Source organism: Sphingomonas caseinilytica, from assembly GCF_023516455.1.
Classification (GTDB): domain Bacteria; phylum Pseudomonadota; class Alphaproteobacteria; order Sphingomonadales; family Sphingomonadaceae; genus Sphingomicrobium; species Sphingomicrobium caseinilyticum.
Window position 1 is genome coordinate 171,255 of the sequence record NZ_JAMGBA010000002.1, and the last position, 55,055, is coordinate 226,309.

The 55,055-nt window shown below is 62.9% G+C and carries 58 protein-coding genes and 1 tRNA gene (1 of these 59 only partly in view); 33 read left to right on the forward strand and 26 right to left on the reverse strand.

Going from position 1 to position 55,055, the window contains the following annotated elements; genetic code table 11:
* The first annotated feature begins 184 nt into the window (after positions 1 to 184).
* Positions 185 to 2,953 (forward strand): TonB-dependent receptor plug domain-containing protein, encoded by a 2,769-nt coding sequence (locus LZ496_RS07435; protein ID WP_249904014.1) that lies wholly within the window; start codon positions 185 to 187, stop codon positions 2,951 to 2,953.
* 144 nt (positions 2,954 to 3,097) lie between these two features.
* On the opposite strand, the gene LZ496_RS07440 is transcribed toward LZ496_RS07435, so the two are convergent.
* Positions 3,098 to 3,188 (reverse strand) — tRNA-Ser (locus LZ496_RS07440).
* Positions 3,189 to 3,331: 143 nt separating this feature from the next.
* Between LZ496_RS07440 and LZ496_RS07445 the strand changes: the two genes are divergently transcribed.
* From LZ496_RS07445 to LZ496_RS07455, 3 genes are read left to right on the forward strand one after another with little or no spacing between them, the layout of a single operon-like run.
* Complete coding sequence (locus tag LZ496_RS07445) at positions 3,332 to 3,730, forward strand: metallopeptidase family protein (RefSeq protein WP_249904015.1); 399 nt, start codon at positions 3,332 to 3,334, stop codon at positions 3,728 to 3,730.
* On the forward strand, positions 3,727 to 4,281 hold the full coding sequence (gene ccmA, locus LZ496_RS07450; protein ID WP_249904016.1) for a heme ABC exporter ATP-binding protein CcmA: 555 nt from the start codon (positions 3,727 to 3,729) through the stop codon (positions 4,279 to 4,281). Before LZ496_RS07445 ends, ccmA begins: the two co-directional genes overlap by 4 nt.
* Complete coding sequence (locus tag LZ496_RS07455; protein WP_249904017.1) at positions 4,278 to 4,916, forward strand: heme exporter protein CcmB; 639 nt, start codon at positions 4,278 to 4,280, stop codon at positions 4,914 to 4,916. Before ccmA ends, LZ496_RS07455 begins: the two co-directional genes overlap by 4 nt.
* Here LZ496_RS07455 and LZ496_RS07460 read toward each other — a convergent pair.
* The 8 genes from LZ496_RS07460 to LZ496_RS07490 are packed head-to-tail and all read right to left on the reverse strand — an operon-like array spanning position 4,913 to position 10,340.
* Complete coding sequence (locus tag LZ496_RS07460) at positions 4,913 to 5,782, reverse strand: class I SAM-dependent methyltransferase (protein WP_249904018.1); 870 nt, start codon at positions 5,780 to 5,782, stop codon at positions 4,913 to 4,915. The two genes, LZ496_RS07455 and LZ496_RS07460, sit on opposite strands and share 4 nt — an antisense overlap.
* Positions 5,779 to 7,005, reverse strand: a complete 1,227-nt coding sequence (locus tag LZ496_RS07465) for a M16 family metallopeptidase (RefSeq protein ID WP_249904019.1) — start codon at positions 7,003 to 7,005, stop codon at positions 5,779 to 5,781. The genes LZ496_RS07460 and LZ496_RS07465 overlap by 4 nt, the downstream gene beginning before the upstream one ends.
* Positions 6,998 to 7,594 (reverse strand): SURF1 family protein, encoded by a 597-nt coding sequence (locus tag LZ496_RS07470; protein WP_249904020.1) that lies wholly within the window; start codon positions 7,592 to 7,594, stop codon positions 6,998 to 7,000. Before LZ496_RS07470 ends, LZ496_RS07465 begins: the two co-directional genes overlap by 8 nt.
* Complete coding sequence (locus tag LZ496_RS07475) at positions 7,591 to 7,950, reverse strand: DUF983 domain-containing protein (RefSeq protein WP_249904021.1); 360 nt, start codon at positions 7,948 to 7,950, stop codon at positions 7,591 to 7,593. The genes LZ496_RS07470 and LZ496_RS07475 overlap by 4 nt, the downstream gene beginning before the upstream one ends.
* Positions 7,950 to 8,804: a cytochrome c oxidase subunit 3 gene (locus tag LZ496_RS07480; protein ID WP_249904022.1), complete on the reverse strand. Its 855-nt coding sequence runs from the start codon at positions 8,802 to 8,804 to the stop codon at positions 7,950 to 7,952. The genes LZ496_RS07475 and LZ496_RS07480 overlap by 1 nt, the downstream gene beginning before the upstream one ends.
* A 32-nt stretch (positions 8,805 to 8,836) precedes the next feature.
* Complete coding sequence (locus LZ496_RS07485) at positions 8,837 to 9,382, reverse strand: cytochrome c oxidase assembly protein (protein WP_249904023.1); 546 nt, start codon at positions 9,380 to 9,382, stop codon at positions 8,837 to 8,839.
* Entirely contained in the window at positions 9,379 to 9,513 is a 135-nt protein-coding gene (locus tag LZ496_RS13920; protein ID WP_283937981.1) for a hypothetical protein, read from the reverse strand. The genes LZ496_RS07485 and LZ496_RS13920 overlap by 4 nt, the downstream gene beginning before the upstream one ends.
* Entirely contained in the window at positions 9,510 to 10,340 is an 831-nt protein-coding gene (locus tag LZ496_RS07490) for a heme o synthase (RefSeq protein WP_249904919.1), read from the reverse strand. Before LZ496_RS07490 ends, LZ496_RS13920 begins: the two co-directional genes overlap by 4 nt.
* A 275-nt stretch (positions 10,341 to 10,615) precedes the next feature.
* Between LZ496_RS07490 and LZ496_RS07495 the strand changes: the two genes are divergently transcribed.
* Both LZ496_RS07495 and LZ496_RS07500 read left to right on the forward strand, forming a co-directional pair.
* Positions 10,616 to 11,413 carry a GAF domain-containing protein gene (locus tag LZ496_RS07495; RefSeq protein WP_249904024.1) on the forward strand — a complete coding sequence of 266 codons (798 nt, stop codon included), beginning with the start codon at positions 10,616 to 10,618 and terminating at the stop codon, positions 11,411 to 11,413.
* Between the two features lie 98 nt (positions 11,414 to 11,511).
* Positions 11,512 to 12,102 carry a hypothetical protein gene (locus tag LZ496_RS07500; RefSeq protein WP_249904025.1) on the forward strand — a complete coding sequence of 197 codons (591 nt, stop codon included), beginning with the start codon at positions 11,512 to 11,514 and terminating at the stop codon, positions 12,100 to 12,102.
* Positions 12,103 to 12,179: 77 nt separating this feature from the next.
* Here LZ496_RS07500 and ctaD read toward each other — a convergent pair whose 3' ends face one another.
* Entirely contained in the window at positions 12,180 to 13,850 is a 1,671-nt protein-coding gene (gene ctaD / locus LZ496_RS07505; RefSeq protein WP_249904026.1) for a cytochrome c oxidase subunit I, read from the reverse strand.
* A 20-nt stretch (positions 13,851 to 13,870) separates the two neighbouring features.
* On the reverse strand, positions 13,871 to 14,968 hold the full coding sequence (gene coxB, locus LZ496_RS07510) for a cytochrome c oxidase subunit II (RefSeq protein ID WP_249904027.1): 1,098 nt from the start codon (positions 14,966 to 14,968) through the stop codon (positions 13,871 to 13,873).
* 190 nt (positions 14,969 to 15,158) lie between these two features.
* On the opposite strand from coxB, the gene pyrE reads away from it, so the two are divergent.
* From pyrE to LZ496_RS07535, 5 genes are read left to right on the forward strand one after another with little or no spacing between them, the layout of a single operon-like run.
* A complete protein-coding gene (gene pyrE / locus LZ496_RS07515; protein WP_249904028.1) occupies positions 15,159 to 15,743 on the forward strand; it encodes an orotate phosphoribosyltransferase in 585 nt (194 codons plus the stop codon).
* Positions 15,740 to 16,468, forward strand: a complete 729-nt coding sequence (locus tag LZ496_RS07520; RefSeq protein WP_249904029.1) for a pyridoxine 5'-phosphate synthase — start codon at positions 15,740 to 15,742, stop codon at positions 16,466 to 16,468. Before pyrE ends, LZ496_RS07520 begins: the two co-directional genes overlap by 4 nt.
* Entirely contained in the window at positions 16,465 to 16,872 is a 408-nt protein-coding gene (gene acpS, locus LZ496_RS07525) for a holo-ACP synthase (RefSeq protein ID WP_249904030.1), read from the forward strand. Before LZ496_RS07520 ends, acpS begins: the two co-directional genes overlap by 4 nt.
* Positions 16,873 to 17,808 (forward strand): signal peptidase I, encoded by a 936-nt coding sequence (lepB, locus tag LZ496_RS07530; RefSeq protein ID WP_436286463.1) that lies wholly within the window; start codon positions 16,873 to 16,875, stop codon positions 17,806 to 17,808.
* Between the two features lie 2 nt (positions 17,809 to 17,810).
* A complete protein-coding gene (locus LZ496_RS07535; protein WP_249904031.1) occupies positions 17,811 to 18,938 on the forward strand; it encodes an AI-2E family transporter in 1,128 nt (375 codons plus the stop codon).
* Positions 18,939 to 18,941: 3 nt separating this feature from the next.
* Here the strand turns inward: LZ496_RS07535 and LZ496_RS07540 are convergent, their stop codons facing one another.
* On the reverse strand, positions 18,942 to 19,376 hold the full coding sequence (locus LZ496_RS07540) for an FKBP-type peptidyl-prolyl cis-trans isomerase (RefSeq protein ID WP_249904032.1): 435 nt from the start codon (positions 19,374 to 19,376) through the stop codon (positions 18,942 to 18,944).
* 110 nt (positions 19,377 to 19,486) lie between these two features.
* Positions 19,487 to 19,693 carry a 30S ribosomal protein S21 gene (rpsU, locus tag LZ496_RS07545; RefSeq protein ID WP_118858261.1) on the reverse strand — a complete coding sequence of 69 codons (207 nt, stop codon included), beginning with the start codon at positions 19,691 to 19,693 and terminating at the stop codon, positions 19,487 to 19,489.
* A gap of 298 nt (positions 19,694 to 19,991) precedes the next feature.
* Between rpsU and LZ496_RS07550 the strand changes: the two genes are divergently transcribed.
* Positions 19,992 to 20,672, forward strand: coding sequence for a murein L,D-transpeptidase catalytic domain-containing protein (locus tag LZ496_RS07550; protein WP_249904033.1), 681 nt, complete (start codon positions 19,992 to 19,994; stop codon positions 20,670 to 20,672).
* A 63-nt stretch (positions 20,673 to 20,735) separates the two neighbouring features.
* Here the strand turns inward: LZ496_RS07550 and LZ496_RS07555 are convergent, their stop codons facing one another.
* Positions 20,736 to 22,043 carry a L,D-transpeptidase family protein gene (locus LZ496_RS07555; protein ID WP_249904034.1) on the reverse strand — a complete coding sequence of 436 codons (1,308 nt, stop codon included), beginning with the start codon at positions 22,041 to 22,043 and terminating at the stop codon, positions 20,736 to 20,738.
* Between the two features lie 218 nt (positions 22,044 to 22,261).
* On the opposite strand from LZ496_RS07555, the gene LZ496_RS07560 reads away from it, so the two are divergent.
* Positions 22,262 to 22,567, forward strand: coding sequence for a PilZ domain-containing protein (locus LZ496_RS07560; protein WP_249904035.1), 306 nt, complete (start codon positions 22,262 to 22,264; stop codon positions 22,565 to 22,567).
* A 12-nt stretch (positions 22,568 to 22,579) separates the two neighbouring features.
* Entirely contained in the window at positions 22,580 to 22,894 is a 315-nt protein-coding gene (locus tag LZ496_RS07565) for a PilZ domain-containing protein (RefSeq protein ID WP_249904036.1), read from the forward strand.
* On the opposite strand, the gene LZ496_RS07570 is transcribed toward LZ496_RS07565, so the two are convergent.
* A complete protein-coding gene (locus LZ496_RS07570) occupies positions 22,891 to 23,577 on the reverse strand; it encodes an arylesterase (protein WP_249904037.1) in 687 nt (228 codons plus the stop codon). The two genes, LZ496_RS07565 and LZ496_RS07570, sit on opposite strands and share 4 nt — an antisense overlap.
* On the opposite strand from LZ496_RS07570, the gene LZ496_RS07575 reads away from it, so the two are divergent.
* From LZ496_RS07575 to LZ496_RS07585, 3 genes are all read left to right on the forward strand, one after another.
* Positions 23,576 to 24,247 carry an ABC transporter ATP-binding protein gene (locus LZ496_RS07575; protein WP_249904038.1) on the forward strand — a complete coding sequence of 224 codons (672 nt, stop codon included), beginning with the start codon at positions 23,576 to 23,578 and terminating at the stop codon, positions 24,245 to 24,247. The genes LZ496_RS07570 and LZ496_RS07575 overlap by 2 nt on opposite strands.
* Positions 24,244 to 26,730: an ABC transporter permease gene (locus LZ496_RS07580; RefSeq protein WP_249904039.1), complete on the forward strand. Its 2,487-nt coding sequence runs from the start codon at positions 24,244 to 24,246 to the stop codon at positions 26,728 to 26,730. Before LZ496_RS07575 ends, LZ496_RS07580 begins: the two co-directional genes overlap by 4 nt.
* 62 nt (positions 26,731 to 26,792) lie before the next feature.
* A complete protein-coding gene (locus tag LZ496_RS07585) occupies positions 26,793 to 27,053 on the forward strand; it encodes a hypothetical protein (RefSeq protein WP_249904040.1) in 261 nt (86 codons plus the stop codon).
* On the opposite strand, the gene LZ496_RS07590 is transcribed toward LZ496_RS07585, so the two are convergent.
* Positions 27,050 to 27,940: a peptidylprolyl isomerase gene (locus LZ496_RS07590; protein ID WP_249904041.1), complete on the reverse strand. Its 891-nt coding sequence runs from the start codon at positions 27,938 to 27,940 to the stop codon at positions 27,050 to 27,052. The genes LZ496_RS07585 and LZ496_RS07590 overlap by 4 nt on opposite strands.
* A gap of 79 nt (positions 27,941 to 28,019) precedes the next feature.
* On the opposite strand from LZ496_RS07590, the gene purT reads away from it, so the two are divergent.
* Genes purT through LZ496_RS07620 form a run of 6 tightly spaced genes read left to right on the forward strand, consistent with a single transcriptional unit; the run spans position 28,020 to position 33,182 of the window.
* Positions 28,020 to 29,192, forward strand: a complete 1,173-nt coding sequence (gene purT, locus LZ496_RS07595; RefSeq protein WP_249904042.1) for a formate-dependent phosphoribosylglycinamide formyltransferase — start codon at positions 28,020 to 28,022, stop codon at positions 29,190 to 29,192.
* Positions 29,193 to 29,231: 39 nt separating this feature from the next.
* Positions 29,232 to 30,239: an N-acetyl-gamma-glutamyl-phosphate reductase gene (gene argC, locus LZ496_RS07600; protein WP_249904043.1), complete on the forward strand. Its 1,008-nt coding sequence runs from the start codon at positions 29,232 to 29,234 to the stop codon at positions 30,237 to 30,239.
* Positions 30,236 to 31,402 carry a bifunctional glutamate N-acetyltransferase/amino-acid acetyltransferase ArgJ gene (gene argJ / locus LZ496_RS07605; protein ID WP_249904044.1) on the forward strand — a complete coding sequence of 389 codons (1,167 nt, stop codon included), beginning with the start codon at positions 30,236 to 30,238 and terminating at the stop codon, positions 31,400 to 31,402. The genes argC and argJ overlap by 4 nt, the downstream gene beginning before the upstream one ends.
* The gene (gene argB / locus LZ496_RS07610) at positions 31,399 to 32,262 is read left to right on the forward strand and encodes an acetylglutamate kinase (protein WP_249904045.1); all 864 of its coding nucleotides are present in this window, start codon (positions 31,399 to 31,401) and stop codon (positions 32,260 to 32,262) included. Before argJ ends, argB begins: the two co-directional genes overlap by 4 nt.
* Complete coding sequence (gene argR / locus LZ496_RS07615) at positions 32,259 to 32,717, forward strand: arginine repressor (RefSeq protein ID WP_249904046.1); 459 nt, start codon at positions 32,259 to 32,261, stop codon at positions 32,715 to 32,717. Before argB ends, argR begins: the two co-directional genes overlap by 4 nt.
* Before the next feature lie 42 nt (positions 32,718 to 32,759).
* Complete coding sequence (locus LZ496_RS07620; protein ID WP_249904047.1) at positions 32,760 to 33,182, forward strand: hypothetical protein; 423 nt, start codon at positions 32,760 to 32,762, stop codon at positions 33,180 to 33,182.
* 49 nt (positions 33,183 to 33,231) lie between these two features.
* Here the strand turns inward: LZ496_RS07620 and LZ496_RS07625 are convergent, their stop codons facing one another.
* The 4 genes from LZ496_RS07625 to LZ496_RS07640 form a co-directional block, all read right to left on the reverse strand.
* Positions 33,232 to 33,513: a hypothetical protein gene (locus LZ496_RS07625; RefSeq protein ID WP_249904048.1), complete on the reverse strand. Its 282-nt coding sequence runs from the start codon at positions 33,511 to 33,513 to the stop codon at positions 33,232 to 33,234.
* Positions 33,514 to 33,666: 153 nt separating this feature from the next.
* A complete protein-coding gene (gene ykgO / locus LZ496_RS07630; RefSeq protein ID WP_006833921.1) occupies positions 33,667 to 33,792 on the reverse strand; it encodes a type B 50S ribosomal protein L36 in 126 nt (41 codons plus the stop codon).
* An 84-nt stretch (positions 33,793 to 33,876) separates the two neighbouring features.
* A complete protein-coding gene (locus LZ496_RS07635) occupies positions 33,877 to 35,052 on the reverse strand; it encodes an aspartyl/asparaginyl beta-hydroxylase domain-containing protein (protein ID WP_249904049.1) in 1,176 nt (391 codons plus the stop codon).
* Positions 35,049 to 36,671 carry a M20/M25/M40 family metallo-hydrolase gene (locus LZ496_RS07640; protein ID WP_249904050.1) on the reverse strand — a complete coding sequence of 541 codons (1,623 nt, stop codon included), beginning with the start codon at positions 36,669 to 36,671 and terminating at the stop codon, positions 35,049 to 35,051. Before LZ496_RS07640 ends, LZ496_RS07635 begins: the two co-directional genes overlap by 4 nt.
* A gap of 178 nt (positions 36,672 to 36,849) precedes the next feature.
* Between LZ496_RS07640 and LZ496_RS07645 the strand changes: the two genes are divergently transcribed.
* Positions 36,850 to 38,019, forward strand: coding sequence for a M14 family metallopeptidase (locus LZ496_RS07645; RefSeq protein WP_249904051.1), 1,170 nt, complete (start codon positions 36,850 to 36,852; stop codon positions 38,017 to 38,019).
* A complete protein-coding gene (gpmA, locus tag LZ496_RS07650) occupies positions 38,019 to 38,723 on the forward strand; it encodes a 2,3-diphosphoglycerate-dependent phosphoglycerate mutase (RefSeq protein ID WP_249904052.1) in 705 nt (234 codons plus the stop codon). The genes LZ496_RS07645 and gpmA overlap by 1 nt, the downstream gene beginning before the upstream one ends.
* Positions 38,724 to 38,742: 19 nt before the next feature.
* On the opposite strand, the gene LZ496_RS07655 is transcribed toward gpmA, so the two are convergent.
* Positions 38,743 to 39,321, reverse strand: coding sequence for a GGDEF domain-containing protein (locus LZ496_RS07655; RefSeq protein WP_249904053.1), 579 nt, complete (start codon positions 39,319 to 39,321; stop codon positions 38,743 to 38,745).
* A gap of 144 nt (positions 39,322 to 39,465) precedes the next feature.
* Here LZ496_RS07655 and purE point away from each other — a divergent pair, with 144 nt between their 5' ends.
* The 5 genes from purE (at position 39,466) to LZ496_RS07680 (ending at position 42,003) form a co-directional block, all read left to right on the forward strand.
* The gene (gene purE / locus LZ496_RS07660) at positions 39,466 to 39,948 is read left to right on the forward strand and encodes a 5-(carboxyamino)imidazole ribonucleotide mutase (RefSeq protein ID WP_249904054.1); all 483 of its coding nucleotides are present in this window, start codon (positions 39,466 to 39,468) and stop codon (positions 39,946 to 39,948) included.
* 10 nt (positions 39,949 to 39,958) lie between these two features.
* Positions 39,959 to 41,044, forward strand: a complete 1,086-nt coding sequence (locus LZ496_RS07665) for a 5-(carboxyamino)imidazole ribonucleotide synthase (protein WP_249904055.1) — start codon at positions 39,959 to 39,961, stop codon at positions 41,042 to 41,044.
* Positions 41,045 to 41,212: 168 nt separating this feature from the next.
* Positions 41,213 to 41,485, forward strand: coding sequence for a nickel-binding protein (locus LZ496_RS07670; RefSeq protein WP_249904056.1), 273 nt, complete (start codon positions 41,213 to 41,215; stop codon positions 41,483 to 41,485).
* Between the two features lie 53 nt (positions 41,486 to 41,538).
* Entirely contained in the window at positions 41,539 to 41,721 is a 183-nt protein-coding gene (locus LZ496_RS07675; protein ID WP_249904057.1) for a hypothetical protein, read from the forward strand.
* 81 nt (positions 41,722 to 41,802) lie between these two features.
* Positions 41,803 to 42,003 carry a methylated-DNA--[protein]-cysteine S-methyltransferase gene (locus LZ496_RS07680; RefSeq protein WP_249904058.1) on the forward strand — a complete coding sequence of 67 codons (201 nt, stop codon included), beginning with the start codon at positions 41,803 to 41,805 and terminating at the stop codon, positions 42,001 to 42,003.
* Between the two features lie 34 nt (positions 42,004 to 42,037).
* Here LZ496_RS07680 and LZ496_RS07685 read toward each other — a convergent pair whose 3' ends face one another.
* Both LZ496_RS07685 and LZ496_RS07690 read right to left on the reverse strand, forming a co-directional pair.
* Positions 42,038 to 44,893 carry a M16 family metallopeptidase gene (locus LZ496_RS07685; RefSeq protein ID WP_249904059.1) on the reverse strand — a complete coding sequence of 952 codons (2,856 nt, stop codon included), beginning with the start codon at positions 44,891 to 44,893 and terminating at the stop codon, positions 42,038 to 42,040.
* 109 nt (positions 44,894 to 45,002) lie between these two features.
* A complete protein-coding gene (locus LZ496_RS07690) occupies positions 45,003 to 46,199 on the reverse strand; it encodes a hypothetical protein (RefSeq protein ID WP_249904060.1) in 1,197 nt (398 codons plus the stop codon).
* A 166-nt stretch (positions 46,200 to 46,365) separates the two neighbouring features.
* On the opposite strand from LZ496_RS07690, the gene lepA reads away from it, so the two are divergent.
* A complete protein-coding gene (gene lepA, locus LZ496_RS07695; RefSeq protein WP_249904061.1) occupies positions 46,366 to 48,204 on the forward strand; it encodes a translation elongation factor 4 in 1,839 nt (612 codons plus the stop codon).
* Between the two features lie 65 nt (positions 48,205 to 48,269).
* Here lepA and LZ496_RS07700 read toward each other — a convergent pair whose 3' ends face one another.
* Complete coding sequence (locus LZ496_RS07700; protein WP_249904062.1) at positions 48,270 to 48,776, reverse strand: hypothetical protein; 507 nt, start codon at positions 48,774 to 48,776, stop codon at positions 48,270 to 48,272.
* Positions 48,777 to 49,073: 297 nt separating this feature from the next.
* Here LZ496_RS07700 and LZ496_RS07705 point away from each other — a divergent pair, with 297 nt between their 5' ends.
* The gene (locus tag LZ496_RS07705) at positions 49,074 to 52,436 is read left to right on the forward strand and encodes a metallophosphoesterase family protein (protein ID WP_249904063.1); all 3,363 of its coding nucleotides are present in this window, start codon (positions 49,074 to 49,076) and stop codon (positions 52,434 to 52,436) included.
* Between the two features lie 21 nt (positions 52,437 to 52,457).
* On the opposite strand, the gene LZ496_RS07710 is transcribed toward LZ496_RS07705, so the two are convergent.
* Positions 52,458 to 53,396 carry a hypothetical protein gene (locus LZ496_RS07710; RefSeq protein WP_249904064.1) on the reverse strand — a complete coding sequence of 313 codons (939 nt, stop codon included), beginning with the start codon at positions 53,394 to 53,396 and terminating at the stop codon, positions 52,458 to 52,460.
* Between the two features lie 391 nt (positions 53,397 to 53,787).
* Between LZ496_RS07710 and LZ496_RS07715 the strand changes: the two genes are divergently transcribed.
* Positions 53,788 to 54,183, forward strand: a complete 396-nt coding sequence (locus LZ496_RS07715; protein WP_249904065.1) for a hypothetical protein — start codon at positions 53,788 to 53,790, stop codon at positions 54,181 to 54,183.
* A 134-nt stretch (positions 54,184 to 54,317) separates the two neighbouring features.
* Here LZ496_RS07715 and LZ496_RS07720 read toward each other — a convergent pair whose 3' ends face one another.
* Positions 54,318 to 55,055, reverse strand: the 3' portion of a protein-coding gene (locus tag LZ496_RS07720; protein ID WP_249904066.1) for an alpha/beta fold hydrolase. Its footprint extends 33 nt past the window's final position; only the last 738 of its 771 coding nucleotides appear in the window; its start codon lies beyond the right edge, outside the window; its stop codon occupies positions 54,318 to 54,320.

Below are 55,055 nucleotides of genomic sequence, written 5' to 3' on the forward strand. Positions count from 1 at the left end.
TTAGAAAATTTCCGTCCATTTTGGGATACTTAGGCCTAATCAGAAAATTATTGTCCCAATCGGATCAGTGTGCAACGATCCTGATCAGAAAATGGAGCCGCCATCAAGCGGTCCGCTTCGGGAGGGTGATTCGATGAATAGGGTTGTTTCCAATCTGGCCTGCAAGTTGGTCAGGGGGGCCAGTTTGTCCGCACTTGCTGCGGGAATGCTCATTGCAACGTCGGCGGTGGCTCAGGACGCGCCCGAATCCGATCCGACGATCGAGGGGCAGGATGTAGCCTCGGACACCAGTGAAGAGAGCGGCGACGATATCGTCGTAACCGGTTCGCGCATTGAACGCGCTGGCTTCGACCAGCCGACGCCGACGACGGTATTCGGCGAAACACAGATTGAGCAGTCGGCACGGCAGAGCCTGCAGATGTTCCTGGTAGACCAGCCGCAGGTCCGCCCAACCAACCTTCCCACTGCCACCATCGGAAGCACCACCGCCGGTACCGCGGCGGTCGACCTCCGCGGAATGGGCTCGGGCCGAACGCTGGTCCTGCTCAACAGCCGGCGCTTCGTCGGCGAGGGCAATATCAACTTCGTCCCGACCAGCCTGGTCAAGCGCCTCGACATCGTGACCGGCGGCGCTTCGGCGGCCTATGGTTCGGGCGCCGTCGCGGGCGTGGTCAACATCATCCTCGACGATGAGCTCGAAGGGCTGTCGGTTGGCGCACAGACAAGCGTTTCCTCACGCGGAGACGGAGAGCAGTACAAACTCGAAGGCTCATTCGGAACCGAGTTCGCCGATGGCGCCGGACACTTCATGGTCGGTGCGGAATATCTCGACGACCGCGGCATCCGTCCGGAAGGCCGGCTTGAGCGCAAGGGCACGAACCCCGGCGGCTTCGTCACCGCCAACGGCGAGCGCACGCTCTACGCAGACATCAACGGCAGGACGAGCTCCGAAGGCGGTCTGATCCTCAACGGCGTGCTGGCCGGCCAGACCTTCAATCCCGACGGCACGCTGCGCCCGTTCCAGGGACCGGACGCGCTGGGCCGCGGCGGCGCAGATGCGTCGAGCACCTTCGATCACACCTATCTCGCGTCGCCATCAAAACGGTTCAACGCGTTCGCGCGGGCCAGCTTTGACATTGGCAGCTCGACCGTCTGGGCCGAGGGTTCCTGGGGGAAAGTAGACTCTGACTATGTCTTCTTCCACGACTTCACCGCACCGGCGGTAACGGTCCAGGCTACCAATCCCTTCCTGTCGCAGACCATCCGTAATCAGCTCGCAGCTGCGGGGCAGACGAGCTTCACCCTTGGCCGCCTCTACACCGACATCCTGCCGATGAACTTCAATGGCGATCGTGACAGCCTCGAGGGGGCGATCGGCATCAACGGAAGTCTCGGCGGCAGCTGGAACTACCGGGCCCACTACAGCCATGGCGAAATCGACACGCGCAGTGCACTCGAGAACAGCCGGGTCGAACCCAACTTCGCACGCGCCGTGCAGGCCGTTTTGAGCGGCGGCCAGATCGTCTGCGCAGTCAACGCCGACGCAAGCACGGCCAACGACGATCCTGCCTGCCGTCCGCTGAACATTTTCGGCCAGAACAACGCTTCTCAGGAAGCGATCGATTATGTCACCGCCACGCAGGCTACCGAATCCATCCAGAAGCTGGATTCGACCGGCCTTGAGGTGACGGGTTCGCCATTCTCTCTTTGGGCAGGCGATGTGAGCTTCGCCGTGGGCGCCGAGGCGCGCTGGGAGAAGCAGGCAACGGTCCGCGACGAACGCACGCTCCAGGGTGGCTTCGGCCTCCCTGTCTACACGGCGGGCAACGACATCGAAGGCAAGTTCAACGTCAAGGAGGTCTTCGCCGAAACTGTCGTTCCGCTGCTGGACATCGATAATTTCAAGGCGGAGTTCAACGGCGCCGCGCGCTATTCGGACTACAGCACCAGCGGCGGAATCTGGACGTGGAAAGCGGGCGGCACGGTCCGCTTGTTCGACGACCTCCTGCTTCGCGCAACTCGTTCGCGTGACATTCGCTCGCCGAGCATCGACCAGCTGTTCGCCGTCGATCGCGTTACATTCGCGACGATGGTGGACCAGAACCCGCCGGCATCGCCCCCACCAGGCTATACCGCGACGCCGGCGCTCGTGGCGACCCACAGCGGCGGCAACCCGGACCTGACGCCTGAAATCAGCAAGATGTGGACCGTCGGCGCGACTTATTCACCTTCGTTCCTCAGCGGTCTGCGGCTTTCGGTCGATTACTACGATATCGAGATCACCGATGCTCTTGGCGCGCTCAACGGCTCGAACCTGACCTTGGCCTGCCGCCAGGGTCAGCAGGCAGCCTGCGACAGGGTTCTTCGTGACCCCGTGACCCAGACCGTCACCGAGGTCTTCTCGAACCAGCAGAACATCGCCGAGTTCGCGACGAGCGGAATCGATATGGAAGTTTCCTATATCACCCATGTCGGTGCGCTTGTCGGGGACGGCGCGGGAACGGTGACCGTCCGTGCGCTTGGCAACTATATCCGCGAACTGGTCACGGATAATGGCATCACGCGCCTCGACAATGTCGGAACCGTCGGCGACCTCAACGGCAACCCGCCCTTCCGCGGCGTTCTAACCGCCGCATATCAGCAGGAGCTCTTCGGCTTCAACGCCAGGGTTCGCTACATCGACGGCGGCAAGTATGACAAATATGCGGACGGAGAGCGTGTGTCCCCGGGCGGTTCGTTCGTCCCCGGTCACTCTTCGCTGATCACCAACAACGACGTCGACGCGAGGACCTATGTCGACATCGGCGCCCAGGTAAGGCCGACTGAGAAGGTCGAGCTGTCGTTCAACATCACCAACCTGTTCGACACCGACGCACCGGTCTCTCCGCAGGCAAGCGCTCACTATGAAGTCCTGGGCACCTACTTCAACTTCGGCGTGAAGGTGGATTTCTAAAAAAGGAACCCCACCTTTCCAAAACAGCTTCTCCTCAACTTCCGGCCAAGCGACATGCTTGGCCGGATTTTTTTCGTGGATTCCACGGCGACCACGCACGTGGCGGTAGCGTTGGGCCGGCCCCGGGGCTTTGAGACTGGATAGTGGCGGAGCGGGAGGGATTCGAACCCTCGATACGGTTTTGCCGTATACTCACTTTCCAGGCGAGCGCCTTCGACCACTCGGCCACCGCTCCGCACGGGATCCCGATCGTTCGATGCGGAGCATCGGGCCTGAATCGGGTGCATCACCAGACGCCTGGAAGCGGGTCCTGTAGAGGTGCTCGCGCGCGGGGGCAAGCTTGCCGCAAGGCCGCAATCACCTCTATGCCGACATCCAATGGCGCGACGCTTCGATCACCCACCGACGGCCGAAGAAATCGAGGCCATCGCACGCGATGCGATGGCTGCGCTGCCCGAGCCATTTTCATCACACCTCGCGCATGTCGTGCTGCAAATCGACGAGTTCGCCGACGATGCGCTGCTCAAGGAAATGGGGATCGAACATCCTCTCGACCTGACCGGCGTCTATGAAGGCATTCCGGTGGGCCTGCGCAGCGTCGAAACGACCGGCACCCTGCCCGACCGGATCCGCCTGTTCCGCCAGGCAATCCTCGCCGAATGGTGCGAGGAGGGAGAGGGTTTCGAGCATCTCGTTCGCCACATATTGATCCACGAGGTCGGCCATCATTTCGGCCTGAGCGACGAGGATATGCACGCGCTGGAGGACCAGGCGTGAGCCCGCTCCTGAAGGGCCACGGGCTGGCACTGGTTCGCGGCGGGCGGATGCTTTTCGAAGGCCTGGATCTCGAGCTTGAGGCCGGCGACGCACTTCATATCAGTGGTCCGAACGGCAGCGGGAAATCCAGCCTCATCCGGCTCGTGGCAGGCCTGCTTCGACCGGCTGCCGGCCGCATCGAACGGGCCGAGGCCGCCCTCGCCGACAATCTGCTGGCGCTGGATCGCGAGTTGACGCTGTCCCGCGCACTTGCGTTCTGGAAGGGCCCGCGGCTGGGCGATGCCATGCGCGCCTTTGCGCTCGAGGATCTTGCCCATTTACCGGTCCGACTGCTGTCGACCGGGCAGGCCAAACGAGCCCAACTCGCCCGGGTCATGGCCAGCGGTGCGCCTCTGTGGTTGCTGGACGAACCGCAAAATGGGCTGGACCGGAAGGGGCTTGCCGAGCTCGATGAAGCTATCGCCGCGCATCGCGCGCAAGGCGGAGCAGTCCTCGCGGCCAGCCATACGCCCTTGGCTGGCCAATGGCGCATAATGGAGCTTGAAGCGTGACGGCCGCACTGATCGTTCGCGAGGTTCGCCGAGGGTTGCATGGAGCCGCATGGCTGCCGGTCGCATTCTTCCTGTTGATCGCGACAATTGTCCCCTTCGCCGTGGGACCTGATGCCCGCCTTCTGGGCCGTATCGGCGGGGGCGCGCTATGGATTGCCGCGCTGACGGCCGCATTGCTGCCAATCGAGCGGCTGATCGAGCCTGACCGGGCGGACGGCGTGCTTGATCAGCTCACGATGACAGGAACGGCCGATGAAGCCGTCGGCGCGGCCAAGATGATAGGCCATTGGCTGACCTTCGGACCCTTGCTGCTGATTGCGGCCGTTCCGGGAAGCTTTCTGGTGGGCCTCGACGGACCGGCGCTTGCGCGTAGCCTCATTTCAATCGCGATCGGAACGCCTGCATTGGCAGCACTATCGGTCGCCGTTGCCGCCTTGACCGCCGGCCTGCCACGAGCGGGAGCCTTGGCCGGTTTGCTGATGATGCCGCTCGCCGTCCCGCTGGTTATTTTTGGGGCGGCCGCGACCGGCGATGGGGAAAGTGCGGCGTTGAAGCTGGAAACCGCGGTTGCGTTACTGATCGTTGCCGGCGCCCCATTCGTGACGGGCGCGGCGATCCGGGCCGCGCGAACCTAGTCGCGGCTCCAGCGAGCGAAAATCGCCGTCGGCAGGAGCAGCCCGCGTGTTTCTTCCCGCACGGCCATCTCGCCGCATTCGACCGTTCCGCCGAGATGAGCCGTCGCCTGGCAAAGCAATTCTCCGATCGCCAGCGCAGACATGCGAACGGCATAGACGGTCAGCACGAGGAAGCGGCTATTGGAATCAAGTAGTTTGCAACAGTCCGACAGCAGCGGCCCGAGATGCTCTTCCAGCCGCCAGATTTCGCCTTCGGGACCGCGGCCGAACTTCGGCGGATCGAGCAGGATCCCGTCGTAGCGCCGTCCGCGCCTCACTTCCCGAGCGGTGAATTTGGCCGCGTCATCGACAATCCATCGGATCGGCCGCTCCGCAAGGCCGGAAAGCGCGGCATTGGCGCGGCCTCCCTCGACCGATTTCTTCGACGCATCGACGTGAACCATCCTGGCGCCGGCTTCCGACAGAAGCAGGGTGCCGACGCCGGTGTAGCCGAACAGGTTCATCACCTCCGCATCCAACGCCCGGGAACACATCCAGTCCCACTGCGGCGCCATGTCGGGAAAGAATGCGAGATGCCGGAACGGCGTTAGGCTCCCAAGGAAGCGGACATTGCCGCGCGACAGTGGCCAGTCGCGAGGGACAGGACGGTGCTGGACCCAGCGCCCGCCGCCTTCCTCGTCCGATCCCGGCACGAAAGTCGCGTCCGGCGACCAGTCGGTGAGGCTCGGAGCCCACATCGCCTGCGGCTCAGGCCGAACGACGGTGACCGGCCCGTAGCGCTCCCATTTCCGCCCATCGCCACTGTCGATCAGGCCCCAGTCATCCCAGGGCTCGGCGACGATCGTCTTCAGTTCATCGACGCTCATGCCGCGAGGGCCAGCTTTCCGCCGATGGAGGCGATGGCGCGGGGTCCATCGAGCATCGCGCGCCCGGCGGCTCGCGCCGCGTCGACATCGACTGCGCGAAGTTCGGCCAGCATTTCATCGATGGTCATGATCCGGCCGAAAATCTCGATCGACCGCGCCATTGCGTCCGCGCGGCCCGGCGGCGTTTCCATGGCCATTAATATGCCAGCCTCGATCTGGGCGCGGGCGCGCTGCAATTCGGCATCGCTAAGGTCATTCGCCGATCGCTCGACTACCTCCCGGGCCAGGTTCAACGCCTCGGTCGCTCGGGCTTTGTCGGCGGACAAGTTGACAGCGAACAACCCGATTTCAGCGTATCCCTGGGTCCACGCGTAGATGGAATAAGCGAGGCCGCGTTCCTCGCGCAGCTCCTGGAACAGGCGCGATGACATGCCCCCGCCTACGGCCTGGGCGAATAGAGAAAGCGCTGGCGCGGTCGAGCCTGATGCCGGCACACCCTGCCACGCCAAAGCCAGGTGAGTTTGCTCGGCCTGCCGCCGGTCGGACCGAATACCGCCGACGAAGCTTGCCGGCTCGATTGGCGGCGGGGCGGTGGATTCGAGATCGCCAAACAGTGCTTCGGCCAACATCAGCACATGGCCGGGATCGACCTTGCCGGCGGCGGAGACCACGAGCCGTTCCGGGCGATACTGCTGGTCCAGCCATTGGACGCAGTCGCTTCGGTCGAGACCCTTGATAGTCGCTTCATTGCCAAGGACCGGCCGCGCCAGCGCCTGTTTCCCGAATGCCGCTTCGAATAAATGGTCGTGGATGAGATCGTCCGGCGCATCGAGGCATTCGCCAAGCTCCGACAAGATGACCAGCTTCTCGCGCTCCAGTTCGTCCGCGTCTAGCTTCGGCGCCCTGACCAGGTCGGCAATAAGCTCCAGCGCCAAGCCGACGTCCGGGGCAAGCGTGCGGGCATGAAAGACGGTCTGGTCCCGCGAGGTCCACGCGTTCAGCGAGCCGCCAACATCCTCGATCGCCTCGGCAATAGCGCGGGCGTCGCGAGTTCGCGTACCCTTGAACACCATATGCTCGACGAGATGTGCGAGACCGCCCTTGCCCTCAGGCTCCGACCTCGATCCGACGAACGCGTGAAGGCCGATCGCCGCCGACTGCGCGCCGGGCATATGATCGATCGCGACGGTGAGGCCATTGGCGAGGCGAGTGAGCTCAGCCATTGGACGCCTCTTTCCGCCATCGCTGGCGCAATGCAAGCACGTAGATCAGCGCGGCGATTCCGGCGAACAGGAACCACTGGACGGCATAGCTGAAATGATTGTTGGGAATGGTGTCGGGCGATGGCGGCGCGCTGGCTACAAGCCCGGGACCCGGGCTGGCGGCAACAAGGCGCATCAGTCTTCGGCTATCGGGTGCGATCGTTCCGCTGACGAGACCGCCGTGCCAGCTCTTCCCGGCATTGGGATTCTTCGACCAGCCAAGCTCTACCGACATGCCCGGCCCTTCGGCCCCGGTCCGGCAATCGGCGATAACGAGATATCCAGGCTCGCCCTGTAAATTTTGACCGGCTGCGGTTCGGAACCCGACGACCTCAAGGCAATTGCCCGTTGCATATCGGAACAAGGGCAAGGGCTCCTTGGGCGGCAGGGTGGGCCAAGCGATTGGCCGTTGTCCCGCGGCGGCGCGATAGCTTTCCAGAAGAGCAAGCTTTTGCTCGCGTCGCTCAAGCTGCCAGATTCCGAGGCCAATCATCACCGCGACGGCAAGACCGACCAATATGGTAGGGACCAGCGGGATCTTGCGGCTCATTTGGAAAGCCTTCCTTCGCCTGCCCGGTGCTTATGTTCCTGGTAGATCAGGGCCGCCTTGCCAAAGCGCAGCCCCCCTATGGTCAGGCCCGCACCGATCGGAAGCCAGATGAGATGCGCCCACCATGGCGGCACGATCAGCAAATCGAACAGGATCGCGCCAACGGCGACGATTGCGCCGACAATCAGGATCAGGAATGCCGCCGGTCCGTCGCCGACGTTATAAGTTGAAAAGTCGAGGCCGCAGCTGCGACAGCTGGGCGCAAAGCTGACCGGTCCAGAGAAAAGGGTCTTTGCCCCGCAACGAGGGCAAAGACCTTCAGAGGCGGCCGCCGCCAGCGACGGCGCCTCGCTCATCAACCGTGCGTCGGCGCGCCCCAGCCGCCCCAAACGTAGATCGAGACGAACAGGAACAGCCACACGACGTCGACGAAGTGCCAGTACCAGGCGGCCGCTTCGAAGCCGAAATGCTGCTTCGGCGTGAAGTCGCCCTTGTACGAACGGATCAGGCAGACCGCGAGGAAGATGGTGCCGATGATGACATGGGCGCCGTGGAAGCCGGTCGCCATGAAGAAGGTGGCGCCATACATATTGCCCTTAAAGGCGAACGGTGCCTGGGCATATTCATAGGCCTGGATCGACGTGAACAGCAGGCCAAGCAGGATCGTGCACCACAGGCCGCGCTTCAGACCCTCGCGATCGCCATGGATGAGCGCGTGATGCGCCCAGGTGACCGTCGTGCCCGAACAGAGCAGGATGAAGGTGTTGAGCAGCGGGAAGCCGAACGGGTCGAGCACTTCGATTCCCTTCGGCGGCCACTGGGCCACAAGGCTTCCGTCGGTAACCAGGGTCGCGGCGCCATCGACGATTTCGAGCGGTGCTGGAAACAGCGCCGCCGAGAAGAAGGCCCAGAACCAGGCGACGAAGAACATCACTTCCGACGCGATGAAAAGGATCATTCCGTAGCGCAGGTGAAGCTGCACAACCGGGGTATGATCGCCCGCCTTGCCCTCGCGGATGACGTTGCCCCACCAGCTGAACATGGTCACCAGCACACCAAGCAGGCCGAGCAGGAAGACGAATTTGCCGTAGGGATTGGCATGCATCCACATCACGCCGCCGCCGGTCAGCGCCAGCGCGGAAAAGGCACCGATCAGCGGCCACTGATCGGGCGGAAGGATGTGATAGTCGTGATTCTTCGTCGCGGCCATTTGATGCTTTCCCTAATCTCTTGAACCGGCCTCTAGCGGGCGCTTTGCGGATTTTCCACCGGATAAAATGTGTAGCTTAAGGTGATCTCGTCGATGTCCCTTGTGTCGGGGTCCTCGCGCAGCTTGGGATCGACGTAGAAGACCACAGGCATTCGGACGCTTTCGCCACCCTTCAGCACCTGTTCCGTGAAGCAGAAACACTCGATCTTGCTGAAATATTGCCCTGCCTGGGTTGGCGAAACGTTGAAGGTCGCCGTTCCAACGGTCCGCCGCGCGGTATAGTTGGTCGCCTTGTAGTAAATGGTCGTCCGGCCACCCGGATGGATGCGGACGGTCTGCTGCTCCGGCTCGAACTTCCAGGGCAGCCGCGGATCGATATTGGCGTCAAAGCGCACGCCGATCTGTCCTGCCACGGCGCCCGGCGCCGCTTCCGCCTTCATGGTCGTGCCCCCAAAGCCGGTTACCTGGCAGAAGATCCGGTAGAGCGGCACCGACGCGAAGGCGAGGCCGAGCATCCCCAGGCCGAACAGGGCAGCCCGGACGCCGACGGTACGGTTCTTCTGGGCAAGGCTGGTCATTGGTTGATCGTCATCTTGGCGATGGTGATGGCGAACATCAGCACTACGAACAGCCCCAGCAGGATGGCCGTCACCTTCGCCCGTTCACGCTGGCGCTTTCGGATGATTTCATCTTCTGGCTGAGGCGTCATGCAATCACCCAACGGTCAACGACTAGCGCCGCGAATAGCGCGAAAAGATAGAGAATCGAGAAAGCGAAGAGCTTCTTTTCCGGGCCCATCGCCTTGGCTTCGGTTGCCTTGTTTGCGGCAACCGCGAAGGCCAACGTGAAAAAGACGGCGTTGAGCGCCACCGACGCGGCGCCATAGATCCAACCGGTTAGCCCTAGCGCCCAGGGCGCGATCGCGGCGGCGATCATCGGCAAGGTATAGAGCAGGATCTGGCGGCGGGTGCTTCCGATACCGGCGACGACTGGAAGCATCGGCACCCCGGCGTTGGCATAATCGGTCCGCACGAACAGCGACAGCGCCCAGAAATGCGGCGGCGTCCATAGGAAAATGATGGCGAACAGCAGGATCGGAAGGGTCGTCACATCGCCCGTCACAGCCGCCCAGCCGATCAACGGCGGAAAGGCGCCGGCAGCGCCGCCGATCACGATGTTCTGCGCCGTCCGCCGCTTCAACCACACGGTATAGACGAGGACGTAGAATAGGATGGAGACCGCAAGGACCGCTGCTGCCAGGTGGTTCGCCGCAAGATCCATGAGGATGACCGAGAAGACGGCCAGCCCAACGCCGAAATGAAGCGCGGTCTGACGGCTCATCCGTCCCGCCGGAAGTGGCCGATTGGCGGTCCGCTTCATCTTCGCGTCGAGATCCGCTTCATACCATTGATTGAGCGCTCCCGCCGCTCCAGCACCGAGCGCGATGCACAGGACGGCCGTGAAGCCCAGCACGGGATGGACCGGGCCCGGCGCGGCCAGCAGGCCGCAGAGTCCGGTGAACACGACCAGGCTCATCACGCGCGGCTTCGTCAGCGCGAGGAGATCGCGCCAATCGGCCGGAAGGCTCTCGTCATGTTGCAAGGGGACGCTGGTCACGCCGCGCCCTATAAGCAGTCAACTCGCAACAGGAAAGGCCTGTGGAGCAAGGGCTTGGACACAAGGCTGTGACTCTGTTGCCGGCGCAGCGGCGACCGGCGTCCCCAGAAAATGCGTCAGGTTTAGCCCTACCGCAAATCCTCGATATTGAACCGTTAATTGTGCATTATAAGATGGGACAGCAGGAGAGGTGAATGCCGTTCGCCCTTGAACTCCAGGATTCCCTTCGCGACCGGCACTGCCGGGTGGCGCAAGAGTTTGCCGCGGGCGACAGCCTTGAAGCGGTGCTGGATCGCCATTTGCTGGCCATCGAGGCTTCGGCCGACACCGAACTGCTGACCTCGATCTTGCTGCTGGATGAAACCGGCACGCGGATCTTGCATGGTGCGGCGCCAAGTCTGCCGAGGACCTATTGCGCCGCGATTCACGGCGCCGAAATCGGCCCGGAAGCGGGATCATGCGGTACCGCCGCATTCACCGGGCATCCTATCTATGTGTCGGATATTGCGACGAATGTGCTGTGGGACGACTATCGTCACCTCGCCCTGCCCCATGGCCTCAGGGCGTGTTGGTCGACTCCGATTCGAGACCCCGAGGGCATCGTCCTCGGAACGTTCGCCGTCTACCATTTGACGCCCCGCAGCCCTACGCCGAGCGAAGTCAAATCGATCCGCATGATCACCGACCATGTCGCACAGGTGATCCTTTGGAGCCGGTCTCGTAGCTTCGAACAGCCGCTAGACCGGACTGATGGCAGTCCGCCGCATCCGAATCTTCGGTTGGTCAGCGACTACGGCGATGAGGAGACCAATGGTGAAGCGCCGCCGGACGCCGCCCGGCGTTTCCATGTCTTTGCCATCAAGCTCGAACAATATGCTGAGAGAGTCTCGTCCAGAAACTTTGCCGCCGCGCTCAAGGCTGCCGCGGCCGATTGCCGGAAGCTGGGTCAGGCGGCTTCAAATCGCGATAAGGGCACCAAGGACGGGCGCTAGCCATTAAACCCATGCCAGTGTGCATTCTTCTGATGCACATTAATTAAGATGCGGATAGCTTGCGTCTGAAATGACCACCGCAACGATCGGGTGACTTGATGGAAAATGAACTGTTCAAAGATCGCGGCCACGCCAATGAAGCCGCCTATTTCCGCCAGCAGGATGCGAAGCTCCTCGAAACCCTGCGGGAACGGGCCCCATTGGACCAGATCGCTGCGGCGCTCGGCGAAAAGCTGCAGGTTGAACACCCGGATTTGCTGGAGCGCGTTCGCAAGCTCGGCCTGACGGTCGACACGGCTCCGGCCCTGTTCCTGACTCCACTGGTCCAGGTCGCCTGGGTCGATGGATCGGTCAGCAACCAGGAATTCGAAGCCGTGCTTCGGCTCGCCCAGCAGCGCGGCATCGAACCGGACTCGGCGGTTGCGGGGCAGTTGGTCGCGTGGCTGCAGCAGCGCCCGTCGGACGCGGTGTTCGACGCTGGCCTCGAAGTCATCAAATATGGCTTCGCCGTCCTTCCCGAGGGCGAGCGCGAGGACCGGATCAAGAAGGTGGTCGAGGCATGCCACGAAGTCGCCTCGGCGTCGGGCGGCGGGCTGGCGAAGGTGCTTGGCCTCGGCAGCGGCGTTTCCGCGATCGAAGCTTCGATGCTCGACACCATCAACGGAACCCTACGCGGCCCGGCCGCCTAGGCCTCAATCATTTCCCAATAAGAAAAGGGCCGGCCCTGCGATGGCAGGACCGGCCCATTTTCTTGCCTGAAGGATCGTTAGTCGATCTTCGGCAGGGTCTCGAACTGGTGGTACGGCGGCGGGCTGGACAGGGTCCATTCCAGGGTCGTCGCACCCTCGCCCCAATAATTGTCCGGCGCCTTCTTACCGGCGGCCAGCGACCAGATCATGTTGACGAAGAAGATCCCCATACCCGCGATCGTGATCATGTATCCGATCGTCGACAGATGGTTCCACTCCGCGAACGCCGGCGAATAATCCGGGATGCGGCGCGGCATTCCGTCGAGGCCGAGGAAGTGCTGCGGGAAGAAGATCAGGTTCACGCCGATGAACATGACGAAGAAGTGCAGCTTGCCGAGCAACTCGTTGTACATCTTCCCGAACATCTTGCCGAACCAATAGTACCAGCCGGCGAACAGCGCGAAGACCGCTCCGAGGCTCAGCACATAGTGGAAGTGGGCAACGACGTAGTAGGTGTCGTGCATATAGTTATCGACGCCGCCGTTCGCGAGAACGACGCCAGTGACGCCACCCACGGTGAACAGGAAGATGAAGCCGATCGCCCACAGCATCGGCGTTTCGAAGCTGATCGATCCGCCCCACATGGTGGCGATCCACGAGAAGATCTTCACCCCGGTGGGAACCGCGATGATCATCGTCGCGGCGGTGAAGTACATCTTCGTATTCACGTCCATGCCGATGGTGAACATGTGGTGGGCCCAGACGACGAAGCCGACCACGCCGATCGCGACCATGGCGTAGGCCATGCCGAGATAGCCGAACACCGGCTTGCGGCTGAAGGTTGCGATGACCTGGCTGACCATGCCGAAGCCCGGCAGGATCATGATGTAGACTTCGGGGTGGCCGAAGAACCAGAACAGGTGCTGGTAAAGCACCGGATCGCCGCCGCCGGACGCGTCGAAGAAGGTGGTTCCGAAGTTGCGGTCGGTCAGCAGCATGGTGATCGCGCCGGCCAGGACCGGGAGTGCGAGCAGCAGCAGGAAGGCGGTGATCAGCACCGACCAGACGAACAGCGGCATTTTGTGCAGGGTCATGCCCGGCGCGCGCATGTTGAAGATGGTGGTGATGAAGTTGACCGCACCGAGGATCGAGCTGGCGCCCGCGAGGTGCAGCGAGAAGATGGCCATGTCGACCGCCGGACCAGCCGAGCCGGACGTCGATAGCGGCGCATAGACCGTCCAGCCGGTGCCGGCGCCGAGGCCGGTGCCGCCGCTGACGAACGATGATCCGAGCAGAAGGATGAACACCGGCGGAAGCAGCCAGAAGGAGATGTTGTTCATGCGCGGGAACGCCATGTCAGGCGCACCGATCATCAGCGGCACGAACCAGTTGCCGAAGCCGCCGATCATTGCAGGCATGACCATGAAAAAGACCATGATCAGGCCGTGAGCCGTGATGAGCACGTTCCAATGGTGAAGCGCTTCGTCGAAATTCGCGCTTCCGGCGCCCAGCGGCCAGCCCTGGGTCAGGATCTGGATGCCCGGTTCCGCCAGTTCGGCACGCATGATGCCCGAGATGCCGCCACCGATGATCCCCGCAACGATCGCGAAGATCAGGTACAGCGTGCCGATATCCTTGTGGTTGGTCGACATGAACCAGCGGGCAAAGAAGCCCGGCTTATGGTCCGCATCATGATGTGCGTCTTCATGGGCCTTCAGCGGAAGCGCGTCGGCGGGAATGGTGCTCATATCTGTCTCGTTTCCGCGTCTTAGTTGGTGGCCGGCGCCGCTTCATTGGCGGCAGGCGTTTCGGTTGTGGCGGCTGCCTCATTGGCTTCGGCCGGGGCCGCAGCGGCGACCTTGGCGGCTTCGGCAGCGGCGGCGGCAGCGGCTGCTTCCGCCTTGGCCTTCGCTTCGATTGCCGCCCTGGGTTGCCCACCCTTGCTGGCCAGCCAGGCGTTGAAGGTCGCTTCCGGAACCACCTCGATCGCAATCGGCATATAGCCGTGACGGGCGCCGCACAGTTCGCTGCACTGGCCGAAATAGACACCCGGACGGTCGACCTTCACCCAGGTCTCGTTGAGGCGGCCCGGGTTGGCATCGATCTTCGTCCAGAAGGCCGGCATCGCGAAAGCGTGAATCACGTCGTTGGACGTCACGATGAACTTCACGACCTTGCCGGCCGGAATGACCATCCGTTCGTCGACGGCGAGCAGCGGCGGACCGTCGGCATCGGTGCGATAACGATCGCCCGCCTTCACGTCCTTCTGCTCCTTCAGCAGGTTCGAGACGATCTCGAACCCGCCATTGTCCGGATATTGATAGGTCCAGTACCACTGGTTGCCGATCACCTTGACCGTCAGGTCCGCCGGCGGCGGGCTGTACTGGGCACGGATCAGGCGGATCGACGGGATGGCGATCGCGACCAGGATCAACACCGGAACCAAGGTCCAGACGACCTCGATCATCGTGTTGTGGCTGGTCCGCGAGGGCGTCGGGTTGGCGCCGCGGCGATAGCGCAGGATCGTCCAGACCAGCAGCGCAAGAACGAACAGGCTGATGATGACGCAAAGGGTCAGCAGCCAATTATTGTGGAAGTTGGCCGCTTGCTGACCGATTTCGGTCACTTGATGCTGGATGCCGGTCCCACCAGGTACCGGTACGCCATAGTCAGCCGAAGGGGCTGCATGATCGATGCCGGGAGCCGCTGGAGCAGCCGGCGCCGCAGCGGCATCGGCTGGAGCGACACTGGTAGCGGCCGGAGCCGGAGCAGCGGCGACCGCCTGCGGTTCGGCCGCCTGCGGCGCCTGCGCGCCTGCCGCTGCTGGTGTCATTGCGGCTGCCGCAAGGGCAATTGCCCATCCCATCAATTTCATCGTCACCCCGATTGATTCGGTTGCAAAGGACGGCCCGCCGGCGACCGGCAGGTCCAAAATTCGCGGCCTTATAGGCGGGACATCCCACTCTCTCAAGCGGTCGTTCCGCATCATTTCCGCCTGAGGTTGCGAGGGCGGCCCGGCAAGCCTATTTCGGGCCGCGAAACCGGAGAGGACGGGCGTGACCGACGAAGAGATTTTGGCGGAATTCCGCCAAGCGGATGCACTGTTGGAAGGACATTTCATACTTTCCTCCGGTCTTCGCAGCCCGCGCTACCTGCAATGCGCCCGTGTCCTAATGGACGGCGCGAGGGCCGAGCGGCTGGCTCGTGCGCTTGCCGCGAAGATTCCTGCCGAGCTCCGCGAATCCATCGACGCGGTCGTTTCCCCGGCGATGGGCGGAGTCATTATCGGCCATGAAATGGGGCGTGCTCTGGGAAAGCCGGCGATGTTCGTCGAACGGCCGGAAGGGACTTTCCACCTTCGCCGCGGATTCAGCCTTCGTCCTGGAGAACGCGTGCTGATGGTCGAGGATGTGGTGACCACCGGGCTCTCGTCGCTTGAGGCGATTGCATCGGTCGAGGAAGCCGGCGGGAAGGTGATTGCCGAAGCCGCGCTAGTGGACAGATCGGGAGGGAGCGCCGACCTTGGCGTGCCCTTCATTCCGCTCATTCGGATCGACGTCCCCACCTATGACGCCAATGACTTGCCTGCCGAACTGGCGGCAATTCCGGCGGTGAAGCCAGGGAGCCGCGCCGCCGCATGAACGGCCGCCTGCGCCTTGGCGTCAATATCGATCATGTCGCGACCATCAGGAACGCGCGCGGCGGTCCGCATCCCGATCCGCTTCGTGCCGCTCATGCCGCTGCACGAGCCGGCGCCGACGGTATCACCGCTCACCTGCGCGAAGACCGGCGGCACATCACCGACGGTGACATCGATCGGCTGATGGCGGAGATCGACCTGCCGCTGAACCTGGAGATGGCGGCGACCGAGGAAATGCTGTCCATCGCCCTTCGTCACCGTCCCCACGCCGCCTGCATCGTGCCGGAGCGACGCGAAGAACGGACCACGGAAGGCGGACTCGATGCCGCCGGCCAGTTCGACGCCTTGCAACCCTTCGTAGGGCGGCTGACGGATGCCAGCATCCGCGTCTCGCTATTCATCGAACCCAGCGAGGCTCAGGTAGCGGCCGCTGTCCGGCTAGGAGCGCCCGTCGTCGAATTTCACACCGGCCGCTATGCTCACGTCGAAGGGGAAGAGCGCGCTGTCGAGTTGAAACGGATCGCCGATGCCGCCGCTCTCGCGACCAAGAACGGCATCGAACCTCATGCCGGCCATGGCCTTACCTATGACAATGTCGTCCCCGTCGCGGCCGTTCCGCAACTCGCCGAACTTAATATCGGCCATTTCCTGATTGGCGAGGCGATCTTCATCGGGTTGGAAGATAGTGTTCGCCGGATGCGCGGCTTGATGGACCAGGCTCGATGATTCTCGGAATCGGCTCCGACCTCTGCAACATCGAACGGATCCAGAATTCCGTGGATCGCTTCGGCGAACGATTCCTCAACCGGGTCTTCACCGAAGTCGAGCGCGCCAAGGCAGCGCGGCGTCCGCACACCATTGCAGGCACCTTGGCGAAGCGCTTCGCCGCCAAGGAAGCTTTCTCCAAGGCGGTCGGAACCGGTTTCAAGCGCGGCGTCTATATGAAGGACATTGGCGTCGTGAACGCGCCCTCCGGCGCTCCGACGCTGCAGCTGACCGGCGGCGCGAAGGCGCGGCTTGACGCCATGGCTCCTTCGGGCCACGCCGTCGAAGTGCATCTGACGATGACCGACGACCACCCCTGGGCGCAGGCATTCGTCATCATTTACGCACGCAAGATGGAGCCCTGATTGTCCGAGCGTCCCGAGTCCGTCCCCGCAGCTCCCTCAGTGGCGCCGGGCGAACCGCAACAGGTTGAAAAGGAAAGTCGCGGCCAACTGATCTGGCGCGAGATCAAGGGGCTGTTCTGGGTGCTGCTCGCGGTGCTGGCCTTCCACAGCTTCATCGCCAAGCCATTCTATATTCCGTCGGAATCGATGATGCCGAACCTGCTGACGGGCGATCGGCTTGTGGTGTCCAAATATCCCTATGGCTGGTCCTACGTTTCGCCGACCATTCCCAATCCGGCCGCGATCGTCCGAAACCTTCTCCTTGGGAGCGGCGAGCCGTGGAGCATCACCCTGCCCTTCTCAAAGGGTCGGGTCATGGGCTCGCTCCCGGAGCGCGGCGATGTCGTGATCGTGACCCCTCCGGGCGGAAACCAGGATTATATCAAGCGCGTCATCGGTCTTCCGGGCGACACGATCGAGCTTCGCGATGGCCGCCTCATCATCAACGGCAAGGCCGTCCACGCGGAGCCCCGGGCGCCGGCGATGATCCCTGTCGATGCCAACTCGCCCTGCGGCATGCACCAATTCTGGGGCCGACGGGTCGAGACCGAGCAAGGCCCCTTCTGCCGGCTTCCGATTGTCCGGGAGACCCTTCCCAACGGCGTGACCTATGACACGGTCGACGATGGCCGCAGCCAGGGTGACGACTATCCGCCGGTCCATGTCCCGGCCGGACATCTTTTCCTGATGGGCGACAATCGCGACCATAGCGCCGACAGCCGCTTCAGCCTGGAAGAACAAGGTCTTGGCGGCCCGGTCCCGTGGGAGAATATCGGCGGCAGGGCGGAGTTCATCACGTTCAGCCTGGACGGCACCACCGGCCTCAATCCCATGACCTGGCTGTCATCTTTCCGTGACGGCAGGGCAGGCACGTCGCTTCGGCCGCCCAGGGAATAGAAATGTTGACCGACCAGCCGCCCTCACCGTCACCGGTCGAACGGCCCGGTCCCGCCGACCTCTATTCCCGATCCGTCCGCGACGAAGCGCGCAAGGCCGCCGTTTGGCTGGGCATGGCGCTGCTCATCGTCGGAGTCATCGTCCTGTCGCAGCCGCTGCTGCTCATCATCGGCGGCATGGTGTTCGCAGTGGTGCTGGACGGGGGCGCCCGCCTCCTCGGCAGGGTCCTGCCGATCGGTCGCGGCTGGCGGTTGGCGATGGTCACCATTGCCGGCTTCGCCTTTGTCGGCTGGGTCTTTTACTTCGCCGGGACGACGCTCGCGGGACAGGCCGAAGAGCTACGAATCGTCGTCACCGAGCAGGGCCGCCGCCTGTTCGCGTTTCTGATCGAGCTCGGCCTGATGCCGGCGGATGGAACGGGCCTGCAAAGCTTCAGCCAGCAAATGCTGGGAGGCGTTGGCCGGCTCACCACCGCGGTCAGCACGGCGGTCGGCGCTGTGGCATCGATCCTGATGATCATGGTCATCGGCATTTTTATCGCGATCGAACCGCGACTCTATGATCGTGGCTTCGCCTGGATGCTTCCCGTCGAGAAGCGCAGCAGCTTCTATGAAATCAGTGACAAGGTCGGCTTCACTCTTCGGCGACTGCTGGCCGGCCGTATCGTCGGCATGATGTTCGAAGGGGTTTTCACCTTTGCCATGCTTGCCATCGGCGGCGTGCCCATGGCGGCGCTGCTCGGTCTTTTGACCGGCATGCTGGCCTTCATCCCCAACATCGGCGCAATCATTTCGGGCGCGCTGATGGTCGCCGTCGGATTTTCGGCGGGCCCAGGCGAAGGGCTATGGGCGATCTTCGTCTATTTCTTCGTGCAGAACGTCGATGGCTATCTGGTCGTGCCCTACATCGCCCGGAGGACCGTGGACCTTGCGCCCGCACTGGTGCTTGCCGCACAGCTTCTGTTCGGCGCGCTATTCGGGATCCTCGGCCTGTTGCTGGCGGACCCGATCCTCGCATCGATCAAGGTAACGCTGCAGAAGCTGAGCGAACGGCAAGAGCCTGCGCCTCAGGTAGCGGCGGCAACTGCGCCGCCGCGAAAACCCGCGACGCGAAAACGCAAGAAAACCTAGCTGTTACTGGCCTTGCGGGCCAGCGCCTGCCGACAAGGCGGCATTGGGCGCCACCTGCAGCACATGGACGTCGAAGCTAAGGTCCTCGTTGGGACCGATCGGGCTTCCGGCGGGCGGATTGGGGCCATAGGCAAGGCGGCCCGGAATCACGATCTTGTAGCGTCCGCCCTGCTGCATCTTGGTCAGCGCTTCACGGAAACCAGGTACGACCTGCATCACCAGGAACGGAGCCGGGCCCCGCCCTTCGGTGGAATCGAACACCGTGCCGTCCTCGGTCCGGCCGGTATATTCGATGATCACCCCATCCATTTCGGTGACCAAGGGCCCGCTGCCGGCCGTCACCGTATCGACGACGACGTTCTTGAACTGGCCTGCCCCGAAATAGGCAATGGCGAAGGCGAGCGCGATCAGTGCGGCGACGGCGAGCCACAACCTCATCAGCGTGCCTTTCGCGACGGGGCGAAGCGGAACCTGGGAAACCGACATGACGAGCCCTCGCGAACTGAGGGGAATAGAGAGAGGGCCGGCGTACCAGCCCTCAAGCGGCCTTAGCGGGCGCCTTCGCGCTCGATCCGCTTGCGCTCGAGCTTGCGGGCCCGGCGGATGGCGGCTGCACGCTCGCGGGCGCGCTTCTCGGACGGCTTCTCGTAGTGACGGCGAAGCTTCATCTCGCGATAGACGCCCTCACGCTGCAGCTTCTTCTTGAGCGCCCGCAGCGCCTGGTCGACATTGTTGTCGCGAACGATGATTTGCATAAAAGCCGTCGTGCCTCCTTCAAACTGCCCGAAAACCTGGGCGTGCCCGGCGTCAAAGCCGGTTCATCCGGCCCTGGTTTCGCTAGGCAATGAATATTGTCGCCTGCGCTGCAAGGCGCGTGCGGAGGCGGCCCATTAGCAGCGGTCCCCTTGCTTTTCAAGGCACTAGAAGTTCCGGACGGCACGACGAACCGTTGGTCTTGCGGGACGGAAGCTCGCGCAAGTCCAGAATGGGTTATCGGCGGTTAACCCTTCTACCCGTATAAGGGAGGGCATGGAGAGCGGAGGAAGTAACGCGTTGAATCGTAGGCAGATGTTGCGCCTTGGTGCGGCGGGGGCCGGCGGACTATTGCTGTCCGGCGCGGCCAGTTCACAGATATTGTCACCAATGACTTTGCCGTCCTCGCTGGCGCCGCCGGATCCGCTTGCGCCGGTGCCTGCGGCTCCGACGACATTCACCGCGCCGGGCGGAATCAATCCGACCCTGTTCTCGAAAGCCAAGGCAGCGCTCGATTCGCGCGCCTGGATTCGCAATCGCGATTTCATCGGAGTGGTCGACTTCGAACAGGGATCGGGCGACCCTCGATTCCATGTCGTTCATCTGCCCAGCGGCCACGTTGAAAGCTTCCGTGTCGCCCATGGCAGCGGCTCGGATCCCGCCCACACGGGCTTTCTCGATCACTTTTCGAACCGGCCCGGCTCGGAGGCGACCTCGAACGGCGCCTATACGACTTCGGAGACCTATCAGGGCAAGTACGGCCTTTCGATGAAGGTCCGCGGCCTCGACTGGACGAACAACAATGCCGAATCGCGAGCCATCGTGATTCACAACGCCTGGTATGCCGAACCGGAAATGGTCGAGCTCCACGGCAAGCTGGGCCGCAGCCAAGGCTGCTTCGCCTTCAGCCGCAAGGACCAGTGGCACGTCATGCAGAGGCTTGGCGAAGGCCGCCTGATCTACGCCGACAAGCTGGCATAAGACTCAAAATTCAGCTGAGCAGAGAAAAGGGCGGGTCCTCGCGGACCGGCCCTTTTTCATTCCCTAGTTGGTCGCAACCTTCTGCGCTGGCGCCTTGCCGGGCGCCTTGCCGTCGGTGTCGAGCAGTGCGGCGATGACCTGATCGTCACGCTTGTAGAGGTCGCTGTAATTGATGACCGACCCGTCGAGCAACGCGGCCACGCTGAAATAGACGATATGCACCGGCACCGGCTTCACGAACTTGGCCTCAACGGACTTCTTGGACGCCAGCACCTCGTCGATCTTCGTCCGGGTCCACTCGCCGCTATCGTCGCTGCCCAACTCTGCCGCCAGGTCGTGGATATTCTGCGTCCGGACGCAGCCATGCGACAGCGCTCGAACCTGGCTATTGAACCGGCTCCGGGCATTGGTGTCATGCAAATAGATGGCCTGTGAGTTAGGCATGACGAATTTCATCTGGCCCAGCGCATTGGTCGGCCCGGGCGGCTGCCGCCAGCGCTGGACCTTGCCGTCCTTGCCCTTGACGGGGACATATCCCGCCTTGCCGCGCACTTCCGGCTCGATGCTCTTCGGCACTTCCCACCAGGGATTGAGAATGACGCCCGTCGCCATCGCCGACAGCTGCGGCGTCGGCGTCTTGATCGCGCCCGCGACCGCCCGCTGCTTCCAGCGAGTCACGCCATTCTCGACCAGCGTCGCATAGAAGGCCGGGACATTGACGATGACATATTTCTGGCCGAGGTCGCGCGGCAGCCAGCGCCAGCGGTCCATGTTCAGGCGGATCTTGTTGATCTTCTGGGTCTCGCCCTTTGGCGCAACCGACAGCGCATTCTTGAGCGCGCCATATTGCGGATGCGTCGGCAGCAGGCCGTTCAGGGAATCCGCTATGCGATTTTCCCTTAGGGCAGTCTCCAGCAGCAAGCGCTGCCGGGCCTCGTCGAGATCCTTGTCCACGACATGCCAGTCGATCCGCGCATCGCCACGGACATGGCCCAGCGCCAGATCGGAAGAAACCTTGTTGAACCGATCCGTCGCGGCCTGAGCCAATATCATCGGATCGCGCGACTGCATGGCGAGCTCGAGGCCAGCCGGATCATAATCGGCCGGAGTAAGCCCTTCCCGCCCAATCCATTGGATATAGGTAAGCAGTGCAGCGGCCTGGTCGACGCGCCACAAGGGCGGCGGAGGCGGAGGTAGCGGTGCCGGTTCCGCTACCGCAGGCGCCGGTTGAGTCGTGGCCGTGTTCGTGGCTCCGGGTTGGGCAGCAGCCTCAGGCAGCGGGCGAAGCGGATCGGCGGGCGCCGCCGATTGCGCCAAGACGCCACCCAGGGGCAACGCCGCCGTTGCCGCGAACATTGCAATCCGATTCAAACGCAACCTGGTCACTTGCTTCAACCCCCGCTTCAAAATTGCCGGCATTCCTTGCTGATCGCCGCCCATATTAGTCCTCGCAGGCATACACAGGATGAACCACCCGCACTAGGCTGTCCGCGACACGTTGAGCGGCGTTCGCGCCGTTGCGAACCAATCGTTAAACAGTTGGGAAGCATAATCTTTGTCGCGATGACAGCCCGCAAAGGAAAATGCCGATGACTTCGCGGTTCCAGCTTCATGGCAACATGATCCCGCGTACCGTCAAGCGCATGTTCGACGAACGCGCAGAGACGCGGCTCGATGCCGAATCCCAGACGGTGGTCCTGTCGGTGCGGGGACGCAACCACATCGTCTCCCTGGTCAATCTGTCGCACTCGGGAGCGATGGTGCGCTTCACCGGCGAAGCCCACATCGGAGAAACGGTTTCCCTTCAACTGCTTGACCGCGGCACGATTGCAGGTCAGGTGCGTTGGCTGCGCGATGGGCGAATGGGCGTGTATTTTTCCCGGCCGCTGGAATAGCTGCCGTTGGAGATGAACTTTCGAATGATCAAGGCGCGGATCGAAGAGGCGCGTGACACCAGTGACCGGCGACGTGCGTCGCGCCGGCTGGTGGATCTTGGCGCTCGGGTACGCGAACTTGGGACGGAAGGTTTCGAGGCCAAGGTCCTCAACATCTCCGAGACCGGCTTTATGGCCGAGGCCGATGGGGATTTTGAAGTCGGCACCCGAATCTGGCTTATCCTGCCGGGCCGCGAGCGCGCTAACGCACTGATCCGCTGGACCGCGGGTAGAAAGCTAGGCGCGGAATTCGCCGAGCCGATTTCACTTGAGGGTCTGCAGAATTAGGGCCGTCCAACCGCCTGCCTCACGCTCGGCGTAATTCCCGTAACGATCCGCTTTATCCCCTCATATGTCGGATGCATTCCGTCGGCTTGCACCATTCCCTGCTGTGCGGCGACGCCATCCAGGAAGAACGGATAGATCGCCGCGCCATGTTTTCGGGCGAGTGAGCCATAGATTGCGTCGAACCGGGCAATATAGGCCGGGTCCAGATTGGGCGCGGCTCGCATCCCGGTCAGAAGCACCGGAACCTGCCGGCGTTTGAGCTCCGCCAGCATGGCGTCGAGATTGGCTTCGGTGAGACCTGGATCCAGCCCGCGAAGCATGTCGTTGGCCCCAAGTTCCAGGATGACGAGGTCCGGCTTCCGCTCCATTCCATCCAGCGTCCAGCCGAGCCGGGCCTTTCCGGCCTCTGTCGTATCGCCCGAAACGCCGCCGTCGACGACTTTGGCGGCGATACCGTGCCGGCGAAGAACGGCCTGTAGCTGCGGCGCGAAGCCAAGGCCCTGATCCAACCCGTAACCGGCAGTCAGGCTGTCGCCGAATGCGAGCAATAACGGCCGCTCGGAAGGCGGGCTCGCGCCCACCAAAGTGATCGACAAAAGGGCTGCGGCAATCGACCGGCGGATCATGGCCGACAAGGTGGGGCCATTGTGGCTGCGGAACAAGCCACCTAACTGCTTCGGCATGAAAGAACCATTGATCGAGCTTGACGATGTCCGCCTGACATTGGGCGAAGGCGAAGTCCGAACCGAGATTTTGAAGGGCGTCAGCCTGAAGCTCGAGGCAGGAGAAAGCGTTGCCGTCCTCGGTCCATCGGGCTCGGGCAAAAGCTCGTTGATGGCTGTCGTCGCCGGCCTTGAGCGAGCCGATGCCGGCCAGGTGCGGCTTGCTGGCCGGGACATAAGCGGACTCAATGAGGATGCGCTGGCAAGGCTTCGCGGACGTTCGCTCGGGATCATCCTGCAGGCCTTTCACCTGCTTCCCACCATGACTGCGCTGGAGAATGTGTCCGTCCCGCTGGAGCTCGCCGGAGTTGACGATCCGCGTGGGCGGGCGGCTTTCGAACTAGAGCAAGTTGGACTTGGTCACCGCCTTACCCATTATCCCGCTCAACTTTCGGGCGGCGAACAGCAACGAGTGGCAATCGCCCGAGCAACCGCGCCTCGTCCGGAGCTGCTTTTGGCTGACGAACCGACGGGCAACCTGGACAGCAAGACCGGCAGCGCGATCATCGACCTGCTGTTCGAACGTGCGGGTCACGCGGGCGCTGGCCTCCTTGTCATCACGCACGACGCTGCGGTCGCCGCGCGAGCGGGGCGGACCGTCCATATGTCCGACGGACGCCTGACCGCGTGAGCCTGCCGATCCGCCTGGCCCTGCGCGACCTCAGGGGCGGCCTGTCCGGTCTTGGCCTCCTGTGGTTGTGCCTGGCGGTTGCCATCGCCGGACTCGCCTCGGTGACCAGTCTCGCCTCCTCGATCGACAGGGCGATTGCCGACAATGGCCGCGCGATGCTCGGCGGCGACTTGTCCTTGTCGGTCGCGCAGCGTGACGCCGGCCAGGATGAGCGTGCGGCGATCGATTCACTCGGCCGCTCGTCGAAAACGGTCATGACCCGTTCCATGCTGATCGCGCCCGACGGTCGCAGCCAGCTGGTCGAACTGACGGGTGTCGACCCGAACTGGCGGCTGGCGGGCGATGTCGACTGGGGTGCCGGTGGCCGGCGGCCCAGCAACAGCGCAGAGGCCGGGGTCGGGCGCGAAGTTGCCGAACGGCTCGACCTTCGGCTCGGCCAGCAGGTGCGATTGGGCCGCGCAACCTATCGAATCGTATCGATCATCCAGAAATTGCCGGGCCAATCGGGCTTCGCTTTGTCGCCGCCAGTCATCGTCGATGAGCCCGGCCTTGCCGCCAGTGGGCTGATCCAGCCCGGCAGCATCAGCACGACCAACTATCGGATCCTGCTGCCCGAGGGCGCCGACGCAGAAGCAGCTGGAAAAGACTTCCAGCGGCGCTTCCCCGAAGGGGGCTGGCGATCCACCACGCGCGACGAGGCGGGCTCAGGCACCCGCCGGTTCATCGATCGGCTGGGCCAGATGCTGCAGCTCGTTGCCCTTTCGGCATTGGCGATTGGTGGGCTCGGCATGTCGAGCGCGGCAGCGGCATTCGCCGCATCCCGCCGGCCGTCGATCGCCATCCTCAAGCTGGTCGGCGCGACCCGGCGCACGGTCGACACCATGTTGTTCATCGAGATCGGTCTGATCGCCTTGACCGCAATTCTCGCAGGCCTCGCCATCGGCGCGGCCGCCCCGGCGCTGGTCGGCAAGATCACCGAAGGCCTGCTTCCGATCACTCCGGAAACGGGCCCGCAATGGCTGGCGTTGGGAGAAGCCGCGCTGTTCGGCCTCTTGATCAGCTTCGCCGCCAGCTGGCGGATGGTCGCCAATGCCGGCGAAACCAAACCGGCTAGGCTTCTGCGCGGTGACGTCGGCAATGGCGAGCCGCTGAAGTGGCGGACTTTCCTGCTGCCGTTCCTCGCACTGGCGATTGCGGCGGGAATCGCCGTCGCCAGCGCCAGCGACCCGATGTTCGCGGCGATGGGCGTCGGCGCCATCGCACTATTATGTGGCCTGTTCGCGTTGATCGGGATCGCGATCCGCCGGACGGCGCGAGGCGCGAAGCATCTGGGCGGTCCGGTCACCAGGCTCGGGATCGCAGCGCTCGACCGCCCGGGGTCGGCCACCGGCAGGCTCGCGGTATCACTCGGCCTCGGGCTGACCTTGCTGGTCACCCTGGCTGGGACCGCATCGAGCATCCTTGCCGAAATCGACACCAGCATCCCCAAGCGCGCGCCGGCGCTCTTCATGGTCGACATCCCCCGCGCCGAAGAGCAGCGATTCCGCCAGATGGCGGATGAGACGGTGCCGCGATCCGATCTTCGGCTGGTGCCGTCGCTGAGGGGACCTGTGACGGCGGTCAATGGCGTCCGGGTTACCGACATGAAGAATATCCCCGAGGGCGCGTGGATCCTGCGCGGCGACCGGGGTCTGACCTTCGCCCGGGACCTGCCACCGGCCAACCGCATCGTCGGAGGCCAATGGTGGCCGAAGGACTATCGCGGTCCGCCCTTGGTCAGCATCGATGTCGATGCGGCGACGGCGCTGAACCTCAAGGTCGGCGATACGCTCACTGTTTCGATCCTCGGTCGACCTATCGAGGCGCGGATTGCCTCCTTCCGCGAGATCGACTGGCGCAGCTTCGGCTTCAACTTCGCGATCATCTTTGCGCCCGGTGCATTGGAGGCGGCGCCCTATACGCTGATGGCGACGATAGCGCCGACGCCGGGCGGATCGACTGCGCCGCTCGAACGGCGGCTAACGAATGAGCTGCCGATGGTCAGCTCGATCCGCGTCGCCGACGTGGTTGCGGAAGTGAAGACCTTGCTCGAATCGATCGACGGTGCGGTTCGGATCGCCACCGCCTTCGCGATCCTGATGGGAATGATCGTGCTGGCGGGATCGGTCGTTGCCACCAGGCGCCAGCGCGCGCGCGACATCGTGCTGCTTCGCCTGGTCGGCGCGACCCGGGGCGAGGTGGCGACAAGCCAGCTGATCGAATTTTCCGCTTTGTCAGCCGCGGTAGCGGTTGCGGCATTTGGCGCGGGTGTGCTCGCGGCCAAATTGGCGGTGACCTATGTGTTCGAATTTCCGTTCAGCCCGGACTGGGCAAGCCTGGCACTGATCCCGTTCGGTGCGATCCTGCTTGCGGTATTCGCGGCATTTGTCGCGGCAATTGCGGCCCTTAACGCCCGTCCCGCGGAGGGACTCCGATCGTTATAGGATCCGTAACCATGCAACCCGGCCGCACTTCGGTCGTTCATCGCCTCCGAAAGGAACGTCTTATGACTTCAGTCTCGACGCTGAGCGATCTGGGCATGGCACATGATCCGGCGCTGCGCGGATATCATGTGGTCTATCGCGAACATGAGGTGAACCACTGCCCCGGATGCGGGCGGACACAATGGCTGATTGGGCGCATGTCTGCCGAATGCGCCTTCTGCTCGACGGCGCTCCCGCTGGCCGAGGCCAGCATGCGCCATCACAACCGGCCGGTCATCATCCAGCATCGCAACCGAGTGCTTGAAACCGCCTACGCGGCCTAGCCTGCCGGAACCGGCCGAACCGGTACGTTGATATTGCAAACCTCTGCTCCGCCGGCAGGACGAATGAAGAAATCGTCCTGCCGGTTTTTTCGTGCATTAAGGTAAGCGGCGAACGAAGCGCCGGTCAGATATTCGAAGCGAGGCCGCTCTGCCGCCGGGATGTCCGACGCCAACTTCGCACCGACGATCGGGACGTCCGACGTCCGCTCCTTGTAGAAGCCGAGCGCCTCGGTTCCGCGTGGCAGCGAGCTCATATGTTCGATGCCCTGCACGATCCGCCCGACGACCGCGATGTTGCGGTCGAGGTGGCGGGGTGCGTTACCGATAACCGTATAGAGCTCGCCCCCCGTACCGGTATCGGGCGACAGGCCGCGGCCTACGCCGACCATGGCGTAGCAATGGGTGAGGTTCGCCAGTCCTTCGGAATCATGGATTGCGACCGGCCAGCCGTTCACGAACCCGGCCCGCGACGCATAGGCATCGGGGGAGCCGAGGTCCGTCACGTTGAGGCCTGCCAGCGGCCGCGCATATTCCGCGGGAGGCTTGGCCGTCACACCGGCCGGGAAAGGCTTCTCGCTTTCATTGTTGCCCCACTGCGCGACATAATTGTCCTGCACGCGATAGATGGCGGAGCTGTTCCACCACCCGCCCTTGGCCAGCGCTCGGATGTTGGCGACATGAACGGGCGCGAATTCCGGCGCCAGTTGCATCACCACTTTCTTGCCGCCCTGAAGCTCGAAGACCAGGAGGTCCTCGGCGGGCACTTCGCGCCAGTCGGCTTTCGGCGCAGCGGCGGCAATCTCGCCTGGCGTCTTTGGCTTGGCCGGCGTTGGCGCCTGGGCGGCGGCAATCAGTGGGATCAATGCAAGGGCAGCAAGTCGGCGCATCTACAGGCCTTTCGAAACATTGGGTTGCCGGAACATTGCCGCCTCCCCTTTATCGCGCAACCCCGCTAGGGGGGCGGGCATGTATTTCGCTACCATTATGTTGCTCGGTTCCGGCGAACTCGGCCGCGAATTCACCATAGCCGCTAAGCGCCTCGGCTGCCGGGTCATCGCCTGCGACCGCTACGATGATGCGCCAGCCATGCAGCTTGCCGACGCGCGCGAGGTCTTTTCGATGCTGGATGGAGTGGCGCTCCGGACTGCCGTCGAAAAGCATCGCCCCGACTTTATCGTTCCGGAAATCGAGGCGATCGATACGGCGACTCTCGGCGACCTGGAGCGCGAAGGTTGGCACATCGTCCCGTCGGCCAAGGCGGTCCAGCTGACAATGAACCGCGACGGCATCCGCGATTTTGCCGCGAAGGAGCTCGGCCTCACGACGTCACGCTACCTCTTCGCCGAGACGCGCGAGGACGCGATCGCGGCCGCCGCGTCGGTGGGCCTCCCTGCCGTCGTCAAGCCGGTCATGTCGTCGAGCGGCAAGGGCCAGAGCGTCGCCCGAACCGAGGAGGAACTGGGCACCGCCTTCGACTATGCCGTCGCCAATATGCGCGGCGACCGGCCGCGTGTGATCGTCGAGGAGTTCATCGATTTCGATTATGAGATCACCTTGCTGACCGTTTCGACCAAGGACGGGGTCTTGTTCTGTCCGCCGATCGGCCACCGCCAGGAGTCCGGCGACTATCGCGAAAGCTGGCAGCCGGTGCCGATGGCCACCGAAGTGCTTGCTTCGGCGCAGGAGCAATCGGCCAAGGTCGTCACGGCGCTCGGCGGCCACGGAATTTTCGGCGTGGAGTTCTTCATCGCCGGCGATCGAGCGATCTTTTCCGAGCTGAGCCCCCGTCCGCACGACACGGGAATGGTGACGCTGATCAGCCAGAACCCCAACGAGTTTGAGCTTCACCTTCGCGCCATCCTCGGCCTGCCGATCCCGGCGATCGAACTGGCCGGCCCATCGGCTTCGGCGGTCATCCTGGCGGACCGGGAGGGACACAGCTTCGGTTTCGAAGGAGTAGCGAATGCGCTTGGCGGTGGAGGGGCTGGAAGGCCGGTCGACATTCGCCTGTTCGCCAAGCCGAACACGCTCAAGAATCGTCGGATGGGCGTTGCGCTCGCGGTCGGTAAGGACGTTGACGATGCCGTCGCCCGCGCAGTCGAAGCCGCGTCAAAGGTGAAGATCGAATATCGCGACTGAGTAGTTGCATATTTATACATAGATTTGCATATGACGCGGATGATTCGTGCCGCGATCCTTGGTGCCTCCGGCTATGTCGGCGGCGAACTGATGCGCCTCATCGCCTGTCACCCGGCGATTGAGGTCGGCGTCGCATTCGGCGCGTCCAACGCCGGGCAGCCGGTCTCGGCGGTCCATCCGCACCTGGCGCTGGCTTATCCGGGAATGTCGTTCGCGGCATGGGACCCGGCGCTGCTCAAAGGATGCGACCTGATCCTCGCCGCCCTGCCCCATGGCGAAACGCAACGGCTTGCCGACGAGCTGGTCGGGCCCGGAATCCCATTCGTCGACCTGGGCGCCGACTTTCGCCTCGATAGCGCCGCCGAGTTCGAACTTTGGTATGGCGAGCAGCATGCGCGGCCCGAGCTGCTCGGGAAATTCACTTACGGCCTGCCGGAATTCTTCCGCGACCGGATCAAGGGGGCGAAGCTGGTTGCCGCACCCGGATGTTACCCTACCGCCGCCAGCCTCGCGCTACGCCCGCTGGTCGAGGCCGGCGCGATCGAAACGAAGGGGATTATCGTCGATGCCGCATCGGGGGTCAGCGGCGCCGGCCGAGCCGCCAATGCGGGAACCCATTTCTGCGCCGTCGACGGAAGCTTTCGCGCCTATGGCCTCACCAAGCACCGTCACACCGCGGAAATGGAAATGACGACCGGCGCCGAGGTGCTGTTCACCCCGCACCTGATGGCTGCGAGCCGGGGCATACTTGCAACCTGCTACGCGCGCGCCACGGGACCATGCGATCCGCTCGCGATCCTTCACCAGGCCTATTCGGCCGAGCCCTTCGTTCACGTCGGCGAAACGCCGCCCGAGACGAAATGGGCTACCGGATCCAACGCCGCCTTCCTGAGCGCCCGCTACGACGAACGCACCGGAACGGTCGTAGCGCTCGCCGCGATCGACAATCTCGGCAAGGGCGCCGCCGGCCAGATGATCCAGTGCGCCAATTTGATGCTCGGCCTCGACGAGGGTGCCGGCCTCACCAACATGGGAGTTTATCCGTGAGCGTTACCCTCGCCGAAGGCTTTGTCGCTGCAGGTCTTGCCGCCGGGATCAAAGCGGAAGGGCGGCGCGACGTCAGCCTGCTTGTCACCGACGACGGCAAGCCGGTGCCCGCCGCCGCCGTCTTCACGCAGAACAAGTTCCGAGCGCCGCCGGTCGAGGCGAGCCTGGAGCGGCTGAACGTGTCCGGCGGAATGGCGAGCGGCGTGATCGTCAATTCGGGCAATGCCAATGCCGGCACCGGTCCCAAGGGTCGCTCCGACGCCGAAGCGATGTGCTCGGCCGCGGCGCAAACGGTCGGCTGCGATCCAAGAGACATGCTGGTCTGCTCGACCGGGCTGATCGGCTTTCGCCTGCCGATGCGGAAGATTCTTACGGTCATCCCGAAGCTGGGCGAAACGCTGAGCCGCGACGGACATCGCGACGCTGCCAAGGGCATCCTCACCACCGATACGAGGCCCAAGGAAGCCGCCGTCGTGCGCGACGGATATGCGGTCGGAGGAATGGCCAAGGGCTGCGGCATGCTGGCGCCCAATATGGCGACCATGCTGGCCTTCCTCACGACCGATGCGGATCTGTCGCCGGAAGAGCTGAGGCCGATCCTGTTCCGCGCCGCCGACGCAACGTTCAACGAGCTGATCACCGACGGCGCCACGTCGACGAACGATACGGTGATGCTGTTCGCCAGCGGCCGCAAGGGCCGCCCCGCCGACGTGCTGCAGTTCGAAGATGATGTCCGGCAGGTGTGCGAAGAGCTGATGCTGCAGATGGCGCGCGATGCCGAAGGGATGACCAAGCTGGTCGTCATCCGGGTCAGCGGTGCCGCGAGCGATGCCGAAGCCCGCAAGGTCGCCCGCTCGATCGGCAACAACCAGCTGATCAAGTGCAGCTGGTATGGCGCCGACGCCTATTGGGGCCGCTTGCTGGCCGAGGCCGGATCGTGCGGGGTCGAGTTCGATCCAGAGCTTTCTTCGGTCAGCTATGGCGGGATCAAGGTTGCCGAGGCTGGGGTCGAAATCCCTCACGATGCAGACAAGGTGCGCGCCCATATGAAGGGCGACGAGATCGATATCCTGGTCGATCTCGGGCTAGGCACGGGTAAAGGCCGCGCCGTCTCGGTCGACCTCGGCCCGGGCTATATCAAGGAAAATGCGGAAACGTCATGATCACGACGAACGAAACCGCGCGCATCCTCATCGAGGCGCTGCCCTACATCCGGAACTTCACGGGCAAGACGATCGTGGTGAAGGTTGGCGGCGTGCCGATGACCGATCCCGCGCGGATGCGGAGCCTGGCGAAGGATATCTTGCTGCTCCATTCCGTCGGGATCCGCCCGGTGCTGGTCCATGGCGGCGGGCCCCAGATCGACGTCGAAATGGCCAAGTCGGGGATTGAGGTGAAGCGCGTCGAGGGCCTTCGCGTCACCGATGCAGAGGTGCTCGACATCGTTCGAATGGTTCTGGTCGGAAAGACCAATCGCGACCTTGTTGCCGCGATCAATGCGCTGGAGCCGGTTGCGATCGGCGTTGCCGGCGAAGACGGCAGGCTGCTGGAAGTCGAACCGATCGACGAGCGACTGGGCTTCGTCGGAAAGGTAACGAAGGTTCGCGGCGCGCTGCTCCACGATTTCCACGATGACGGGCTGATTCCGATCGTTTCAACCGTCGGCGCGGACGTGACGGCACAGCCCTACAACATCAACGCCGACGATGCGGCCAGAGCCATTGCCGTCGCCATGGGCGCGGAAAAGATCATTTATCTGACCGGCACACCCGGCCTCCTCGAAGATCCTTCGGACCCTTCGAGCCTGGTCCATCGCCTGACCGCCACCGAGGCGCGCGATCGGATCGCGGATGAAAGCGTCACGGGCGGGATGATCCCCAAGCTGCTCGCCTGCGCCGAAGCCGTCGAGGGCGGCGTCGGAAGCGCGCACATGATCGACGGGCGCACCGAGCATGCGATCCTTGTCGAACTGTTCACCGATGAAGGCATTGGAACCATGGTGATCGGGGAGAGCGGGCAATGACCAAGAACCAGCGTCAGCTTTTGATCACCGACTGGCTGCGCGAGCATCAGGTCGGCAGCCAGGAAGAGCTGGTCGCGCGCCTCTCGCTTGCCGGCATCAACGCCACCCAGGCAACGGTTAGCCGCGACCTGTTGGAGCTTGGTGCGGTCAAATTGAAACGCGGCGGATCGATCCGCTACGTCATGCCCGACCAGGTCGAGCCGGGCCGCGCGGCGGAAAAACTGGACCGCCTTTTGGCCGAATGGGTCGAAGCGATCATCCCCGCCGGCAATTTGCTGGTGCTGAAGACGCCGCCGGGCTCTGCCAATCTGGTTGCCAATGCGCTCGATGCTGCCGGACTAGATGAAGTGGCCGGAACGCTGGCCGGAGACGATACGATTTTTGTCGCCATTGCCGACGGGACCAACCCTTATTCCGTGGCCGGCATGTTGCAGCGGCGCCGTTCGGGAGCCTAATGCGCGATAGGCGCGTTGGCGTCGAATAGGAGGCTCTTACTCATGATGCGCTTTGCGGCACTGATGATCCCCGCGGCAATGCTTGCAGCGTGCGGCAGCGGCGGCAGCCCGACCGAACCCCCGCTTCAGAATGACATCATGGTCCGCAGCAACGCTCAACAGAAGCTGTTCGAACTCAACGATCTGGATCGGGCGATCGCGCTGAAACGGGCGATCGCCGACCAGGGCCTGCGATGCAGCCAGATTGTTTCAACCGGCTATGTGACGCGATTCCGCGACATGGACATGTGGACCGCGACCTGCAGCGACGATCGCCAATGGGCCCTGTTCATCGGCGCCAATGACAGCGTCCAGGTGCGCCTGTGCTTCGACAACGAGAAGGTCGGGCTGCCCGCCTGTACAGTTCAGCCCGGCACCGAGGGCGGCACCGGGCTGGAGAATATGGTCACGAATAAAGCTGGCTAGTTGGCGACGATCGTCAATCGCACTTGCGGACGCTCGCTTAAGCGACTTGTCAGTCGCACTTTCGCGTCTCCTTATATTCGCCCGCAGCCGACTTTTCCTTGACGGTCACGCACTTGCCCTGGCGGATTTCCTCACGCCAGCTGCCGTCGGCATTGACCTGCCGATCGCCCTTGGGGACGCGCTTGCCGTCCTTGATCTCCCAATTGAAATTCTTGGGGGTTGCCCGGTCGGCCGGTGCCGCCTGGGCATAGGCCGCCGATGCCGCAGAAGCGGCCAGCGCCACTGCACCGACACCGATCACAATTTTCCACATGCGAGTCATTTCACTCACTCCTTGGCCCCCAAATAGGGGAAATCGGCTTAACGGCGGCTGACACAGCCATTCACCCGTCAAAAACGCCCGAATCGTGCAAATGGCAACGCAAAAAGCCCCCGCCCCGAGGGGCGGAGGCCTTTGAAGCCCATCAATGGGTTAGCCGGGCTGTTAGCCCTGGCGGGCCTTGAACCGACGATTCGTCTTGTTGATGACGTACGTGCGGCCACGACGGCGAATCACCCGGCAATCGCGATGACGCGACTTGAGCGACTTCAGAGAATTGCGAATCTTCATGGCCGGAACGCCTGCCTTACGTATCTAAAATTGGTGGAATATTTGGAAAATCCGGGGGCTCCCTATGTGTGGAAGCCCGCGAAGTCAATCCTCAGCGGTGATGTTTGCCGCTTCCAGCAGGACCGTCAGCGCCTCCCGATCAGCCTCTGAAATTTCCGGCCGCCAGATCTCGAACAGCAGGATGATTCTTTGGCGATCGGACTGGTTCCGGGCTTCATGCTCCATGCTGTCGTCGAAGATCAGAAGCTCGCCTTCGCGCCACTGCCGCTCCTGATTGCCGACGCGAAGCGCGCAGCCCGGCGGAACGATCAGCGGCAGGTGGCAGATCAGCCGGAAGTTGAACAGGCCGTGATGGGGCCGGATATGGGCACCGGGCTTCAGCAGCGAGAAGAGAGCCATCGGAGCCCGGCCGGCGATCCGCGTCAGGGGCGCGCCTTGCAGCGCTGCCAGCGTCGCCGGGAATTGTTCCGCATGGCCTTCGACGGGCTCGCCGCCCTTCAGCAGATGGTAAGCGCTCCAGCTGGTGCTTCCGGCGAGATGGGCATTGGGAGCCGTGCCGCTCGAGCGATCGGCGTCGGCGGCGACATAGGGTTCGAACTGCTCTGCCTGGGCGGCGAGCATGGCCTCCAGCTCCGTCTTGATCGCCGGGGTGTTCGCCTCCAGCGCGGATGCCCATTCGAACTCCTCGCGCTCGTAGAAGCTGCGCTGGGGCAAACCCGGGAAATAGAAGCTGGTCGGCTCCTGCAACTGGATCGGCAGGTCGCCCCGAAGAATGCCCAGCGCTTCGTCGATCCGCTGGCTGCGCGAGCCGGGACCGAACCCGCTTCTGGCCAGCGCCTCGTCGATCCGCGCCGCTCGTTCGGCAATATGGCGGCCGACCCATTGCGCGGCCCGATCGACCTCGGCGGCAAGCATCGGCGGCAGATTTTCACCGCGCTGCCGCACTTGCTGGGCGATGCTGACCGCGGCCTGATATGGCGCCATGGCGCCATCCTCATCCCCGGTTCGCGCCAGCGCCGCGCCCTTCATCAGAAGCGCCCCGAGATGCAATGGCTGAGCCCTCAGCAACCGGTCGATCGCCGACGCCTCGGCTGCCTCGTCGCCCTCCATCCGGCATGCTTGCGCAAGCAGGAACAGGTTGCCGGGGTTGATCGCTTCAGGTGCAAGCGAACCGAGGAGACGCCGCGCCGCCGCGCCGTCGCGGCGGCCCATGGCTTCGACCGCCTGGCTCAGGATCGCCTCGGTGCCGGCCTGGTTCACGGATTCGATGGCCTCGGCCCACGAGGATCGAACAGGTCGCCGAAATAATCGCCGCTGAGCCACATCGGGCGCCGGTCGGAATCGGCCATCGAGCGAGCGATCCGGTAATTGAGCAAGGCGTAGCGGGCGCCGGCGTTCCAATCGATCTTTTGCGTCAGATCGTCCTGTGGCGAGTGGTAGGTCTTGCCGAGATAGGCACGCCAATGCTCCGCCCCGCCATTGGCGTGGCCGGTCATCAGCAGCACCGCCGGAACGCCGCGCTTGACGAACATATAATGGTCGGACCGGGTGAAGATCGCTTCCTCGGGCATGGGATCCGGGCTGACCGCTACCCCCATCGATTTTCCGGCCTCGGCAACCGTTGCGCCGATGCTGGAATGGTCGGCACCGAACGCCGTTACGTCGGTGAAGGGATAGAGCAGCAGCGGCATGTCGAGATCGACCAGGCCGACAATCGATTGCGCCGGTACCGTCGGGTGATTGGCATAATAGTCGGCGCCCAGTAGCCCCCGCTCCTCGCCCGTGTTGGCAATAAACAGGACCGAGCGCTTGGGCCGGACCGGCTGGGCGGCGAACATCCGGGCCGCCTCAAGCATGGTCGCGACGCCCGCCGCATTGTCCAGGGCGCCATTATAGATCGCATCCTCGCCGGGCTTGGGGTCCGTCTTCATGCCCAGATGGTCGAGGTGCGCCATCAGCACGACATGTTCGGCGGCCAGGGTCGGATCGGATCCGGCAAGCAGGCCAACCACCTCGGGGCTGGTGAAATCCTCCCACTTGCTTTCCGCCTCGACGCGGATGGTGGGACGAAGCGCAAAGCCCTTGGGTCCTACCCGGCTGTTCGACTTCGCCTGGCGGCGGACCGCATCGAGGGTCTTGGGCGCGCCTTCGAACAGCCTTTCGGCCCAGCCATTGCCGAACGACAGCTGCAACTGGATCCCGGCTGGAATGGAGCCTGCTTTACCCGATGCATCGACCCAATCGACCATTGGACGCCCGCCCCGACCGACGGAGGATTCGCTGGGGCCGTCGCTGCGCTTTACTTCAACGAAACCGATTGCTCCGGCCTCGGCTGCATAATCCGCCTTGCTGCTGCCGATATGCGCCGCGACGTCGCTAGGGAGGCCGGACGGAGCGCCTTGAAGCGCGACGGCGATCTTCCCCTTGAGGTCGAGGCCGCGATAGTCGTCCAGGCTGTAGCGCTTGTCCTTGATGCCATAGCCGACGAATACGAAGCCGGCAGCGAGGTTACGCGTCTTGGCCGTCACGCTGGGCCGGACCGCCGCGTCGGCGCCGTCCTTGAGCGCGACCTCCTTCCCGCCGATCGTCATCGTCATCACCGGCGGCTTCGCATGGCTGGCGCGGCGGAACGGCACCTGCTGGAACCAGCCGCCATTGTCCCCTGCTGGTGTCAAGCCGATGGCCCGGAACTGCGACGCGACATAGTCCGCCGCGATGGTATAGCCCCGCGCCGCCATGTCGCGGCCTTCCAATGCATCGGAGGACAGGAACTCGACATCTGCCCTGACCCGCCGCGCACTATCCTGTTCGGCCGTGGCCGAAGGCTGGGCCGTGGCGGTGGCTGCGACGACAAGCAAGGCGGCGGCAAGAAAACGCATCAAAAGCTCCAGCTTACAGGCGTGAACCGCCGGTTAAGCTGACATGGCTAGTCGAGCCGAATGCGGTGCGCCAGTACCGCTGCCATTCGTTGGTCGAAAGCATAGCAATTGCCGATTGGCGCGCATCGCATTATGGCCCCGGCCATATCTCCTCCCAAGACTGATTTTAAGGATATCCATGAGCATCACGATTTCGAGCGCTTTCGACGCCGGCAACATCCGCGTCGTCGGGCAGAGCGGCGACACGATCGATCTCGAGATCGCCAAGGACCACATGAGTGACTTCCACCAGTGGTTCCACTTCCGCCTGGCCGGCGCCGGCGGCCGCGAAGTGACGCTGAGGATCGTGAACTGCGGCAACTCCGCCTATCCCGACGGTTGGCCGGATTATCGCGCCTGTGTTTCCCTCGACCGCGAGGACTGGACCCGGATTGCCGGCACCAGCTATGCCGACGGCGTCCTCACGATCAAATTCGTGCCGGAAACCGACCTGGTCTGGATCGCCTATTTCGCCCCCTATTCGATGGAGCGGCACCACGACCTGGTGTCGACCGTCGCCGCGCTTCCGGGCGTCGAGTATCGCAGCCTTGGGAAGAGCCTCGACGGGCAGGACATCGACTGCCTGACCCTGGGCGAAGGTGCACTGACCGTGTGGCTTTACGCCCGCCAGCATCCCGGTGAGACGATGGCCGAGTGGTGGATGGAAGGCGCGCTCGAGAAGCTAACCGATCCCGACGATCCCGTTTCCCGCGTCCTTCGCCGCGAATGCACTTTCCATGTCGTCCCCAACATGAATCCGGACGGATCGCGCCGCGGGCACCTTCGTACCAACGCGGTCGGCATCAACCTCAACCGTGAATGGCATTCGCCGACGGCGGAAAAGAGCCCGGAAGTGCTCTACGTCCGCAATGCAATGGATGAGACGCCGCCCGACTTCGCGATGGACATCCATGGCGACGAGGCGATCCCGGCCAACTTCCTTGCTGGCTTCGAGGGCATCCCCTCGCTGACCGAACGGCAGACGCGCCTATTCAACCTGTTCAGCGAAACGCTGGAGCGAGTCTCGCCCGATTTCCAGACCCGCCAGGGCTATGAGATACCGGCGCCGGGCCAGGCGAATATGTCGATGTCGACGACCCAGTTGGCGGAGCGCTTCGGCTGCGTCTCGATGACCTTGGAGATGCCCTTCAAGGATAACCAGGACCTGCCCGACGAAGTCTATGGCTGGTCGCCCGAGCGGTCGAAATATCTCGCCGGCTCCTGCCTCGACGCGCTTCACGCGATCCTTCCCGAACTCGCCAGGGCAAAGGCCGAGAAGGCCAAGTCGGCGGAGAAGGTCGACGCCTGATGCCGACGCTTGTCCTGCTTCGCCACGGCCAGTCGCAGTGGAACCTCGAGAACCGCTTCACGGGCTGGTGGGACGTCGACCTCAGCGACAAGGGGATTGACGAGGCACGCGCCGCTGGTGCGATGTTGAAGGACAAGGGCTTCGAGTTCGACCGCTGCTTCACCAGCGTCCAGACCCGCGCCATCCGCACGCTGCACCTGGTCCTTCACGAGCTTGGATCGCTGTGGCTGCCGGTCGCCAAGGACTGGCATCTCAATGAACGGCACTATGGCGGGCTGACTGGGCTCAACAAGCAGGAGATGATCGACAAGGTCGGGGCCGAACAGGTCAAGATCTGGCGCCGCTCCTTTGATATCCCGCCCCCTCCCCTGGATGCCGACAGCCCGTACCAGCTGGCCGGCGATCGCCGCTACGAGGGCATCGCAATCCCCGACACGGAGAGCCTCAAGGATACGATCGCCCGGGTGCTGCCCTATTATAAGGCGGAGATCGCCCCGGCCCTGAAGCGCGGCGAACGGGTTATGGTGTCGGCCCATGGCAATTCGCTTCGGGCGCTTGAAAAGCACCTCTCGAACATCGCCGATGCGGACATTGTGTCGCTGGAGATCCCGACCGGACAGCCGATCGTCTACGAGCTGAATGAGGATTTGTCGGTCAGCGACCGCTATTACCTAAGCGAGCGCCAAGCAGCAGCATCGGCATGACGACCGTCCCCCGGACGGTCTATGCCGCTGCTTTAACCCGGTACATCGCCTTGTCGGCGCGCGACAGGACCGTGGCCGGCGAATCGCCCTTCTGAATCAAGGTGACGCCGATCGCGACCGAGATCGGCAGGGCCGATCCTTCGAAAAGACATTCCTCGCAGGCGATGCTGTCGACCAGCCGCTCCGCCGTCTCCAGCGCGCTTTTTTCGTCGGCATGGTCCAGAAGAACGCAGAATTCGTCCCCGCCCAGCCGCGCCACGCAATCGTTGGCGCGCGTGCCCTGGAGAAGCTTTTCCGCGACTCGCATCAAGGCCGTGTCGCCGCCCATATGGCCATATTTGTCGTTGAGCAGCTTCAGGTCATTGAGGTCGACGAACAGCATCGCCGCCGGTGTGCCGTGCCGCTCGTGGCGAGCGATCATCATTTCCAGTTCGCGCAGCATGCCGCGGCGATTGACCAGTGGGACGAGCGCATCCTGATGGGCGAGCCGGTCGAGCTCCTCGACCCTCGCTTCAAGGTTCATGACTTCAGCGCGCAGCCGCGCAATTTCTTCAAGCAACTGCGCCGGGTCGCGCTGCTCCAGAGCGACGTCGTGCATCTTCTTTGCCCCCGATGACCACTCCCGATTAAACCAATTTGACTGCAATGTGGATTCCCAATTCCACCCCTGTCCCGGATTGCGCCATGTGCGGCTGGCCATTAAGCCCCCTGTTCCTGCTGGAATTGGGGAACGGGAGAGCAAATGGCCGATCCGCTGATCGGAATCATCATGGGCAGCACGTCCGACTGGGACACGATGCGCCATGCGTCCGAAACGCTCGATTCCCTGGGTGTGATCCATGAAACGCGCGTCGTTTCGGCGCATCGGACCCCCAGGCGTCTCTACGACTATGCGCAAGGCGCGAAGGACCGCGGGCTGAAACTGATCATCGCCGGCGCCGGGGGCGCCGCCCACCTTCCGGGAATGGCGGCGTCCATGACCGAGCTGCCCGTGCTTGGCGTGCCGATCGAGAGCAAGGCATTGAAGGGGATGGATAGCCTGTTGTCGATCGTCCAGATGCCCGCGGGTATTCCGGTCGGAACGCTTGCGATCGGCAAGGCCGGGGCGGTCAATGCCGCGCTGCTAGCCGCGGCAATGCTCGCCAATAATGACGAGTCTCTCGCCCGGCGCCTGGCCGACTGGCGGACGAAGCAGACCGACTCGGTCCCTGAAAATCCGGAATGAGGCAGCTCTAGTGGCGTTGCCCCCCGGTTCCACCATCGGCATTTTGGGCGGCGGCCAGCTCGGCCGGATGATGGCGCTGGCGGCTGCGCGGCTGGGTTACCGCTGCCACATCCTCGACCCGCACGAGCAACCCTGCGCGGCGGAGGTGTCGGCGGAGTTCACCCGGGCCGCCTATGACGACCGGGACGCGCTTCGACGCTTTGCCGATGAGTGCGATGTCGTCACCTATGAGTTCGAGAATATCCCGGTCGAGCCGCTCGCCGTGCTTGCCGACAAGCTCGCCCCGTCAACGCGAAGCCTGGAGGTTGCGCAGGACCGGGCGGCGGAGAAGCGGTTCATCGAAGGCTGCGGCGTAAGAGTCGCGCCTTGGCGGGAGGTTGATAGCGCTGCTGACATCGAGGTGGCACTTGAGGCGCTCGGCGCCCCGATCCTGCTGAAGAGCCGGCGTTACGGTTATGACGGCAAGGGCCAGGCTTGGGTCCGGCGAGCGGAGGAGGCAGCGGAGGCATGGGATGCGATCGGCCGTCAGCCGGCGGTGGCCGAGGCCGGGATGACGTTCGGTGCCGAATTCAGCCTGATCCTCGCCCGCGGCGCGAATGGCGAAACCTCCGCCTTTCCACCAACCCTCAATCATCATGAAGGCGGAATACTTCGGACGTCGACCGTCCCGGCGGGTCCCCAGATCGCCCCCTTCACCGATCAGGCGATCGCGGCGGCCAGGGCGATCGAGGAGGCCCTCGGCCATGTTGGCGTCCTGACGGTCGAGTTCTTCGCCTGCGCCGACGGGCCGGTCGTCAACGAGATCGCGCCCCGAGTGCACAACAGCGGCCACTGGACGATCGAAGGAGCCCAAACGTCGCAGTTCGAACAGCATCTCCGGGCGATCCTCGGCCTTCCGCTCGGCGATCCCACATTGGTCTCCGCAGGTGCGACGATGGAAAATCTGATCGGCGACGACGTCGACCGCTGGGCGGATTTTGTTGCGGAGCCGGGGGCGCATCTGCATCTCTACGGCAAGGGCGAAGCTCGCCCGGGACGAAAGATGGGACATGTGACGCGACTTGGCTCCGCCGCCTCAGGCCCATCTGTCGACTGACTGAAGTTCAGCACGACCGCCAGAAATCGGAAGCCGGACGAAACTCCTCTCCCCAGAGGGGAGAGTAGTGCGGTCGCGCCCGGAGCCTTGGCTGGCGGAATCTCTTTGCAACATCGGGACGTCGTCAACCCGATATGCTAGGGAGGAACGGTCGCAGGGAGGCCGCCCATGCCCGAATTCGTCATCGAGAAGGAAATTATCGGCCTGGGCCAACAAAGTCCGTTTCAACAGGACCTCACCGTCCGCCGGTCCTGCTCCACCCTTCACGGCATCTCGCCCGACGTCCAGTGGGTTCAAAGCTATTTGACGGAGAACAAGGTTTATTGCGTCTTCCGCGCGCCTAGCGAACAGGCACTGCGCGACCTGATCGCCCAATGGGACCTGCCGCCGGTCATCAGCATCAGCGAAGTGCATAATGTGATCGGCCCCGACGCCGAATAGAGGCTGACTGCTTCCCTCGTGGAACCAGAATTCAAATCCAGCGTTCGCGCAAAATGGTGAGGAAACCCGAAGGCCATTATTTCGCCAGCCGCGAGCTGAACGAACGGGAATTGAGCCGCGAGGCCCCCGATCCGCGCGCCGCAGCGGCCCATGCCGAACTGGCAGAACGCTACGAAGCCCTTGCGACCGTCTTCGGCGCAAAACGGCTGACCGACCCACCTGCCGACTATCTCTAAGGCACGGGTTTCGGGCGCAAGGAGCGGATAGCGCTTCAGCGCAGGATCGACGCATGACCTTCCGCAATCTTTGCGGAGGTCATGATGAAGAATCCCGACAAGCAGGCAGCTTATCGATCGCCGGCCCAGCTGGTGGCCGAAGCTTGTTCGAATAACCCCATCGCCGTGATCATTCCCTGCCATCGCGTCATCAAAAGCGACGGATCGATCGGCGGCTATCGCTGGGGTGTTCAGCGAAAGCGCAAATTGCTGGAACGAGAATCGCCGTCGCTTCTTCTCTAGGGCCCGGCTGCGAACGCAGCCGGGCCGCTATCGATCAACGTGCCTCGATCACCTCGACCGGGATGCCGAGCTTATCCAGCTGCGGCTTCACCTTCGCCGCATCGCCGACAACCACCCAGACGAAGCCGTTGGGACTGACCGCCGCGCGGATTGATTGATCCAGCCCGGCCTGGGTCAGCGCCCGATACTTTGGCGCAAGCAGCTCGTAATAATTGTCGGGACGCCGGTAGAGCGAATTGGTCATCATCGCACCCAGCACCGCCGGGCCGGTTTCGAACCGTCCTGGAAGCTCCTGGACGCTGCTCGCGACCGTGCGGGTGATCTCTTCCTGCGTGATTCCCTTGGTGCTCAGGAAAGCTGTGAGCTGTTCGTTGATCGCCTTGATGGAATCCGCGGTCCGATCCGCCTGGACCGGTGCGCTGATCTGATAGGGCACGGCATGGACGTTGAGTCCAAAGCCGCCGAACGCACCGTAGGACCAGCCCTTGGTTTCGCGCAGGTCCATGTTGATGCGCGCGAGGAAGTTGCCTCCCAGTGCATCGTTAGCCGACGTCACAGGTATTACGTCACCGAACGGATCGACCGAGGTCAGCTGGCCGCCGCGGATTACCGACTGGGGCGAACCCGGCCGGTCGATCAGCACGATTCGCGACGTCGCCGGACGCGCCGGCGCGGCGCCGAAGTTCTTGACGCCCTTGGCTGCTGCCGGGGCCGACCAGTTGCCGAACCGCGACTCCAGCTGCGACTGGACTTCGGCGAGCGGCAGGTTGGAAACAACGAACAGCTCGACATTGTCCGGCCTCAGCCAGCTTTGATGGAAGCTGACGAGATCGTCGCGGGTGAAGCCGGTGACCGCAGCGACATCGCCGAGGTTGGTGGTCGCATAAGGATGGCCTTCGCCGTAGAGCAGTGCCGGCAGGGCACGTGCGGCAATCTGTCCCGGCTCCTTCTGCGCCTGCGCGATCGCGGTCAGGGTCTGGGCGCGGACGCGGTCCAGTTCCGATTGCGCGAACTCGGGCCGCTGGACCACATCGGCCAGAAGGTCGAGCGACGGTCCGAGATTGGCCGACAGTGCCGACAGGGTGACGTTCGACCGATCGGCAGTGCCGGCGGCGGAGATCGTCGCGCCGAGCCGCTCCTGCTCTTCCGCGATCTGCTGGCTGGACATACCGTCCGCTCCCTCCCTGAGGAGGCCCAGCGTCAGGTTCTGGAGGCCGCGGCGGCCGGGCACGTCGGCGGAGAAGCCGGCGTCGAAGGACATTGCGAGCTGGGTGACCGGAACCGTGGTGCGCTGGGCGTACGCCAGCTTCATGCCGTTCGACAGAATGACATGCTGCACGTCGGGGAAATCGAGCGGCGGCGTTTCGCCGACTGCCGGCTTGACCCGCGCCGCCTTCTTGGTGGCGATGTCGGCAACCTTGGCATTCTTTACGCCCTTCGCCTCGACATAGGGCGGGCGATCGCCCGGCTCCAGCCGGACGCTGAATGCTGGCCGGCTGAGCCATTGCTGCATCGCGGTGCGGATCTGGGCCGGAGTGGCTGCCGCATAAGCATCGAGGTTCTTTTTGTAGAAGTCGCTGTCCTGGGCATAAACCTGCCCTTCGGCCAGGGCGACGGCCTTGCCGCCGAAGCCGCCAACCTGCTCGAGCCCACGGATGCGGCCGGCCACGTCCTGGGTCGCGGCGCGACGAACTTCATCATCGGTCGGGCCGTTGGCGAGATAATCGGCCATGATCTCGTCCAGCCGCTTTTCGACAACCGCCGGATCGACACCGGGCTTCACCGTCGCATTGATCTGGAACAGGCCGATGCGGTGGAACGGCTGGAGCCCGGCAGAGACGGAAACCGCGAGCTTTTCTTCGCGGACCAGGATCCGGTCGAGGCGCGAGCTGGCAAGGCCGCCAAGGATCGATCCGCCAAGATCGAGCGCAGCGAGCTGGTCCGACAGCAGGCCCGGAACCGCCCAGTGACGCTGGACCTGAACCGCGGCGACGCGATCCTTCATCACGATCGACTTGGGCGCGGCAAGCGTCGGCACATCGGCAGCCGCCGGATTGTTGACGGGGCCGCGCGGGATGGATGCGAATTGGCGCTCAACCAGCGGACGCGCTTCGGCGGCGTTGATGTCGCCGGCCAGGACCAGCACCGCATTGTTGGGACCGTATTTGTCCAGAAACCACTGCTTCACGTCACGGAGCGAAGCGGAGTCGAGATCGGCCATCGAGCCGATCGTGTCATGCTGGTAAGGATGGCCGTCGGGGAAAAGGTTGGCGAGCACCTCATAATCGACCAGCCCGCCGGGCCGGTTGTCGCCTTCGCGCTTCTCGTTCTGGACGACGCCGATCTGGTTATCGAGAACGCCCTGCGTCACCGCGCCGAGCAGATGGCCCATGCGGTCGCTTTCCATGAACAATGCACGTTCCAATGCGCCGCGCGGAACGGTCTCGAAATAGTTGGTGCGGTCGAACCAGGTCGTACCGTTGACGTCGGTCGCGCCGAGATGGTCTAGATATTCGAAATATTCGCCCGGCAAATTCTCCGAGCCGTTGAACATGATATGTTCGAACAGGTGGGCGAAGCCGGTCTTGCCCTTGGGCTCGTCCTTCGAACCGACATTGTACCACATGGAAACCGCGACCACGGGTGCCTTGCGGTCCTCATGGACGATAACGGTCAGGCCATTGTCCAGGACGAACGACTGGTGCGGAATGGATACCTGGCTGACCAGCGCGGATACGGGCGCGGCCTCGGCCGGAACCGGCTGAGCGGGCGCGATGGCGGCCACCAGGTCGTGGGTCGCAGCAGATTCCACCTGGGCGCTGGGCGCGCATGCCGCGAGCAGCGATGCGCTGGCGAGCAGCAGGGACAGGCGGCGATTGGCTAAACTCATGAAATCACTCCCCAAGCATATTTTGGGCGGAGCCTAGCCGCGAGTTTTCGCGATGCAACTATGTTCGATCAACGGCACGGCTGGCTCGACCGATGACAGGAGTTGCACCTCAAGGAATGGGCACGTTGCCGAGGATGTCGCCGATGCCGAATTTCTTCTTCTTTTTCTTCACCGGCTGACCGGGCTGCGCGGGCTGGCCGTCACCACCCTGCATGCTTCCCATCCCGCCCATTCCGCGAATGAGCGAAGCGGTCGACTTGTAGCGCAGGCGAACCGCCCATTTCGGCGCCCTGGGCGCTTCGGCGAAGAAGGTTTCCGGCCCATATCCGATCATCATGATGACGCCGCCGGGAGAGGCCGTCGCGACTTCCGCTGGCAGCACACACTGGTTCGCCGATGGCGGCAGCGCCTGACCGGCGGCGATCAGCTTCTTCACTTCCGCTGGCGGAAGATAATCAAGATTGGCGGCGGCGGCCTTGTTGGCCGAAGTCCAGACGATGACATCGCCATTCTCCGCGCTGCCGAACATGGTCAGCGCATAGCCCGTGGCCTGGGTCGCCGTCCGCCAGCCGAGCGTCACCGCACCCGACGGCAGCGGCTGCCTTTCGTTGAGGCCAAGGTCGGACATGAAATCCTGTCCGGCCGCCAGGCTGAAGCCGATCGGCGGCGAGTAATTACCTTCCACCCGATGGGCGCCGAGCAACGACCCCTGTACCGGCACCGGACGCGAATCCTTGTCGTTCGGCCATTGCCCGAAGCCCGCGGATTGCCCGGCCTGCGGCGGCGTGGCCGCTCGGCCCATCGTTGCGAACGCCGCCATGCCCGGCGGGATCTGGCCGGCGGCCATCTTCGCGAAGTCGAGCACCGTTGGCTGGCCCGGCCCGACGTGCTCGCCGCAGCCCCAATAGACCAGCATGCGGCCCTTCGGCTGCTCATATTGATAGGGCGTCGACGGAGTTTCGCGCACCGGCTTCGAAACGGCGGGAGTGACCAGCGGCAAGCTCGCCCCCATCTGCAGGCCCTGCGGAACGAAATGGTTCGCGGCGGGAGCGGGCGCCTTGTTCCGCGATGCGAGGCGCAGGTCGAGCGTGTGGCTGACCGACGAGCCGCCCTGCATCATGCTCATCATCTGGCTCATGTTCGGCCGCGATCCCGGGCTCATCCCCGCGCCCATCCCGCTGCTGGTCGCGACATCGACCCAGTAATTGGCGATGGGCGGCGGCGGAGCCGCTTGCGCCGCCACATAAGCCGCCGCCGAAATCGCCAGCGCACCGACGCCGGCCGAAAGCAAAATCCGTCTGTTCATAACGCCCCCGTTAGCCGCGATCACATCGGCGGCTTCCTTTCCTAGCGGCGGCACCGGCGCCTTGTCACGCGCGAAGCTTAACCTGGAGCAGCAATGGGCAGCCGATGACAGCGGCGCTCCTCTCTGCTAGGCCGCCGCTCAACATCCTCCGTCCGAGCATCATATCTTGTCTAAAGCATTGAATTTAATCCGCAATTTCTCGATCATTGCGCATATAGACCATGGGAAGTCGACGCTTGCCGACCGGCTGATCCAGCGGACGGGCGGGCTGACCGAGCGCGAGATGACGCGCGGGCAGGTGCTCGACAATATGGAGATCGAGCAGGAACGCGGCATCACCATCAAGGCGCAGACCGTCCGCCTCAAGTGGAAGGCCGCGGACGGCGAGACCTACGAGCTCAACCTGATGGACACCCCCGGCCACGTCGACTTCGCCTATGAAGTCAGCCGCAGCCTCGCCGCCTGTGAAGGCGCACTTCTAGTAGTGGACGCGGCCCAAGGCGTGGAAGCCCAGACGCTGGCGAATGTTTATCAGAGTATTGAGCATGACCATGAGATCGTGCCGGTGATCAACAAGATCGACTTGCCCGCCGCGGAGCCGGAGAAGGTTCGCGAGGAGATTGAGGAGATCATCGGGCTCGACGCGTCGGACGCGGTCATGGCGAGCGCGAAGTCGGGCATCGGCATCGACGAGGTGCTGCAGGCGATCGTCGACAAGATCCCGCCGCCCAAGGGCGACCCGGCCGCGCCGCTAAAGGCGATGCTGGTCGACAGCTGGTACGACCCCTACCTCGGCGTCGTCGTGCTGGTCCGCGTCATGGACGGCGTCCTGAAGAAGGGCGCGCAGATCAAGTTCATGCAGGCCGGCACCACCCACCTGGTCGACAGGGTCGGATGTCATACCCCGAAGATCGAGCAGCTGGACGAACTCGGCCCGGGCGAGATTGGCTTCATCACCGCGCAGATCAAGGAGATCAGCGAGGCCCGCGTCGGCGACACCATCACCGATGCGAAAAAGCCCGCGGCACAAGCGCTTCCGGGCTTCAAGGAAGTCCAGCCGGTCGTCTTCTGCGGCCTGTTCCCGACCGACGCGGCGGACTTCGAAAAGCTCCGCGACAGCCTTTACAAGCTGCGCCTCAACGACGCCTCGTTCAGCTTCGAGATGGAGACCAGCGCGGCGCTTGGCTTCGGCTTCCGCTGCGGCTTCCTCGGCCTCCTCCACCTGGAGATCATCCAGGAGCGGCTGACCCGCGAATATGACCTGGACCTCATCACCACCGCGCCGTCGGTGGTCTACAAGATCGCGCTTTCGAAATCGAAGACCGAGGACGCGAAGACCATCGAGCTTCACAACCCGGCCGACATGCCCGATCCCAACCGGATCGTGACCATCGACGAGCCGTGGATCGAGGCGACCATCTATGTCCCCGACGAATATCTGGGCGCGGTACTGAAGCTGTGCCAGGACCGCCGCGGCATCCAGAAGAACCTGACCTACGTCGGCCACGGGTCCAGCACCCGCGCGCAGGTGACCTATGAGCTACCGCTCAACGAAGTGGTGTTCGATTTCTACGACCGGCTGAAGAGCCTGTCGAAGGGCTATGCCAGCTTCGACTATCACCAGATCGGGACGCGCGAGGGCGACCTCGTCAAGATGAGCATCCTGGTCAATGAGGAGCCGGTCGACGCACTCTCCATGATCGTCCACCGGGGCAACGCGGAGACCCGCGGCCGCGGCATGGTCGAGCGCCTCAAGGAGCTGATCCCGAGGCACATGTTCAAGATCCCGATCCAGGCCGCGATCGGCGGCAAGGTCATCGCCCGCGAAACCTTGAGCGCGCTCCGCAAGGACGTCACCGCCAAATGCTACGGCGGCGACGCGACGCGTAAGCGCAAGCTCCTCGAGAAACAGAAGAAGGGTAAGGCGAAGATGCGGGAGTACGGCTCGGTCAGCATCCCGCAGGAAGCCTTCATCGCCGCGCTCAGAATGGGAGATGAAAGCTAGACGCTTTCATCCCCTCTTTCGTCATCCCGGACTGGATCCGGGATCCGCCTGTACTTTCTGAGTCCCTACTTCGCAGGAGCAGCCACCGGCTCGCCCCCGACCGTGGTCGGCTTCTTCCCCGCCTTGGTCCAGCCCGCGACGGTATAGCCGCGCTCCGCGAGGCAGCCGGTCATGGCTTCCTGGATCGCCTTTTCCTTCTTGCCGCGCTTGATGCGGGACATGCCGAAGGCGCCGCCGATCAGGGCCACGGGAATGAGGACGACCGTCGCGCTGGCCAGCGCCATTCCGCCGTAGAGCCCGGCGCTGCTGGCGGCGGCGGCACCGGCCGCCATCGTCGCCCCGCCCGCCGCCACGCCAGCCGCGCCGGAGGCGAGCCGGCCGCTGCTGTCCAGCTTGCCTTCGACCATCAGCTGGCGGCACTCCTCATAAGCCGCGTCCAGCGCGGAAGCATCGGCAGCCGGAGCGCCGGCGGCCGGAGCCGCAAGCGTCGGCGTGAACTCGCGTGGTTTTGAAGAACAGCCCGCCAGCGCGAGCGCAGGCATCAGCAGCCCTGCTGTGAAAATACGGTTCATGCACACCCCCTCCCGCGCGATACGCGCGCGACCTTGCGGGGGGAAAGGCCAAGCAACCGACCGGAGTTGCAGCCTTGTTATGACGTTTGTTTAAGCACCCCCCGGGGGCGGAGATTATGTTGGGTGGGTGGTGGACGCAATGCGCGATGAGCTAATGTCGAAGAGATGGCAAAGTTCGGATGACATGCGACGGAGCCGAGACTATCGATGTCACGGATTAGCTTCGTGACGGACTATTCCCTTTTTTGTTAATTTCTTATGGTCGTCAGGCTCGGACTAGTTAGGGGCGCTTTACGGATGCCGAGTAATTACAAACTTCGAATGCTGCATTTCAGTGATATGCATATTGGTATGAAGGAACTTCGAGAGAAGTGGCCAAGATCCGATTATGCGTTGTCAGCAGACCTTGAAAAATCCATCAAAAGAATGGGCGGATGCGATTTAATTATATTTAGTGGGGATTTGGCATTTTCTGGCGTTAGCGAACAGTACGACCAATTCTACGAAAAAATTAGCCGAATCTCTGCGCGTATAAATGAACTTGGCGGAGAGTCGCAATTAATTGTGGTTCCCGGAAACCACGATCTACTCCGACCCGACGCGTTAGCTCCCCCAGCATATGCTCTATCCCAGTACTGGCGAGACGCCTCGTTGCGGGACCGATTTTGGAGTGACAGCGAGGGGTATCGGCAGTTTATCAAGAGTGTTTTTGAGAATTTCTCGCAGTTTCAGAGCAAACTAATTGCAGACGGCGTTCATTTGGCCCCCCATACAACTGGAATCCTGCCAGGCGATGCTTCATATATATTTGAAGCCAAAGGGCATTCTACAGGTGTTGTTGCCCTTAACTCTGCTTGGCTCCAGATTGGGGCAGGCAACTATCACCAGCAATTAGATGTAGATGTACGGCAATTATTGGCTGTAACGAACGACGCGCCAGACGACTGGGTGTCAGGTCATGGCGCCAATTTCTTGGTCACCCATCATCCCCCCAACTGGCTGCACCCGCAGAGTGCGGAACAGTGGGAAAATGACATAAATCCTTCAGGTCGCTTTGACGCTCACCTCTTCGGACACATGCATGAGCCAGCCTCAATGACCATCGCATTCGGTGGAAGTTTGTCAAAACGGAGCGTTCAAGCCCCATCTTTGTTTGGAATGGAGACGTTTGGCGATGGCAGCTTACAGCGCATTCAGGGCTATTCCGGATCATTGCTCGAAGTTGGATCGTCGGGCCGAACGCTAACGACTTGGCCCCGGCGACTAGTTAAGACTGCAGATGGGGCATGGAAATTTGCCCCCGACACGTCCCAAGACATTGACGAAGATACGGGGAGCTATTCTCTAACCTACGAAGTACAAAAGAATACTCTGAAGGAAGAACTAAGCCCAAATAATAGCATTAGGGCTGAAAAGTGGAACGATTCATTCCCAGCCAGCGATGATGATTTATCAAAATCGTTTGAACTTGATCTAATCAGATTGAAGATTCAAGAATCAAAGGGGCACCGGAATGTTCGAAAGGTAGAACAAAGGAGCTGCATTACGAGCTTTAGGGAAAGCAGGCGCGCATGGGTTGTAGCCGATTGGGGTATGGGCGAGATTGGATTTCTGTCGTCCCTAACGCACCAGATTGGTGTCGATATCGGTTCCATATTCCGGATCGATTTTAGTCAATACGTCGGAAGAAATGATTTTCTTGATGGGCTGAAAACGAGGCTAGGTTCCGATTTTCACGACATATGTTCAGCTATCGCTGACAATGGCCCAAGTATCGTATTTTTAGATGATGTTCCAACTACCACAGAGAACGACGGTGAATCATCCGCCGTTGAAAAAGATATTGACCAGCTGACCGATCTAATTTCGGACTTTGCGCCAGAGAGCTTCGTGTTTGTAAGGTCTCGACGTCGCCCGAGCTTCATATCCAACGCGATAGAGTTAAAGCCATTGGATGAAGCCGATGTTGCGATTTACGTCCGCGAAGCAGAGGGCGGTCAGGATAAATATGCCAAGCCGAATTCTGTGGCACTTCTATTTCGCCATACGAATGGCGTGCCTACGCGTCTGGATGCGGCTCTGCGGGATCTTGAAATTGTTTCCGTCGACGATCTTATCGAGGCCAATCCTGACATCGTAAACAATATTGCGCATGCTGCGGACGTACCAGACTCACTCGTAGTGACTGTCGCCGAGCTTTCTAATTCTGACGATCGCTTGGAGAAGCGATCTTATGACCTGCTTCTAGCGCTCTCCGCGCTCCCTCAAGGCGAGCAGCTATCCAGGCTAAAGCGCTTCCTGGGACCCCACCCGTTTCATCCGACGCACGCAAGATCGTTGCTTGAGCGAGCCCTAATAGACACGGTTCCACTGACCGGTCTGAATGATCCGGAGAAAAACGAAGACGCGAAGGCGCTAATGGTTCCACGTGTCGTTAGGGAATACATCCGTGAAACCCTCGACGAAGCGACAGAATCTTCAATAGATCGACGTGCTCTGGATCTCTATTTTGGTTCAGATTGGGCGACGGGAGACATAGCACGATCTCCGACTGGGAAGCGCATTTCAAACCCGCTCGCAGATTCCTACGAAATTGAAAATTCCGGCACTCTCATCCTGCGGCAAGCTCGGCGCGCTATTGGTGAAGGATCATCGTTATCAATTGAATCTGCACTGCGCCTTGCCGTTTCATTTGTCGCTAATCTTATGCATGGCGATCACTTTAGAGCAGCAGCGTCCTTCTGCGAGGCGTTCTTTCACATCGCGGAGGGCGTAAATTGCCTCGATGATCAGCTTGAAGTTCTAAAGTTTGAGTACGGACGCAGCTTGAGAATGTCCGGAAGGGCGAGTGAGGCAAGATCAACGCTTGAAGGGCTTAATTTGGCGTCCCTAAGCAAAAGCCAGAGGCAGATTGCGGAGCTTAGCCTGGCGCTATGTTGCGAAAAGCTTGGAGATAAACCTGCGGCCGCAGAGGCTGCCGAGCGCGCTATAGCCATTGATAAATCATCTAGCCCCGCACTTCAGGCTAGAGTGATACTCGCAGAACAGATAGAAGATGACGAACTGAGGCGATCGGAGCTTAGAAGTCTACTGGCTCAAGCTCAAACGCGCAGTTCGCCAATCGTTGCCAATAATCTCCTAATCACTTTGGCGGATGAAGGAGAAGACAACACGATGGAATCCGAAGATCTGCTACGGCAGGTCGTATCAAATACAAACTCAGATTTTTATAATGGCGCCCGAGCAATCGTGAGCTTGGCAAACTTGGTAGGTGACCCAGCAGAACTGACATCGGATGAGCGAGATAAGCTAATTAAGTCCTATCACTTCCTGCACAATGAGCGTCTCTTCCACTTATTTAATCGTTGTCACAGCGCACTATGGCGATTGTTCGAGTCAAATGGAGATACAGAAAATCTCCTGAATTTATTCCGACACAGCTCGTTTATTTGGCGTCTGAACGGGTCAGAGAAGAAAGAGCTAGAGTATTTGGCCAAGCTCACCCGAATGGCCAACAGTCTAATTCAACGTGACGTCAGAAAGGTAAGTAGGGACGGGGCTTATTTTGTGGTTCGCGTTTCCGTAGTATTGGGGCAGGACGTCATTGAAGCTGCGGCCAAATCGAACACTAAATCGGATCTTGAGACAGGTCCGGGATAACAAGATAGAGCACGGCTAAAGTTAAATAGCGTTCGGCCCGATCTGCGACCGTTCCCAAGCCAATTGTTTTTCCGCCTCCTCCGCCCACAGCCTTTTAAGCGCATGCTCCTGATCCCGGGGCGGCAGCTCCTTTTGCTCCTTGCTCAGCGCCTGATGTCCCGATTGCGTGAAGAAGCCCGGTTTCGACACCAGGTAGCGGGCGGGTGGGTATTCGGGGCGTTTGGGTTCTTCCATCTTCGCCCATAGCTCCCGCCGCTTTTCGTCCAGCAGCTGGCTGAACGGGGTGGCGGCGATCTCGACGATGGATAGGCCGCCTCGGCGGAACTGGGACATGAGGGTGAAGGCATCCATTCCGATCCCCTCGGCGACCAGGTCGAAGGCCACTTCGAAGAAGGTCAGCTGCCGCAGGTAGAGGTCGGCGGCGACCACGTCTCCATTGAGCCGGGCTTCGCGCTCCTGCTCCACCTTGCCGAGCCATTTTACGAAGAGATGCTCGACCATCCTGAACTTTTCCTCGGCGCTCTCCTCCTCCCTATCGTCGTCGGGCGCCGCCATGGCCGCCGGTCCTGCCGACGCGCCCCGCCGGGTGATTCCGGGCACCGGGCCGGCATAGGGCGGCCGCGAGTCGAGGCCGTTGCGGCGGCGGCCGATGATGACCGCGGCGTCCCATGATGCGCGGAAGCTGGTCGCGGTGGGCGTCTTGTAGAGCGCCTCGGCGCCGGTCGAATGCTTGCCCATCTGCCACACGGCGGCCTGGACGGTGCCGGTGGCGGCGAGGCGGGCAATCAGTTCCCGCTGCAGCTCATCCGTCCAGCCGTCCGGCCGCCTGACCTTGCGGACGACCGGTTCGAACGAAAGAAGCGGCGCGATCTCCGGATCGGCGGCGAGGGTGGCGAAGTCGGGAATGGCGTCCGGCGACGGGCCGGTGGCCGGCGGGGCGGTGAGGTTCGGTGGGGTCATCTGGCAGGATGGAACAGAATTGAGGCGTGTAGGACAGCGAAATTTCGCCGAGCGCAATTTCGGCGAGCGAAGCGGAGTGAAATTGCGTCGAAGAGACGATTTGAGCCGGCCAGCGGGGCGGCATCAGCCGAGCCCGACTGACGTCATGGGATTCACTCCCATGACGGCTCGCCACACGGAAACATGGATCCCAGCCTACGCTGGGATGACGAAATTTAAGGCGGATCCCGGATCGGGGTCCGGGATGACGAAAGTGGGGGGCGGCGCGCTAGACGGAGACATGGATCCCATGACGAAAACCAGGACCATGTGGGGCATGGTCCGTTTTCGTCATTTCGCTGGGATGACGAAAAGTGGGGGTCGTGCGCGCACCTGTGCTATGGCGCTGAAAATGCACAGAAAGAGTCTCCTGGCTATCGGCGCCATTGCGTTCGTGATGTTGGCTCCAGTCGCCGACGCCAAGTCTCCGGGCGTGGGCGGCGGCTTTCGCTACCTGCCGCCGCCGCCGCCGCAACCGCCACTTGCCAACGGCTTCCTGGGCTGGCCCGGCGTCTATGTGGTCGAGCGGGTTCATGTGATCGAGCGGGAGGTGGTGAAGGAAGTGCCCGCCGCGCCGCCGCCCGAACCGCCGCCTCCCCCGCGAAAGCCCTATAAGCTTGGCGCCCTGTACGACAGGCTCCCCAGCCCGTGCATGAAGATGATCGAGGGTGGGGCGTCATACTATCACTGCAGCGGGGAATGGTATCGGCAGGTAGGTCGCGAATATCGGGCGGTGGCGGCGCCCTGAGACGAGCCGCCGGGCACCCCCTTTTCGTCATCCTCGCGAAAGCGGGGACCCATTTTGTTTTGCTAGGTTCCCGCTTTCGCGGGAATGACGAGATGAGGGTTTATGCAGCCTTCGCTGGGATGACGAATTGAGGCTTAGGCCGCGGCCTTTGTTCCCATCACGGGAGCGGTGCCTTCTTTTTCGGTTAGAAAGATCCGGATCTGCCGGACCACTTCGCTAAGCGCGGGGCGGAAGACGGCGAAGCCCATGTGATGGGTGTCGATCTCGACCGACTTGTCGACTTCATGCGCGAGGCCCCTTGCGGCGGCGGGGGCGACGATGCCGTCGCGGCGCGACCAGAGGGCGAGGGTCGGGACGGGCGGCTTGGTCGCGAACCGTTCGAACGGCGGCTGGTTGACGTCGTGGCCCGCGATCCGCTCGTAGAATTCGCGGACGTTGGTGTTGGTCTTGAGGTTGCCGGAGAAGGGCGAGCCCAGGGTCACGACGGCGCGGATCTTGTCGGGGACGCGGTGGGCGACTTCGCGGGCGAACATGCCGCCGAGGCTCCAGCCGACGATGAGGATCGGGCGGCCGTCCCAGATGGCTTCGAGGCGGCTGATGATGAGGTCCATCGTATTGGCCTTGGCCCCGCCGTTGACGCCAAGCAGCCAGGGGTGGGAGCGCCAGCCGGCACGGGCGAGCGCGCGGCGCAGCTCCATGGTGGTGCGGTCGGTGGCGAGGAAGCCGGGGATGACGAGGGCGGGCGGGCCGTCCTCCGGCCCTCGCGGACCGAGGGGGCCGAGGCCGCTCAAAAGACGGGGAACGTGCCAGGCGACTTCGCGCCACTTGTCCCATCCCGACGGCGCGACGTCATCGGGGCTGTTGCGCCCCAG

Excerpts from the sequence above, each read along its gene's own strand:
- LZ496_RS07680 (WP_249904058.1), top strand. The coding sequence starts at position 41,803 with ATGATGAAGAATCCCGACAAGCAGGCAGCTTATCGATCGCCGGCCCAG.
- LZ496_RS07490 (WP_249904919.1), bottom strand. The coding sequence starts at position 10,340 with ATGAGCCTGGTCGTGTTCACCGGACTCTGCGGCCTGCTGGCCGCGCCG.
- purE (WP_249904054.1), top strand. The coding sequence starts at position 39,466 with ATGGCCGATCCGCTGATCGGAATCATCATGGGCAGCACGTCCGACTGG.
- LZ496_RS07690 (WP_249904060.1), bottom strand. The coding sequence starts at position 46,199 with ATGAACAGACGGATTTTGCTTTCGGCCGGCGTCGGTGCGCTGGCGATT.
- LZ496_RS07585 (WP_249904040.1), top strand. The coding sequence starts at position 26,793 with ATGACTTCAGTCTCGACGCTGAGCGATCTGGGCATGGCACATGATCCG.
- LZ496_RS07475 (WP_249904021.1), bottom strand. The coding sequence starts at position 7,950 with ATGAGCGAGGCGCCGTCGCTGGCGGCGGCCGCCTCTGAAGGTCTTTGC.
- LZ496_RS07445 (WP_249904015.1), top strand. The coding sequence starts at position 3,332 with ATGGCGCGACGCTTCGATCACCCACCGACGGCCGAAGAAATCGAGGCC.
- rpsU (WP_118858261.1), bottom strand. The coding sequence starts at position 19,693 with ATGCAAATCATCGTTCGCGACAACAATGTCGACCAGGCGCTGCGGGCG.
- LZ496_RS07500 (WP_249904025.1), top strand. The coding sequence starts at position 11,512 with ATGGAAAATGAACTGTTCAAAGATCGCGGCCACGCCAATGAAGCCGCC.
- LZ496_RS07540 (WP_249904032.1), bottom strand. The coding sequence starts at position 19,376 with ATGAGGTTGTGGCTCGCCGTCGCCGCACTGATCGCGCTCGCCTTCGCC.
- LZ496_RS07685 (WP_249904059.1), bottom strand. The coding sequence starts at position 44,893 with ATGAGTTTAGCCAATCGCCGCCTGTCCCTGCTGCTCGCCAGCGCATCG.
- LZ496_RS07700 (WP_249904062.1), bottom strand. The coding sequence starts at position 48,776 with ATGAACCGTATTTTCACAGCAGGGCTGCTGATGCCTGCGCTCGCGCTG.
- LZ496_RS07710 (WP_249904064.1), bottom strand. The coding sequence starts at position 53,396 with ATGACCCCACCGAACCTCACCGCCCCGCCGGCCACCGGCCCGTCGCCG.
- acpS (WP_249904030.1), top strand. The coding sequence starts at position 16,465 with ATGATTCTCGGAATCGGCTCCGACCTCTGCAACATCGAACGGATCCAG.
- LZ496_RS07705 (WP_249904063.1), top strand. The coding sequence starts at position 49,074 with ATGCCGAGTAATTACAAACTTCGAATGCTGCATTTCAGTGATATGCAT.
- LZ496_RS07575 (WP_249904038.1), top strand. The coding sequence starts at position 23,576 with ATGAAAGAACCATTGATCGAGCTTGACGATGTCCGCCTGACATTGGGC.
- LZ496_RS07570 (WP_249904037.1), bottom strand. The coding sequence starts at position 23,577 with ATGCCGAAGCAGTTAGGTGGCTTGTTCCGCAGCCACAATGGCCCCACC.
- purT (WP_249904042.1), top strand. The coding sequence starts at position 28,020 with ATGTATTTCGCTACCATTATGTTGCTCGGTTCCGGCGAACTCGGCCGC.
- LZ496_RS07675 (WP_249904057.1), top strand. The coding sequence starts at position 41,539 with ATGGTGAGGAAACCCGAAGGCCATTATTTCGCCAGCCGCGAGCTGAAC.
- LZ496_RS07460 (WP_249904018.1), bottom strand. The coding sequence starts at position 5,782 with ATGAGCGTCGATGAACTGAAGACGATCGTCGCCGAGCCCTGGGATGAC.
- LZ496_RS07655 (WP_249904053.1), bottom strand. The coding sequence starts at position 39,321 with ATGCACGACGTCGCTCTGGAGCAGCGCGACCCGGCGCAGTTGCTTGAA.
- LZ496_RS07620 (WP_249904047.1), top strand. The coding sequence starts at position 32,760 with ATGATGCGCTTTGCGGCACTGATGATCCCCGCGGCAATGCTTGCAGCG.
- argR (WP_249904046.1), top strand. The coding sequence starts at position 32,259 with ATGACCAAGAACCAGCGTCAGCTTTTGATCACCGACTGGCTGCGCGAG.
- LZ496_RS07520 (WP_249904029.1), top strand. The coding sequence starts at position 15,740 with ATGAACGGCCGCCTGCGCCTTGGCGTCAATATCGATCATGTCGCGACC.
- LZ496_RS07480 (WP_249904022.1), bottom strand. The coding sequence starts at position 8,804 with ATGGCCGCGACGAAGAATCACGACTATCACATCCTTCCGCCCGATCAG.
- LZ496_RS07590 (WP_249904041.1), bottom strand. The coding sequence starts at position 27,940 with ATGCGCCGACTTGCTGCCCTTGCATTGATCCCACTGATTGCCGCCGCC.
- argC (WP_249904043.1), top strand. The coding sequence starts at position 29,232 with ATGATTCGTGCCGCGATCCTTGGTGCCTCCGGCTATGTCGGCGGCGAA.
- LZ496_RS07465 (WP_249904019.1), bottom strand. The coding sequence starts at position 7,005 with ATGGCTGAGCTCACTCGCCTCGCCAATGGCCTCACCGTCGCGATCGAT.
- LZ496_RS07470 (WP_249904020.1), bottom strand. The coding sequence starts at position 7,594 with ATGAGCCGCAAGATCCCGCTGGTCCCTACCATATTGGTCGGTCTTGCC.
- LZ496_RS13920 (WP_283937981.1), bottom strand. The coding sequence starts at position 9,513 with ATGACGCCTCAGCCAGAAGATGAAATCATCCGAAAGCGCCAGCGTGAA.
- ctaD (WP_249904026.1), bottom strand. The coding sequence starts at position 13,850 with ATGAGCACCATTCCCGCCGACGCGCTTCCGCTGAAGGCCCATGAAGAC.
- argB (WP_249904045.1), top strand. The coding sequence starts at position 31,399 with ATGATCACGACGAACGAAACCGCGCGCATCCTCATCGAGGCGCTGCCC.
- LZ496_RS07495 (WP_249904024.1), top strand. The coding sequence starts at position 10,616 with ATGCCGTTCGCCCTTGAACTCCAGGATTCCCTTCGCGACCGGCACTGC.
- ykgO (WP_006833921.1), bottom strand. The coding sequence starts at position 33,792 with ATGAAGATTCGCAATTCTCTGAAGTCGCTCAAGTCGCGTCATCGCGAT.
- LZ496_RS07565 (WP_249904036.1), top strand. The coding sequence starts at position 22,580 with ATGAACTTTCGAATGATCAAGGCGCGGATCGAAGAGGCGCGTGACACC.
- LZ496_RS07560 (WP_249904035.1), top strand. The coding sequence starts at position 22,262 with ATGACTTCGCGGTTCCAGCTTCATGGCAACATGATCCCGCGTACCGTC.
- gpmA (WP_249904052.1), top strand. The coding sequence starts at position 38,019 with ATGCCGACGCTTGTCCTGCTTCGCCACGGCCAGTCGCAGTGGAACCTC.
- LZ496_RS07645 (WP_249904051.1), top strand. The coding sequence starts at position 36,850 with ATGAGCATCACGATTTCGAGCGCTTTCGACGCCGGCAACATCCGCGTC.
- LZ496_RS07485 (WP_249904023.1), bottom strand. The coding sequence starts at position 9,382 with ATGACCAGCCTTGCCCAGAAGAACCGTACCGTCGGCGTCCGGGCTGCC.
- coxB (WP_249904027.1), bottom strand. The coding sequence starts at position 14,968 with ATGGGATGGGCAATTGCCCTTGCGGCAGCCGCAATGACACCAGCAGCG.
- LZ496_RS07640 (WP_249904050.1), bottom strand. The coding sequence starts at position 36,671 with ATGCGTTTTCTTGCCGCCGCCTTGCTTGTCGTCGCAGCCACCGCCACG.
- LZ496_RS07670 (WP_249904056.1), top strand. The coding sequence starts at position 41,213 with ATGCCCGAATTCGTCATCGAGAAGGAAATTATCGGCCTGGGCCAACAA.
- LZ496_RS07715 (WP_249904065.1), top strand. The coding sequence starts at position 53,788 with ATGCACAGAAAGAGTCTCCTGGCTATCGGCGCCATTGCGTTCGTGATG.
- LZ496_RS07535 (WP_249904031.1), top strand. The coding sequence starts at position 17,811 with ATGTTGACCGACCAGCCGCCCTCACCGTCACCGGTCGAACGGCCCGGT.